This window comes from Paenibacillus sp. FJAT-26967, from assembly GCF_001541095.1.
Taxonomy (GTDB): Bacteria; Bacillota; Bacilli; order Paenibacillales; family NBRC-103111; genus Paenibacillus_F.
On sequence record NZ_LMXH01000003.1, the window covers coordinates 115,344 to 173,014 of the forward strand.

50 protein-coding genes (2 of these 50 cut by a window edge) are annotated in these 57,671 nt (G+C 51.3%); 38 read left to right on the forward strand and 12 right to left on the reverse strand.

The genetic code is table 11. The annotated features are described in order from the left end of the window. The 10 genes from ilvC to AR333_RS15255 form a co-directional block, all read left to right on the forward strand. A protein-coding gene (gene ilvC / locus AR333_RS15210; protein ID WP_068776226.1) for a ketol-acid reductoisomerase crosses the window boundary here: on the forward strand, positions 1-181 show its end. Its footprint begins 812 nt before the window's first position; the window shows 181 of its 993 coding nt (coding positions 813-993); its start codon lies off the left edge, out of view; its stop codon occupies positions 179-181. Between the two features lie 81 nt (positions 182-262). Then, positions 263-1,468 carry a PLP-dependent aminotransferase family protein gene (locus AR333_RS15215; protein ID WP_068776227.1) on the forward strand — a complete coding sequence of 402 codons (1,206 nt, stop codon included), beginning with the start codon at positions 263-265 and terminating at the stop codon, positions 1,466-1,468. A gap of 344 nt (positions 1,469-1,812) precedes the next feature. Continuing rightward, entirely contained in the window at positions 1,813-2,892 is a 1,080-nt protein-coding gene (gene leuB / locus AR333_RS15220) for a 3-isopropylmalate dehydrogenase (RefSeq protein WP_068776228.1), read from the forward strand. Between the two features lie 249 nt (positions 2,893-3,141). After that, a complete protein-coding gene (locus tag AR333_RS15225) occupies positions 3,142-3,687 on the forward strand; it encodes a peroxiredoxin (RefSeq protein WP_068776229.1) in 546 nt (181 codons plus the stop codon). Positions 3,688-3,914: 227 nt separating this feature from the next. Beyond that, complete coding sequence (gene gcvH / locus AR333_RS15230; protein ID WP_068776230.1) at positions 3,915-4,301, forward strand: glycine cleavage system protein GcvH; 387 nt, start codon at positions 3,915-3,917, stop codon at positions 4,299-4,301. 269 nt (positions 4,302-4,570) lie between these two features. Then, positions 4,571-5,602 carry a tripartite tricarboxylate transporter substrate binding protein gene (locus AR333_RS15235; protein WP_068776447.1) on the forward strand — a complete coding sequence of 344 codons (1,032 nt, stop codon included), beginning with the start codon at positions 4,571-4,573 and terminating at the stop codon, positions 5,600-5,602. A 30-nt stretch (positions 5,603-5,632) separates the two neighbouring features. After that, complete coding sequence (locus AR333_RS15240) at positions 5,633-6,091, forward strand: tripartite tricarboxylate transporter TctB family protein (RefSeq protein ID WP_068776231.1); 459 nt, start codon at positions 5,633-5,635, stop codon at positions 6,089-6,091. Positions 6,092-6,106: 15 nt separating this feature from the next. Next, positions 6,107-7,633 (forward strand): tripartite tricarboxylate transporter permease, encoded by a 1,527-nt coding sequence (locus AR333_RS15245; RefSeq protein WP_068776232.1) that lies wholly within the window; start codon positions 6,107-6,109, stop codon positions 7,631-7,633. Between the two features lie 116 nt (positions 7,634-7,749). Further along, the gene (locus AR333_RS15250; protein ID WP_068776233.1) at positions 7,750-9,372 is read left to right on the forward strand and encodes a sensor histidine kinase; all 1,623 of its coding nucleotides are present in this window, start codon (positions 7,750-7,752) and stop codon (positions 9,370-9,372) included. A gap of 29 nt (positions 9,373-9,401) precedes the next feature. Beyond that, entirely contained in the window at positions 9,402-10,091 is a 690-nt protein-coding gene (locus tag AR333_RS15255) for a response regulator (protein ID WP_068776448.1), read from the forward strand. A 23-nt stretch (positions 10,092-10,114) separates the two neighbouring features. Here AR333_RS15255 and AR333_RS15260 read toward each other — a convergent pair whose 3' ends face one another. The 5 genes from AR333_RS15260 to AR333_RS15280 all read right to left on the reverse strand — a co-directional run bounded on the left by AR333_RS15260 (position 10,115) and on the right by AR333_RS15280 (position 16,889). Continuing rightward, a complete protein-coding gene (locus AR333_RS15260) occupies positions 10,115-10,384 on the reverse strand; it encodes a DUF2164 domain-containing protein (RefSeq protein ID WP_068776234.1) in 270 nt (89 codons plus the stop codon). Between the two features lie 210 nt (positions 10,385-10,594). After that, a complete protein-coding gene (locus tag AR333_RS15265; protein WP_068776235.1) occupies positions 10,595-12,568 on the reverse strand; it encodes a glycoside hydrolase family 15 protein in 1,974 nt (657 codons plus the stop codon). A gap of 75 nt (positions 12,569-12,643) precedes the next feature. Next, positions 12,644-15,985 (reverse strand): 1,4-alpha-glucan branching protein domain-containing protein, encoded by a 3,342-nt coding sequence (locus AR333_RS15270; RefSeq protein ID WP_068776236.1) that lies wholly within the window; start codon positions 15,983-15,985, stop codon positions 12,644-12,646. Next, positions 15,982-16,542 (reverse strand): DUF4912 domain-containing protein, encoded by a 561-nt coding sequence (locus tag AR333_RS15275; RefSeq protein ID WP_068776237.1) that lies wholly within the window; start codon positions 16,540-16,542, stop codon positions 15,982-15,984. Before AR333_RS15275 ends, AR333_RS15270 begins: the two co-directional genes overlap by 4 nt. Positions 16,543-16,670: 128 nt before the next feature. After that, on the reverse strand, positions 16,671-16,889 hold the full coding sequence (locus AR333_RS15280) for a hypothetical protein (protein ID WP_068776238.1): 219 nt from the start codon (positions 16,887-16,889) through the stop codon (positions 16,671-16,673). 306 nt (positions 16,890-17,195) lie between these two features. On the opposite strand from AR333_RS15280, the gene AR333_RS15285 reads away from it, so the two are divergent. The 6 genes from AR333_RS15285 (at position 17,196) to AR333_RS15310 (ending at position 25,200) form a co-directional block, all read left to right on the forward strand. Then, positions 17,196-17,618 (forward strand): hypothetical protein, encoded by a 423-nt coding sequence (locus AR333_RS15285; RefSeq protein WP_068776239.1) that lies wholly within the window; start codon positions 17,196-17,198, stop codon positions 17,616-17,618. A 276-nt stretch (positions 17,619-17,894) separates the two neighbouring features. Continuing rightward, positions 17,895-18,716, forward strand: a complete 822-nt coding sequence (sigI, locus tag AR333_RS15290) for an RNA polymerase sigma factor SigI (protein WP_068776240.1) — start codon at positions 17,895-17,897, stop codon at positions 18,714-18,716. Continuing rightward, positions 18,709-20,184 carry an anti-sigma factor domain-containing protein gene (locus AR333_RS15295; protein ID WP_068776241.1) on the forward strand — a complete coding sequence of 492 codons (1,476 nt, stop codon included), beginning with the start codon at positions 18,709-18,711 and terminating at the stop codon, positions 20,182-20,184. Before sigI ends, AR333_RS15295 begins: the two co-directional genes overlap by 8 nt. Positions 20,185-20,481: 297 nt before the next feature. Further along, positions 20,482-21,846, forward strand: coding sequence for a nitrogen regulation protein NR(II) (locus AR333_RS15300; RefSeq protein ID WP_068776242.1), 1,365 nt, complete (start codon positions 20,482-20,484; stop codon positions 21,844-21,846). 226 nt (positions 21,847-22,072) lie between these two features. Then, on the forward strand, positions 22,073-23,734 hold the full coding sequence (locus tag AR333_RS15305) for a leucyl aminopeptidase (RefSeq protein ID WP_253735866.1): 1,662 nt from the start codon (positions 22,073-22,075) through the stop codon (positions 23,732-23,734). Positions 23,735-24,069: 335 nt separating this feature from the next. After that, positions 24,070-25,200, forward strand: a complete 1,131-nt coding sequence (locus tag AR333_RS15310; protein WP_068776244.1) for a DUF418 domain-containing protein — start codon at positions 24,070-24,072, stop codon at positions 25,198-25,200. A gap of 163 nt (positions 25,201-25,363) precedes the next feature. Here AR333_RS15310 and AR333_RS15315 read toward each other — a convergent pair whose 3' ends face one another. Continuing rightward, on the reverse strand, positions 25,364-25,951 hold the full coding sequence (locus AR333_RS15315; protein WP_068776245.1) for a general stress protein: 588 nt from the start codon (positions 25,949-25,951) through the stop codon (positions 25,364-25,366). Between the two features lie 358 nt (positions 25,952-26,309). Next, positions 26,310-27,719 (reverse strand): M14 family metallocarboxypeptidase, encoded by a 1,410-nt coding sequence (locus AR333_RS15320; RefSeq protein WP_068776246.1) that lies wholly within the window; start codon positions 27,717-27,719, stop codon positions 26,310-26,312. Positions 27,720-27,905: 186 nt separating this feature from the next. Here AR333_RS15320 and AR333_RS15325 point away from each other — a divergent pair, with 186 nt between their 5' ends. The 7 genes from AR333_RS15325 (at position 27,906) to AR333_RS15355 (ending at position 33,338) form a co-directional block, all read left to right on the forward strand. After that, positions 27,906-29,492, forward strand: a complete 1,587-nt coding sequence (locus AR333_RS15325; protein ID WP_068776247.1) for an alpha/beta hydrolase — start codon at positions 27,906-27,908, stop codon at positions 29,490-29,492. A 485-nt stretch (positions 29,493-29,977) separates the two neighbouring features. Then, a complete protein-coding gene (locus tag AR333_RS15330) occupies positions 29,978-30,763 on the forward strand; it encodes a sulfite exporter TauE/SafE family protein (RefSeq protein WP_068776248.1) in 786 nt (261 codons plus the stop codon). 22 nt (positions 30,764-30,785) lie between these two features. Then, the gene (locus tag AR333_RS15335; RefSeq protein WP_068776249.1) at positions 30,786-31,094 is read left to right on the forward strand and encodes a rhodanese-like domain-containing protein; all 309 of its coding nucleotides are present in this window, start codon (positions 30,786-30,788) and stop codon (positions 31,092-31,094) included. Positions 31,095-31,348: 254 nt separating this feature from the next. Continuing rightward, positions 31,349-31,768, forward strand: a complete 420-nt coding sequence (locus AR333_RS15340) for a rhodanese-like domain-containing protein (RefSeq protein WP_068776250.1) — start codon at positions 31,349-31,351, stop codon at positions 31,766-31,768. 82 nt (positions 31,769-31,850) lie between these two features. After that, positions 31,851-32,243, forward strand: coding sequence for a rhodanese-like domain-containing protein (locus AR333_RS15345; RefSeq protein ID WP_068776251.1), 393 nt, complete (start codon positions 31,851-31,853; stop codon positions 32,241-32,243). A gap of 84 nt (positions 32,244-32,327) precedes the next feature. Continuing rightward, positions 32,328-32,921 carry a class I SAM-dependent methyltransferase gene (locus tag AR333_RS15350; RefSeq protein WP_068776252.1) on the forward strand — a complete coding sequence of 198 codons (594 nt, stop codon included), beginning with the start codon at positions 32,328-32,330 and terminating at the stop codon, positions 32,919-32,921. Positions 32,922-32,954: 33 nt separating this feature from the next. Next, positions 32,955-33,338: a DUF302 domain-containing protein gene (locus AR333_RS15355; protein ID WP_068776253.1), complete on the forward strand. Its 384-nt coding sequence runs from the start codon at positions 32,955-32,957 to the stop codon at positions 33,336-33,338. 149 nt (positions 33,339-33,487) lie between these two features. Here AR333_RS15355 and AR333_RS15360 read toward each other — a convergent pair whose 3' ends face one another. Next, a complete protein-coding gene (locus tag AR333_RS15360) occupies positions 33,488-34,387 on the reverse strand; it encodes a LysR family transcriptional regulator (protein WP_068776254.1) in 900 nt (299 codons plus the stop codon). A gap of 174 nt (positions 34,388-34,561) precedes the next feature. Here AR333_RS15360 and AR333_RS15365 point away from each other — a divergent pair, with 174 nt between their 5' ends. Together AR333_RS15365 and AR333_RS25630 are read left to right on the forward strand one after the other, a co-directional pair. Beyond that, on the forward strand, positions 34,562-35,311 hold the full coding sequence (locus AR333_RS15365; RefSeq protein WP_068776255.1) for an SDR family NAD(P)-dependent oxidoreductase: 750 nt from the start codon (positions 34,562-34,564) through the stop codon (positions 35,309-35,311). A 221-nt stretch (positions 35,312-35,532) separates the two neighbouring features. Beyond that, entirely contained in the window at positions 35,533-35,664 is a 132-nt protein-coding gene (locus tag AR333_RS25630) for a hypothetical protein (protein WP_301336125.1), read from the forward strand. Positions 35,665-35,706: 42 nt separating this feature from the next. Here AR333_RS25630 and AR333_RS15375 read toward each other — a convergent pair whose 3' ends face one another. Both AR333_RS15375 and AR333_RS15380 read right to left on the reverse strand, forming a co-directional pair. Next, positions 35,707-37,371: an FAD-dependent oxidoreductase gene (locus AR333_RS15375; RefSeq protein WP_068776257.1), complete on the reverse strand. Its 1,665-nt coding sequence runs from the start codon at positions 37,369-37,371 to the stop codon at positions 35,707-35,709. Positions 37,372-37,408: 37 nt separating this feature from the next. Further along, entirely contained in the window at positions 37,409-37,672 is a 264-nt protein-coding gene (locus AR333_RS15380) for a helix-turn-helix transcriptional regulator (RefSeq protein ID WP_068776258.1), read from the reverse strand. Positions 37,673-37,885: 213 nt separating this feature from the next. Between AR333_RS15380 and AR333_RS15385 the strand changes: the two genes are divergently transcribed. From AR333_RS15385 to AR333_RS15400, 4 genes are all read left to right on the forward strand, one after another. Further along, positions 37,886-38,587: a response regulator transcription factor gene (locus AR333_RS15385; RefSeq protein WP_068776259.1), complete on the forward strand. Its 702-nt coding sequence runs from the start codon at positions 37,886-37,888 to the stop codon at positions 38,585-38,587. 224 nt (positions 38,588-38,811) lie between these two features. Further along, positions 38,812-39,471, forward strand: coding sequence for a hypothetical protein (locus AR333_RS15390; protein WP_068776260.1), 660 nt, complete (start codon positions 38,812-38,814; stop codon positions 39,469-39,471). A gap of 9 nt (positions 39,472-39,480) precedes the next feature. Then, a complete protein-coding gene (locus AR333_RS15395) occupies positions 39,481-40,203 on the forward strand; it encodes a cytochrome c biogenesis CcdA family protein (RefSeq protein ID WP_084783723.1) in 723 nt (240 codons plus the stop codon). Positions 40,204-40,221: 18 nt separating this feature from the next. Further along, positions 40,222-40,779 (forward strand): peroxiredoxin, encoded by a 558-nt coding sequence (locus AR333_RS15400; RefSeq protein ID WP_068776261.1) that lies wholly within the window; start codon positions 40,222-40,224, stop codon positions 40,777-40,779. Between the two features lie 38 nt (positions 40,780-40,817). Here AR333_RS15400 and AR333_RS15405 read toward each other — a convergent pair whose 3' ends face one another. Beyond that, positions 40,818-42,281 carry a GGDEF domain-containing protein gene (locus tag AR333_RS15405; RefSeq protein WP_068776262.1) on the reverse strand — a complete coding sequence of 488 codons (1,464 nt, stop codon included), beginning with the start codon at positions 42,279-42,281 and terminating at the stop codon, positions 40,818-40,820. Positions 42,282-42,843: 562 nt separating this feature from the next. Between AR333_RS15405 and rpoD the strand changes: the two genes are divergently transcribed. The 3 genes from rpoD to AR333_RS15420 all read left to right on the forward strand — a co-directional run bounded on the left by rpoD (position 42,844) and on the right by AR333_RS15420 (position 47,053). Further along, positions 42,844-43,821, forward strand: coding sequence for an RNA polymerase sigma factor RpoD (gene rpoD / locus AR333_RS15410; RefSeq protein WP_253735867.1), 978 nt, complete (start codon positions 42,844-42,846; stop codon positions 43,819-43,821). A gap of 232 nt (positions 43,822-44,053) precedes the next feature. Further along, positions 44,054-46,033, forward strand: coding sequence for a type I pullulanase (pulA, locus tag AR333_RS15415; protein WP_068776263.1), 1,980 nt, complete (start codon positions 44,054-44,056; stop codon positions 46,031-46,033). Between the two features lie 228 nt (positions 46,034-46,261). Further along, positions 46,262-47,053: an NAD(P)-dependent oxidoreductase gene (locus AR333_RS15420; RefSeq protein WP_068776264.1), complete on the forward strand. Its 792-nt coding sequence runs from the start codon at positions 46,262-46,264 to the stop codon at positions 47,051-47,053. 72 nt (positions 47,054-47,125) lie between these two features. Here the strand turns inward: AR333_RS15420 and AR333_RS15425 are convergent, their stop codons facing one another. Beyond that, positions 47,126-48,175 carry a hypothetical protein gene (locus AR333_RS15425; RefSeq protein ID WP_068776265.1) on the reverse strand — a complete coding sequence of 350 codons (1,050 nt, stop codon included), beginning with the start codon at positions 48,173-48,175 and terminating at the stop codon, positions 47,126-47,128. A 284-nt stretch (positions 48,176-48,459) separates the two neighbouring features. On the opposite strand from AR333_RS15425, the gene AR333_RS15430 reads away from it, so the two are divergent. The 6 genes from AR333_RS15430 to AR333_RS15455 form a co-directional block, all read left to right on the forward strand. Further along, the gene (locus AR333_RS15430) at positions 48,460-48,783 is read left to right on the forward strand and encodes a PadR family transcriptional regulator (RefSeq protein ID WP_068776266.1); all 324 of its coding nucleotides are present in this window, start codon (positions 48,460-48,462) and stop codon (positions 48,781-48,783) included. Beyond that, positions 48,776-49,333 carry a DUF1700 domain-containing protein gene (locus AR333_RS15435; RefSeq protein WP_068776267.1) on the forward strand — a complete coding sequence of 186 codons (558 nt, stop codon included), beginning with the start codon at positions 48,776-48,778 and terminating at the stop codon, positions 49,331-49,333. The genes AR333_RS15430 and AR333_RS15435 overlap by 8 nt, the downstream gene beginning before the upstream one ends. Beyond that, positions 49,323-50,069 carry a DUF4097 family beta strand repeat-containing protein gene (locus AR333_RS15440; protein ID WP_068776268.1) on the forward strand — a complete coding sequence of 249 codons (747 nt, stop codon included), beginning with the start codon at positions 49,323-49,325 and terminating at the stop codon, positions 50,067-50,069. Before AR333_RS15435 ends, AR333_RS15440 begins: the two co-directional genes overlap by 11 nt. Before the next feature lie 215 nt (positions 50,070-50,284). Continuing rightward, complete coding sequence (locus AR333_RS15445; protein ID WP_068776269.1) at positions 50,285-51,055, forward strand: ABC transporter ATP-binding protein; 771 nt, start codon at positions 50,285-50,287, stop codon at positions 51,053-51,055. A 6-nt stretch (positions 51,056-51,061) separates the two neighbouring features. Then, positions 51,062-53,470 carry an FtsX-like permease family protein gene (locus tag AR333_RS15450; protein WP_068776270.1) on the forward strand — a complete coding sequence of 803 codons (2,409 nt, stop codon included), beginning with the start codon at positions 51,062-51,064 and terminating at the stop codon, positions 53,468-53,470. 744 nt (positions 53,471-54,214) lie between these two features. Then, positions 54,215-57,671, forward strand: partial view of a non-ribosomal peptide synthetase gene (locus tag AR333_RS15455; RefSeq protein ID WP_068776271.1) — the 5' end (the start) only. 13,115 nt of this gene lie beyond the right edge of the window; the window shows 3,457 of its 16,572 coding nt (coding positions 1-3,457); its start codon is at positions 54,215-54,217; its stop codon lies beyond the right edge, outside the window.

The window sequence follows — 57,671 nt, forward strand, 5'->3', positions numbered from 1 at the left end:
CAAGAAAGCTATGAAAGATGTTCTGACGGATATCCAGCAAGGTAAATTCGCTCGCGACTTTATCCTGGAGAACCAATCCAACAACGCATTCATGAACGCTACCCGCAAGAACGAATCTGAGCATGAACTTGAGAAAGTCGGTTCCCAGCTTCGTGAACTGATGCACTGGATTAAGAAGTAATACAGCTTGATCTAATAAGCAGCACCTCACTATGCCCGATGCGGAAGTGAGGTGTTTTCTTAACACGAAAGGAGCTACATCATGAATTATCGGTTCTCTAAAACATTGGAGGCATTCTCCTCCTCCGCGGTACGTGAAATCCTCAAGCTCACGCAAGGAAGCTCCATCATTTCTTTCGCGGGCGGACTTCCGGCGGAAGAATTTTTCCCGATCGATGCGGTCAAAGAAGCATTGGGCCGTGTCATGGAGGGAGGCACGTCTGCTATGCAGTACGGGCTGACGGAAGGATACATCCCGCTGCGTCAGAGTATTTGCAAACGGATGGCGGCCAAGGGCATGAACGTAACTCCAGACGACATGATGCTGACGACGGGCTCCCAGCAGACCATTGATCTGCTGACCCGCATTTATGTGGATGAGGGCGATGTCATTCTTGTGGAGCGTCCTACTTATCTGGCTGCCATTCAGGTATTCCAGGCGCGCGGCGCGCGAATCGTTTCGGTCCAGAGTGACCGTCACGGTATGGACTTGGACGATCTGGCTGCTCAAATCAGACAGTATAAACCCAAAATGGTCTACGTAAATCCAAACTTCTCCAACCCGGCAGGCCGTGTATGGAGCCTGGAACGCCGCAAGGGGCTTCTGGAAGCATGCCGCAGCAACGATGTGCTGATCTTGGAAGACGATCCCTACGGCGAGCTAAGATTCGGTACAACCGAAGTGCTGCCGTCCATTTTCTCCCTGGATCAACACCCGGAAGGAAGCTGCGTGGTCTACACGAGCACCTTCTCCAAAATCGTAGCTCCTGCGCTGCGTACAGGATGGGTTATGGGCGATCGCGCAGTTATCCGCGCAATCGCTCAAGCCAAGCAGGCGGCTGATCTCCAGTCGAGTACACTCGACCAGCAGACGCTTTACCAGCTCATGGAGCACTTTGATATGGATGCGCATATCGAACTGATTTCCACGGAGTACGAGAAGCGGATGCAGTACATGGTGCAGCTGCTCCGTGAGAAGAACTGGCCCGGCGTGGTCTGGAACGATCCGCAGGGCGGAATGTTCATCTGGCTGGAGCTCCCGCCGCACATCGACACGCAGGCGCTTCTGCCGACTGCTGTGCAGCATGGGGTCGCTTATGTCCCGGGTGTATCGTTCTATGCGGATCAGCCGCTGCGCAATACGATGCGCCTGAACTTCACATACTCCAGTCCGGAAGTTCTGAAGCTCGGCATGGAGCGTCTGGATGCCGTTCTGAAGCCGGTGCTTGCCGGAACGCCAAGTCTTTAATCCTCCCGTATTCAGTATTGCTTAATACTGATACGGAGCCGCAACGAACCGGCCTGAAGCCGCTCTTGATACGAGAGAGCGGCTTCAGGCTTTTTTTATAACCAAGGAAAAGGTAGGGGCTTGAAGATGTCAGGAATAATGGCGAGATGACAAGCTGACAGTACAAGATGCAGCAGGAAATAACGTAAATATGCTATTCAGGCATGTTATAGGATAAACCTATGAAACTGATAGCTTTTATATCTTAGCCAGGGTTGTCCAGATATGGTACAACAGAAGGTAGAGTAGGGACCCGGTTAGTAAAGGTCCTGTCAGTTACGGACAATCCAAAGGAGTGAACGAACATGTCAGACGTAAAAAAAATCGCCGTTATCGCCGGCGACGGTATCGGACCGGAAGTAGTTGCGGAAGCGGAGAAAGTTCTTAAAAAGACCGAGGAGCTTTTCGGCCACCGTTTTGAAACGGAGCACGGATTGTTTGGCGGTATCGCGATCGATGAGAAGGGCACGCCGCTGCCGCAGGAAACGCTGGAAATGTGCCAGCGCGCGGATGCCGTACTGCTCGGAGCGGTTGGCGGTCCCAAGTGGGACAACAACTCGAAGGAGCTTCGCCCGGAAACCGGTCTTCTCGGAATCCGCAAAGCGCTCGGCTTGTTCTCGAATATTCGTCCGGCTGTCGTGTTCGACTGTCTGAAGGATGCATCTACGCTCAAGCCGGAAGTGCTTGACGGAACGGATTTGATCGTGGTCCGTGAGCTGACAGGCGGTATTTATTTCGGCGAGAAATTCCGCCGCGAGACGGAGAACGGCCAGGAAGCGGTAGATACTTGCGCTTACAACGTAAGCGAAATAGAGCGTATTGCCCGCCAAGCGTTCGAGATCGCACGTACGCGCAGCAAGAAGCTGGCGTCGGTAGACAAAGCCAACGTGCTGGAAACCTCCCGTCTGTGGAGAGAAACGGTGATCCGCATCTCGGCCGATTACCCGGATGTCGAGCTTGAGCACGTGCTCGTCGACAACTGTGCGATGCAGCTTCTGCGCCGTCCATCAAGCTTCGACGTTATCGTTACCGAGAACATGTTCGGTGATATTTTGAGCGACGAAGCAGCGATGCTGACCGGGTCGATCGGGATGCTGTCCTCCGCATCCCTGGGCGAAGGAAGCTTCGGTTTGTACGAGCCCGTACACGGCTCTGCGCCGGATATCGCGGGTCAAGGCATCTCGAACCCGATTGCCACGATTCTATCCGTCGCGCTGATGTTCCGACTGACATTCGGCTATCACGAAGCGGCCGATGCGATCGAACGCGCCGTGAAAGAAGTGTTGGATGCCGGACACCGCACAGGCGACATCGCAGTCGACAAGTCCAAAGCGATCGGCACAACGGCTATGGGCGACCTGATCGTTGCAGCTATCCGTAAGTAAGCTCTATTAACAGGCGTGCAGAGAGAGACATTTGCTTTCTGCGCGCCTTCTTATTTATAGAAGAGGCTGTTAAAACGGAGCAGACGATGCAGCGGAATATCAGGATGAAACTCCCGATATTAACTTTACATTTAATGGGATGTATTTATAATAATTATCATCTAGTATAGCTTATAATATTGACTTTCCTATAAGTGGGTGATACCATCTTACTCGACTAGGAAACATTTGAAGGAGGAATTATTGCATATGGCAGAACGTTTGGTAGGCAAACCAGCCCCTGATTTTACTATGGAAACAGCATACGGAGATGGAACGGAATTTGGTACAGCCTCACTTTCCGATTACAAGGGAAAATGGCTTGTTCTTTTCTTCTATCCGCTTGATTTTACATTTGTATGCCCGACAGAAATTACTGCCCTTAGCGAAGCTTCTTCTGTTTTTAAAGATCTGAAAACAGAAATCCTCGGTGTATCCGTAGACAGCAAACATTCTCACCGTGCATGGATCAACACTCCGCGTAACGATAACGGTCTGGGCCAACTGAATTTCCCTCTCGCAGCTGACCTGACTAAATCCGTATCCCGCGACTATGGTGTTCTGATTGAAGAAGAAGGCGTAGCACTTCGCGGCCTGTTCATTATTGATCCGGAAGGCGAATTGAAGTACCAGGTTGTTAACCACAACGATGTAGGCCGCAGCGTGGATGAGACTCTTCGCGTGCTGCAAGCACTTCAATCCGGTGGTCTGTGCCCCATGAACTGGAAACCAGGCGACAAGAATCTGACTGTGTAATTATTCCGGTTAAGTTTGAACGGATTAGTACAAGCTCCTCATGTTCCGCTTTCGGGCGGAAGCGGGGAGCTTTTATTTACTCTCCACAGCATTCGTGCCGCCGGTAGTCCGAGTGCTGCGGGAGAATTCCAGGAGACTGCCGAATCGGCTATGCCTCATGCCCAATGCATGCCCAAACCGCTGTCGGAGCTGAAGAGGAACATCTGCGAACAAAGGAGGCGGGATGAGTGGAGGTCCCCAAAGAATTGCTCTATACCCCAAAACATATGTGGGTGAGGATTGAAGAGGAACGGGCCGTAATCGGACTAACGGATTATGCCCAGCTAGAGATGGGAATGGTTGTATTCGCGGATTTGCCTCAGGAAGGCGATGAGGTCACGGCGGGTGATTATCTAGGCAGTATGGAGACGGTGACGGATGAGTCGGAACTGTTTGCTCCTTTATCCGGCAAAGTGGTATCGGCGAACTGGCTTCTGAGGAAGGAGCCACATTTTATAAACCGGTTCCCCTATGGTTCCGGCTGGCTGTTTGTGATGGAATACAATAATCCGGAGGAGCTTGAGCTGCTGTGGACGGCGGAACGCTATGCAGAAATCTATCACGCGCAGGAGTAAGATCAGGAAATAACGGAAGCGCCCCGAAATGGGGAAGAGAAGCGGGAATGGACCCTGGAGCGGGTCTGTTCCCGCTTTACTATTCTGTATGTCTGGATGAGCATCTGCATGTCGTGAACAAAATGAACAAAATGATAAAAAGGTATCTTAATCATCTTATCTCCGTAATCTTGGAACCTGGGAAGCGGGGTGATAAGATGAGAATAATTTTAAAAGAAAGCGCTATCAATAAAGAATATTCCATTTCAGGGGGAAATTTAATGACAAGAATGATAAAGAAGCACCGGATGTTATCGCTGACTTTGATCGGATTACTGGCTCTAAGTCTGACAGCCTGCGGAAGCGGAGAAAGTAAGCCGAGCGCAGCCGGGGCAGCCGGCGAATCGAAATACCCTGAAAAGCCTCTAGTCGTAGTAGCTCCTTCGGGAGCAGGGGGTGGCTGGGACAAAACCGCCCGTTCTGTAGCAAAAGTTCTGGGCGAAGCGAAGTTGGTGGAGCAGCCTATGACGGTGGAGAATAAACCGGGTGGTGGCGGAGTTGTGTTCATGGCTCAGTATGCCACACAGGATAAGAAAAATGACTATCGTCTCTTCGTGAATTCACCCCCTATCCTTATTAATAATTTGAAAAAAGAAGGAAACAGCCCGTATGGTTACAAAGATACAACGCCGCTGGCCCAATTGACCAAAGATTACGGGGCGCTTGTTGTGCCGGCTGACTCGAAGTACAAGGATCTTAAGTCGGTTCTGGACGCGCTCAAGGCGAACCCGGATACCGTTATTGTGGCTGGAGGCTCTGCACCGGGTTCAATGGACCATCTAGTAGCGGTGCTTCCCGCTTATAAAGCGGGCATAGACCCGAAGAAAGTGAAGTATGTATCCTATGACGGCGGCGGTCAAGCAATGACAGCCTTACTCGGAGGCAATGCGGACGTAATCGCGACGGATGCTTCCAGTGTAGGCGAATATGTTAAAGCCGGTAAAGTGAAAGTGCTGGCGGTCTCCGCTCCCAAAAGATTGGAAGGCATCCTAAAAGATGTCCCGACGATGAAAGAGCAGGGACTGGATGCGGAATTTAACATCTGGCGCGGCGTCTTCGGCCCTAAAGAAATGACCGCCGATGCTAAAGCTTACTGGGAGACCAAGCTGAAGGCACTTCATGAATCCGAGGCTTGGAAAAAGGAGCTTCAGGCTAATTCCTGGGAAGCGGATTATCTGGGCAGCACAGAATTCGCAACCTTCTTGGGAAAGCAGGAAACATTGGTTAAGGATATGCTGACGGCGCTGGGCATGGCGAAATAATCAATCTTGGATGAACTGGAGGACAGCGCAATGAACACAACGTTTGACCGTTATGCCGGCGTTGCCTTCCTGCTGATCGGGGCTGGCTTTGTCTGGCAAAGCACCACGATTATGGACAGTGCCTACGGAAGTAATGTCGGCTCGAATATTTTCCCGCTCGGACTTGGCATTCTGCTTATGCTGCTCAGTGTCCGCCTGCTTGCAGAAACCTTGCGTTATAAGTCTCAGAGCGGTGAGCGTACCCGGCTGGATTACAAACGTTTCGGTATCCTGCTGGGTGCGGCGGTCGCTTACTGCCTGCTGCTTGAACCTCTGGGGTATGTCATCACGACGTTTGGTTTCTTGCTGGTAGGGTTCCAGACGATGGAACGGGGTAAATGGGTGAAGTCGCTGCTCATTTCCGCAATTTTCTCCGGGGGAGTGTATGTGCTATTCGTGCAAGTACTGAAGGGCTCGCTTCCTCCCTTCCCGGGTTGGTTAGGTTTGTAGGCAGGAGGGACAACCATGGATACACTAACTTATTTGTTTAACGGTTTTGCCGTTGCGCTGCAGTGGCATAATCTTCTATTCGCCTTCGTTGGTGTGCTGATCGGTACCGCCGTCGGCGTTCTGCCCGGAATCGGCCCTATGAGCGGGGTCGCTCTCCTGATTCCGGTGACTTCCTCGCTGACAACGGGGCTGTCGCCTGAGGAAGCGGCAATATCGTCTATCATTCTGCTGGCGGGTGTGTATTACGGCGCCATGTATGGCGGGTCCACCACATCGATTCTGCTTAATACACCCGGGGAGTCATCCTCGGTGGTCACGACGCTCGACGGCTACCAGCTCGCCAAACAGGGACGCGCCGGCTCTGCCTTGTCGATCGCCGCGATTGGATCTTTTGCAGCCGGTCTAGTGTCTCTGCTGGGACTGATCTTCCTTGCGGGGCCGCTGTCGGAGCTTGCGATTAAATTCGGTCCGGCTGAGTATTTTTCTCTGATGCTGCTTGGACTTGCAGCGGTTAGCGGCCTGGCCGGCAAATCCATGACCAAAGCGCTCATGATGACGGTCTTCGGTTTGCTGATTGCAACAATCGGCATAGACAGCGTATCGGGTGTAGCACGGTTTACGTACGATATCCCCGTGTTGTACCAGGGCATCGAATTCTTAACGGTTGCCGTGGGCCTCTTCGCTCTTGGCGAGGTGTTCAAGACGATTCTGGAGAAAGAATCGAACGAAGGCAGCGTCGTCAAATTCACACGTATTCTGCCGACACGCCAGGATCTGAAAGAAAGCGCCGGACCGATTGCTAGGGGGTCATTCCTGGGCTTCTTTATCGGAATTCTGCCTGGTGCAGGCGCCACCCTCGCTTCTTTCTTTTCCTATATAATGGAGAAGAAAATCAGTAAAAATCCCGAAAAATTCGGCAAAGGCGCAATCGAAGGAGTTGCGGCTCCCGAATCGGCGAATAACGCGGCTTCCGGGGGAGCGATGATTCCTCTGCTTACGCTCGGTATACCGGGGTCGGGCACAACCGCGATTCTGATGGGCGCGCTCATCATGTACAACATTCAGCCGGGTCCGCTGCTGTTCGAGGAACATCCGCAGGTTGCGTGGGGGCTTATTGCCAGTATGTTTATCGGAAATCTGATGCTGCTGATTCTGAATATGCCGCTTGTCAAAGTATTCGCGAAGATCATTGAGACCCCGCCCAAATATTTAATTCCGATTATCATGGCGATTTCGGTATTCGGCGTGTACGCGGTTCAGGTGACTGTTTTTGATCTGATGCTGCTGCTGGGGTGCGGTGTTGCCGGCTACTTCCTGGCCAAGAACGATTTTCCGCTTGCGCCGCTCGTATTAGGTCTTGTTCTGGGACCGATGATCGAAAACAACATGCGCAGAGCCTTGACAGGTTCGAACGGGGATTTTATGATCTTCTTACACAAGCCTCTGTCCGCTGTGTTTCTGATCGCTGCCATTCTATGGTTGCTCGTTCCTTTTATTTTAAAAAAGCGCGGGAAGCGAGTTCTTGTCAACGAAGAAAGCTAGTCCAGCACTCTTCCTGCAATCTGACGGGATTGGGGTAATGCTGAAGAAATCCGAGTACCCGTCCCGACCATCACGGGCGGGTACTTTCGCTTTTGAACGGAAGAAGGAGGCCGCCGATGCGTCTGCAAACCAAAATGATCTTAATCATCTGTACGCTTCTGCTTGGACTAGTGGTTGTGCTGGGAGCTTTTTTTGAATACATCCTGCAGACAGGCATCGAAGAGCAAATCGGCACACGCGCGCTAAAAGTAGCAGAGATGGCGGCAATGAACACGGAGATCTTGGAGGCTATGGATGATACGCTGCCATCGACCGTCATTCAGCCCATTGCAGAAGGGATCCGACTAAAGACAGGCGCAGAGTATGTCGTCGTGGGAAATGCGGAAGGAATCCGTCATTCGCATCCGCTGCCGGACCGAATAGGCAAACCTATGATCGGCGGCGATAATGACCGGGTATTTGCCGGTCATCCGGTCATTTCCAAGGCGGTAGGTTCTATGGGGATGGCAATCCGAGGCAAGGCTCCTTTACTTGATGATGCCGGAAAAGTGGTTGGCGTCGTATCGGTCGGGTTTCTAATGGAGGACGTAGAGAGTGTGGTCGACTCCTACAGCCGTAAAGTCGTCATGGCTGCTGCTGCTGCACTGGCACTCGGTAGTCTGGGGGCGATTTATATAGCACGCCGGGTAAAAAAGGAAACACTGGGGCTGGAGCCGGAAGAGATCGGAGCGCTCTATCTGGAAAAAGAAGCGATTCTGGAGTCGATACGTGAAGGTGTTATTGCGGTGAATGCCCGAAGTGTGATTACCATGGTCAATCAGGCGGCTGTCAAGATGATTGGCGGAGGAGATCCGTCTCAGCTTCTTGGCAAGCCGCTTCAAGATATTTTTCCTGCTTCAAGGCTGGGGGAGGTTCTGCAAACCGGTAAAGCTGAATTCGATCAGCAGATGATTATTGGCGAGCATGAAGCAGTGGAAAACCGTATTCCTATCTTTGGATCCAATGGGATCCCGATTGGGGCGGTTTCCAGCTTCCGCAGTAAGTCGGAACTGTTCCGGCTTGCCGACGAGCTGTCTCAGGTCAAACGCTACGCGGAGGCACTGCGGGCTCAGACTCATGAATTCTCAAACAAACTGTATGTGATTTCGGGATTGATCCAGCTTGAATCCTACCAGGAAGCGATTGATATGATCAGCCGGGAATCAAACGTGCATCAGAGTCTGATCCAGTTTATTATGCGGGAGGTACCCGATCCGATTATTGGAGGTCTGCTGATCGGGAAGTTTAACCGGGCTCATGAACTGAAGGTGGATCTTCAAATCGACGAAGAAAGCAGTCTCAAAGATATTCCTAAGCAAATGGACCGTAACCATCTGATTACGATTCTGGGCAATCTGCTGGATAACGCAATGGAGGCGACGCTGACCGCTAAAGGGGACAGAGCAAGAAGCGTCGGACTGTTTATGACAGACCTCGGGGAAGATTTGATTATCGAATGTGAGGATAACGGACCGGGTATTATGAAAGACCAGGGACACCGGATCTTTGAGAACGGATTCACTACAAAAGAAGGACAAAGCCGGGGAATCGGGCTCGCACTTGTCCGCCATGCGGTTAACCAGCTCGGAGGATTTATTACGTACCGGAGTGAGGCTGGGGAAGGAACGCTATTTACGGTTATTCTTCCCAAACATCAATACAAGCCGTTCATAACCGGGGACAAGGGGGATTCCGTGTGATTGAGGGAAGCAGAGATAAAGTTCGTGTGATGATTATCGAGGATGACCTGCGGATCGCCGAAATCAACCGGCGGTTTCTGAGTAAGATCATAGGATTCGAGGTGTGCGGCATTGCCACTGATATCCAGCAGGCGAAGGAACAGCTGGAAATTCTGGAGCCGGAATTGGCACTGCTCGATGTTTATTTCCCGGATTCCAGCGGGCTGGAGCTGCTTAAGTATATGAAGCAGCACCATCCGCATACCGATGTCATTATGATTACGGCGGCTAAAGAAGTGGATGCCGTGCGGCGCGCCATCCGTGGCGGAGCATTCGATTTTATTATTAAGCCCCTCGTGTTCGAACGTCTTCGTGAATCCTTGGAGAAGTACAGCGAATACCGGAGCCGGCTCGAGCGGCTGCAGGCTGAGAACGGACATCTTTCTCAAGAACAGATCGACCTGCTCATGGTGGGAATGGACAACCGGGATTACGCAGGCGGCAGTTACCTTCCCAAGGGCATAGATAAGCTCACGCTGGATAAGGTAAGCGCGGCAATTTCCGGCGAGCTGCATGGCATGACAGCCGATCAGGCAGCCAAAGTGATCGGCGTCAGCCGGACAACGGCGCGCCGATACCTGGAGCATCTCGTATCCGCAGGCAGCCTTGCCGCTGATTTGTCGTACGGGCTCGTAGGCCGGCCGGAACGCGTATATAAAGCAGTACGGAGCCGGAATTGATTACGGCGCGTCACTTCAACGGGTTATTGTCTAGCAGCGCTCGGAAGAGGCTTTTCCAGTGCATACAAATCCTCTTCCAGCGAAGCCATCCGTTCCATCATAGTGGCTCGCGCGTCCTTAATGCCCTCATTATAGAAATGTGGAGAAAGCTTGGAAATAACAAATTCAAGAACCCCGTCAGCTGCCAGATCCCCGATCGTTTCACCCCGCTCCTTTTCAAAAAAAAATTGAATATCACTCTTCATCTGCTGTTTGATTTCCGTGGGAAGCCTGGATGGCCGGAATGTACTCATAGCCGATTCCTCCTGTAGACATAAATCAGACTCGTATAGTCTTCATTATTCCACAACCTTTTATCGGTGTGCAAAAAGTAAATCGCAGAATCGAACAAGACAAAAGAAAAAACGTCCGCTATCTACGCGGGAATGCGCAGAATAGGGGACGTTGTACAGAAGAAGAGTGCATCTTGCGTGTTCTATCTGTATGATGAATCAACTGTTCGTTTAAGAGGAGGATTTCTCCAGCAGTTCTTCATACTTGTTCAGATACTTGACCACGGATAGAACGAAGGTTGCATGAGACCAGGTGAGAGGAGCTACGGATACAGGGCCGCCGTTGTGAGGGTCAAGCTGCTCCGGCAGGATGCCGCTCTCCATTTGGTGGCGGACCACCCACTCCAGGGTCTGTCTCGGTGATTCGAGATCCGAAATGCTCTTGGCGCATTCGATTTCCCACTCGGCTATCCAGAGGGTGCAGATAATCCACGGATTCCCCGGGATCTGGTTCAGGTCGTGAGAACGCTGGAAGTAATAATCATTGTAATAACGGGCTACGCCTCCTGTAGGCGTCTTGATAGACAGTCCATTCTTGTTGGCAAGCATGGTGCGGACAACCCGGTCATCATCGGCAGGCAGTACGCCGAACTCAAAGATACCGTAGACGGAACTCTCCAGTGTCATGTCCTTAACCCATACGCCGTCCTTCTGATACAGACCGCGGGCAAAACGCCCTTCCTGCTCATCCCACAGGTGGTTCAGAATGCCGTTCTTGATCTTCTCTGCCGTATGGCGGTAGCGGTTGCTGCGCTCTTCGTCCCCGAACAGATTGCAGAAGTTGGAAGCGGCGATCAGTCCGCCGTACACGGCCGAAGCTGTGAACGTGTAGATGCCGTACCGTTCCTCCCACAAGTCGTAGCTTGGCTTGGGCAAACTCAGCTCCTGGTCTATATAAGTAGCCATGAAGCGGGCCGCTCTGCGGATCAGGTCGCGGTACAACGATTGGACCAGCTCCAGGTTGCCGTGCTGCTTGTAATCCTCCCAAAGGGCAAAAAGGACAAGGGCCGTCTCATCTTCCTGAATAGGAAGCTGCTCCCCGCCGTTGTGAACGTAGGGATGCCAGCTGGAGCCTACGGTTCCGTCGGGATTGTATTTATGGTGCAGGTAGCCTTCGGGTGACATTACCCGGGCACAGAAGCGGTAGAACGGCTCCATCATCCCCTGATGTCCTGCTTTGGACATGGAATAGGCAACGAGGGCGCCGTCACGGGGCCACATGTAGCTGTAATGATCCCGGTTGCTCTGCATGATGTCGGAATCGTTGGCGGCCACGATGGCCCCGTTGACATCCGTCTGCGTCCGCACGATCAGCATGCTGTGTTTAAACAGGCGGATCACGCCTTCGTTAAGATCGGCATAAGACCGCTGGGTTTTGTTTACCCAGCGCTGCCAGTAAATCTGGACGCGGTCGAGCAGCTTGCCCGGATGGTTTTCGCGCACATACCGGTCGGAGCTTTTGACTTCTTCAAGCGAATGTCCGGCGCTCATCCAGTAGTACATGGTGTGCTCGCCTTCCGGCGGTACGTGCATCCGGAATGAGATCGTGCTGTCGACTGAGCCCTGGGAGATCGGATTGCCCATCAAATGGCCGTCCTCGGCGTCCCGCCACGTTCCTTCGGCATTGTAGAACCGTTTGACCCCTGTCGTGTACTGGTAAATCCCTTCGGTTCCGGTGCTGCCGTTGAACATGAAGTATTTGTCTTTTTTATAATGGAAGACAGTGTGATTGGCCGGGTAATATGCGGCGGTATCGCCGACTTCTGTCTCGTTAATGACGAGATCCTGATTGAAAAATATCCGGACTTCTCTAACTGTCGAGTAAGGATTGGCTACACTGATTTTCTTCAGAAAAATATCTTCCCGCTGATGCACGCCGTCTTGAATACGCAGCGAAATTCCCAGACCCGGATGAGTGGCTCTGACGTCAGTGACGAGAGAATCCTCGACGTAAGCATGCTGAAACTGCCATTCTGGAGCGTCGAGCCATGCAAAAGCACCGTCCACCCAAATGCCGACCCGGCAATGATACCCGCCGATATGATTGAGCTGCCCTACATAGGGATAGTAGAGATCCCGCATGAATGAGTGTTCATCAAGGTTGATTAGAAATTTCCCGTTACCGACAACGAAATGTCTGGGCAAAAAATCACTTCCTTACCTGGTTACTGGTAAATCTTATTTTATTCGCCATTAGGTTACCGTTTTAGAGGCGTCAGGTCAATGTTTTTTTGTCGATTCGTGCCAATTTATGGCGTCTTGATAAATTTGAACCGTATCTTCAGCGATTTTGCCCATGAAAAAGCGATTACGGAGCTTCCGGGAAGCTTTTTTTACGAAGCTTGCAGCAAGCTTTGCATCTTCAAGAAGACGGCAAATCCGCTCGGACCATGCCTCTGGATCATCCGGAGGCAGTTTGAAGCCGTCTTTGCCGTCTTCGATGAGATCGGCAAGCCCGCCTGTACCGGATGCGACTATCGGTACGCCTGCCCGCATCGCTTCAAGCGCAACGATACCGAACGGCTCGTAGAGGCTCGGGATTACGCAGACACGCGTGCCTGCGAACAGGCGGGCTTTGGCGTCTTCATCGGCGAATCCGGTGAAGAGAACACGGTCGCCGTATGGCAGGGCAAGCCTGCGCAGCTCATGGAGCATCGGGCCGGTACCGGCGATAACGAGCCGGGCTTCCGGGATGCGCTGCAAAACCAAAGGAAGGGCTCTGATCAGAAGCTGTACATTCTTCTCCGGTACGAGCCTGCCGATAAAGAGAATCTGACTGGAACCGGATGAAGATTCCCGAAGGGGAAGTTCCGGGACCTCTCTCCAAAGGGAGGTATCCTGCGGAAGGCCGTTCGGAATAACCGACAACCTGGCAGGGTCCGGTCCGAATAAAGAGTCCACCTCGCTGCGCATAGCTTCGCTGCACACGAGGATACGGTCGGAGAGGCGGGTAAGCTTACGCTCCGCGGCGTCGATACGCCGGGAGACTTCCTCGTCCAGCCTGCCGAGCTTGCGTCCGCACTCCGTTGCATGCAGCGTGGTAACAAGCGGCAGATCAAACGTCTGCCTGCAGTCCGCAGCAGCGTAATAGACCAGCCAGTCGTGGGCATGCACCAGGTCAAACTGCTGTCCTTGCGTATACAGCTGCTGAATCCGTATAATCATCGCCGCATTCATCGCGAGCACCCAGTCGAGGAAGAATGGAGGGTCGGGGTTTCCCGGTATCTGGACACGGTGGATGTGTACTCCGTTAACAGAAGTGCAGGCTGCCCCGGGGCCGCGGCTGCATGTGACGACATGAACGTCATGGCCATCTTGGGCCAGCTGAGCAGTTAAATCACCGACGGCTTTTCCCAGTCCGCCGATAATGTCAGGGGGATACTCCCAGGAAAGCACAAGGATACTCAGAGATCCCGGGCTTGGGGTAAAGGCTGCAGGAATCGTCTTCTCAGACGATCCGCTGGCGGTTAAAGGGTATGACAGCCGCAGATCAGGATACGCAGCCCCGTATAATTTCCAGTCGATATCTGAAAATAACGGGCTTTCTTTTTCCAGTCTGTACAAATGCTGCTGATTATCCGGTGAATCTTCATTTCTATTATCTATCATAGCCAACAATTGATAGAAGTTATTCAAGTGGGTGCGGAAACGGCTTGCCGCGTAGGCGGACATCTCGCCGGAATCTATCATAAAAGCCCAATCGCTGCTCTGCGCAAGCATGAATTCACGGCTTGCCTGCTTCAGCACTCTTGCATGAGAGGAATCGGGCGCACTGTTTGGCCGGGCATTCACTCGGGCTGCAGTAAGGATCATCTTATCCTCTGCGGCATGCAGCAGCGGATACATCCAGGCCGTCGCCGGGTTGAGCCATACCTGTGCCCCGCCGCCGCGCCCCCAACTGGTCAAGGCTGGCGCGCGGCCTGCTGCAAAACTATGACGCTGCTCATATTCGGACAGCGTTATAAAGAGTACAGGGAGAGACGGTGGGCGGACTGCCGCTTCCGGTTCACCAGATTCCCGGCAGTTAGCTGGCGGATTACGGGGAAATACCGGAAGCGGCTGCCGCACGGCTGATTGCGGCGCCTGCTCCCGGTCCGCTTCACGGAGCAGGGTCTCCAGCCACAATGGACCTTCATGCCACCAATGGCCGAATAATTCGAGATCGAATGCGCAGACGGAAACGGGCTGTGGTGAAGTGATCCGATCAGCGGGAGCGATAACCCCGGCTGATCGGAATAACGCAGAGTCCCCGGCATCCCCCGGGGAACCCTCTGAAGGGCGGGAGAGCTCCACCGAGCGGGGCCGGAGGGCTTCTGCCGATGGCAGACCGGGTACCTCCGCCATGTACGGAGCAGGTGCATCTGCCGCGTGCAACTCGGGTATATCCGCCGAGCACGGGGAGAACGCATCCGGGGAGCCCGGGCCCGTCATCGCTGCCGGGTCCGGGCCGGACCCGGCAGCGGTGCGCGAGCCATGCACCTCGTGCGGGCGCACCAGCCGCTGCGCCGCTTGCCTGCGGGATGCGAGGAACTCTCTCGCATGCTGGGCAGCGCGCTCAGCGGCGCGGGCAGGCTCGTACGGGGCCTTCTCCCCGTCCCCGTGAAGCTTCTCTCCGCGCTGCGCAGCGGAGAAAGTGATGCGACAGTATTTGTAGCCTGTCGCAATTCTCGTGCCATCCGGCAGCAGATAGGGCCGGATGTACGCTGCCTCGGCCGGATCGTCCCGGCCGAGCTCATACCCGATATCGCGGTAATATTCGCGATAATCGGGGTGGCCCGGGTAGCCGGCTTCCCGGCTCCATACTTGAGCGGAAGCGGCCGCGTCCCGGGTGAAGACCCTGAGCCCGCCCGGACCGATGAACGGGACGGCAGGACCTGGCGATTCGCAGCCGGAAGGCGGATCGCCGCCGGGCTGCTGCGCATCCAGAACTGTGAAGCGCAGGCCCAACTCCTGCAGCAGAGGCTCCAGCCCGGGGGAATACCCGCATTCGGGCAGCCAGATTCCCGCCGGAGCAAACCCGAAATGCCGCCGGAACTCCGTAACGGCGGTGTGAAGCTGAACACGGGCAGCTTCCGGGTTTCTGATCAGCGGCAGGAAGGAATGTGTCGCTGCGCTTGGAATCAGCTCAACCAAGCCTTTTGAGGCGAAATATTTAAGTCTGGTGATCACGCTGCCCTTGATGTCCTTAAAGACAACGAGCATACGCTCATAATGCGCTGCATATCCGCCCGCTGCTTCCGCAAGAACGTGATCGTCAGCCAGGCGACGGACTTCCTGTCGTCCCAGCTCGATTTTTTTAACCAACTGCTCCCGGGTTCGTCTCTGCATCCGGGGGTTCTCCCACATGGCAAGCAGGGTGGGGCTCACAGAGAGGGTGAGCGGCGTGCAAATGTGTTCTTTATCCAACCGCTCCATAAGATCCAGAAATGGCAGATAGACATCGGCCATAGCTTCATAGAACCAGTTCTCTTCCAGCGTCAAAGTTTCATCCGGGTTATAAACGAACGGAAGATGAGCGTGCAGGACAAGAGCGGTATAGACGGGTTGTACATGGGGGCTCAAAGAAGTTCTCCCTCCTGTTTGGGCTGCGGATAGATCGTGTAAGTAGAGTACAAGTGGTAATCGGCAGGCAGGAGGGTTTTGTCAACGTCTTCCGCCACTGCACTTACTCGGATTGCCCCGGCTCCACCCGCTACATATCCCGTACGGACACTTGCGGAGCGGAGCAGAGGAACGAATCGCTGTTCACTTCCGTTAAAACCAAGTTCAGCGGTCCATAAAGCGTTACAGCTGCAGACTTCAATGAAAGCGGAGTGTTGAGAGCGATCGGCCGGAGTGTGCCACACGTATTGCACATCGCGGGTCTCAGCTCCGGTAATCGTCCCGTTATCCGGCTCCATACTTAAACGGATCACGAGATGGGATGCTGCCGTGCCGTCTCCATAATTATCAAGCATAGCAAAGAATCTGTCCGATACCATCCAGTATAAAAAAAGCACCGTCGGCTGCTGCACCATCACATGTACATCTCCAAACGGTTCAGGCAACGGACGGGGATACATGTAATTCCGCAGGGAGCCTAACCTCTCTTCCGCTGTCCGGCTGCTGCCGGTCCTCATAATGATGCATCCATTGTAGCACAGCATGCATCTGGACTCTAACAATCGTCCGGGTTCAGGCGGGGAAACGGGACGATAGGCCGCCGATCAGCTCAATAAAAAGAATACGTATACGGGCTAGGTGTACCTTAAGTAGTCGTAGAGGGCTGCGGTATCCGCTGGGGATCCGTTAGATGAATCAGCATGTCGTAGCGGTTGGAAGCATCCACAATGGCTTGAAGATCATCCAGATCGAAACCCGAATAGCATTCCACCTTCCCCGTATGATAGTAGACGGATATTTCCCCGGTCTGTCCGTCATACTTCGCGAAGGCAATTTGGCGGGAAATAATAGGGATGATGATCATCGTACGTCCCTCCGATCTATGGTTTGGCGGAGGACTTCAGGCGGCGCAGACGCGCTGTGCCGAAGTTCCGTTCCTTCTATATTTATGTGCGCGAAGGGACGGTTAGAAGGCGGCCGGGCAAACCGCAGCCACGGGGAATATCGGCTTAACCTGTCTGTCAAACAGGCCTATATTGCTAAAGGTAGTGGAATTTTCCTTTGTGTCAGGGAATAGGTATGTTGTAAAATAAAGCATCACAAGCAACACGCATGTAAACTGATTCCGGAAGACCTTAAGTCTAATGGAAGTTCCTTAGGAGGGATTACGATGAGTTTTTGCTGCGGTGCAAGTATGATAGGGTCTAAAGGGACTCTTAAACATATAAGAACAAGTATTCATAATGTGCCTATTCTGTTTTGTCCGGTTTGTCACCGGATCGAGGTTCATCATACGATTGAGAATGAATATGATCTTCTGGCAGAGTATGCGCACGGGGACGGCGCGTCCGAGGTCGACTTTATCGATTATGTGGAAGCCAAACAGGGGCCGAATATTTTTGAGAATTGTGTCAATCATGAAGACGAAGAGCCTCTGGATGTGGTGAAAAGCCAGATTGATATGGGACTGGATTTACTATCCGTTGCCAAGAGCTTGAATGATACGCAGTGGGAAGAACAGCTGAAGAAGCGTCTTCAAGTGCTCAGCAAGCGTAAAAGCAAGCTGGTTAAGGGCCGTACCGCTCAGAGCTGATTCTTTCATTCCCGGTTAAACATAATTTGAGAGAGCAGTACTTGGCAGGATGTGGGTGCAGATTCGCATAATGCCTAAAGAAATGTTTTAATAGAAATCCGAGAGACCTGCGGGCCTCCCGGATTTTTTATTTTTTTGGTATACCGATGTCTATTCTGAGAAAATAGTGTGAAATTGCTTAACTTTTTCGCCGATATTATACCGTGTGCTATAATAGCTAAGATTGACCCCCATAAGAAATAGATGGAAATCGAATTGTTTAAGTGAGGTGGAACAGTGATTCTGGTACTGTTTAAGAAGTTTTTTGGCAGCAAGCGTCAGACCAGCCATCCTCAACAGAATACGCCGCAGCCCGAAGAGGTTGTGAGACAAATTCAAGAAGGTGACCTGCGCCTTCGCAATCAATTTATTTCGGATTATCAGCCGTTTGTCATCAAGGTGGCAAGCCGCTTTTGCAAGAGATATATAGACCCTGCCAGAGATGATGAATTCAGTATAGCTTTGGCTGCATTCAATGAAGCTATTAATCAGTTTTCCCATGATATGGGACGTTCTTTCCTTGGTTTCTCCGAAACGGTCATGCGCCGCAGGCTCATTGACTATCTCCGGAAAGAACAGCGCTTCAAGGGTCAAATCCCTTACAGCGCTTTTGATCAGGAAGACGATGAAGACCATTATGTGAACCCGATTGAAATCCACCAAGCCCTGGAGCAGTATGAGAAACAAAAAGGCGTGGAAGAACGCCGCAGTGAAATTGCGGAATTCAACCGAAAGCTTTCCCACTTTTCGATCCAGTTCACCGATTTGGTGGATGCCTCCCCCAAGCACGAGGATTCTCGAATGATGCTGTTTGGGATCGGCCAGCTTCTCTCCGAAGATTCTGAACTGATGCAGCTGCTGTTGAGCAAAAAGCAGCTTCCGATCAAGGAACTTCTAGGTAAAGTTAGCGTATCCCGCAAAACGCTGGAACGGAACCGAAAGTATTTGATTGCTATAGCGCTCATACAAACCGGCTCTTATCCGTATCTCAAAGAATACCTACATATCAAAGAGCAATCAAAGCAAACTTTCCAGGAAAGAAGAGAAGCATATGAGTAAAGGCATCGTCATGGAGCTGAAGGGCAGCAGCATAATTGTCATGACGCAGGAAGGGCGCTTTGAGCGCATTCCTAGAAAGGGACGAACATGCTCTGTTGGGGAAGAGATCACGTATACGAGGAAAGCCATAAGGCGCTCGCGTATCTATGCGGCTGCGTCCGGGCTGGCTGTTGCAGGGATTATTTTCTTTGTCATGATCGGTGGATTGCTGAATACCGGCAGTAAGATTCAAGTAGCCGCTTATGTGACCATGGATATCAATCCGAGTGTCGAGCTGGCTCTGGATGACGCCGAGATTGTAAGGGAAGTCCGTGGTCTCAATGCAGATGGCAGCAGGATGGCGGAAGCCGTCCGGGTAGAGGGCAAGCCGCTCCCGCAGGCTACATCGGTCATTATGGGCTGGCTCGAACAATCGCATTTGTCTAAAGGTGAAGCGGATATTATTATTTCCAGTACGGTTGTCGGTGATTCACGTAAAGTAAGTGATGTTCTTCTTGCCGACAAGATGGAGAAGCAGGTCATGGAGTATCTTCGCAGTAATCATTCTTCTGAACTGGAGAAATACGTGGTGGCGGCATTTGCTGCTCCTGCCGATGTCCGCAGTGAAGCGAGAACACACCAACTTTCCACAGGTAAATATGCCATTTATTTGAACGCCAAGAGTATGGGAACCCATGTAGATCTAGAAGAATTCCGTAACAATTCGCTGTACGCGATTGGTAAACAAGCGGGCGGTATTAACAAATTAATCGACCGCAGCAATCCGATCAAGAAGAACAGCTTGAATGATTGGCTGGCTATGGAGAAAAAAGGGTCATGGAATCAGGATAACACGGCCATGCCTAAGGAATCCGAGGCAGATCCCAAGACGGAGGCAGCGCCTACACCAACACCGGTGCAGACACCGGTGCCAACGCCTGGGACTACCGTAAAACCGGAAGAGACTCATAAGCCTGCTTCGTCTGCTAAGCCGACACCGGTGCCAACGCCGACGAATTCCAAGTGGGTCAACCCGTACAAGAGCAGCGGGAACGCCGAAATTATGAGAGAGCAGTGGCTGAAACAGCAGGAAGAAAGAAAACAGGAAGCGATTAGGAAACAAAAAGATAAAGAAGAAAAAGAAAAGAAGGAAAAGAAAGAAAGAGAAGAGAAGAAAAAGAAAGAGAAAGAAGAACGCGACAAAAAGAAACGGCAGGATGACGATGATGACCGGGACGACGATGATGACAATGACAAACGAGGCAGATACGATTCTTCTGTCGGCTCCCATTCCAAGATAGCCGTCCACAAGCAGCCGGATTCAAAGTCGGTTCAATATGAGGCTCGTGCTGCAGTCAAAACCGCAGGGACTTTAACGGGCGCTAAAGACAATTTTGCAGCCGTGCGGCCTTACTTCACCGTTTCCTGGACATCGGATCACAAGAAGGAAAGTAAAACTGCCGCCGGAAGCAGCAATAAAGGGCGATAAAGCTAACATGATTACTTAAATTAAGTGAACCCTGTCATTGACAGGGTTTTTGCTTACGGATCAGCAGCTGACGGAAGTAAATTTGCGGCTAATAAAGGAGCAGGAAACACTATGCATTCAGTAAAATCTGCTCCAATTTGTATCGTATTTTAAAGCATTATATGTTACACTATTAATTATTCCGATATTTAACAAATGATTAATAAAATGTAAAAACATGACTGAATGAGAGAGATTTTGACGAACCATGTCGTTTGCGTCGGGTACATAACCTTACGCTATTCTAGGAGGAGTCACATGCCGGATATACAATCGAGCTATCTGCAGGTTTTGCGAGATTTTGTGCGGAGCGGATCCGAGGATTGCCGCCCTTATATGGATGGTCTGAAGCCTGAGCTTCATTCCCTGCTGCCGGAAGATGTGATTACTCTACATGAAAAGTGCATGCTGCGTCTGCTTGAAGATGTAAATTCCACAGATGCGGATCTGTATTACAAGCGGTCTTTTCTATTTCTGACTGAAATGGTTCTGTTATCCCGTAAACGAGAGGATGTAGACCGAAGGGACATCCTGATCGCGCATCTGAAGGACAAGATTTTGAATAATGCGAATTCTTTCCGTACGATGAGCAGCAAATATGAGAATGTTCTTCAACATATGGATAGCGGAATCGCGCTCTTTGATCCAGAGGGGTTTCTTTCGTTTGCAAACGTTAAGCTGGGCCAGTTTCTTGGTCTTCCGCGCAAAAGCATGATCGGCAAAACCTTATATGAACTGATACGGATGCGTAAAATTTCTAAAGGGATGCGCAGGCTTCTGATCAAGCTGCACCGCGAGATGTTTCTTTACCGGCTTCCATTTCAGGAGGTTATTGATGAGAAGGGACAGCATTTTCTCGTTACGGCCAAATACGATGAAGAGCTGGACGGGGACATTCTGATCAGTGTGAAAGACGTGACGGATTTCAAGCGAATCGAGCAGTCGGCTTATTATAACGATAAGCTGGCGATGCTGGGCAAAATAGCGGCTTCGATCGCTCATGAGATCCGCAATCCGCTCACCTCGATCCGCGGCTTTATTCAACTGCTGCAGCCCGAGCTGCATAAACTGGGCAAACAGGATTACGCGGAAATTATTTTGAGTGAGATTGACCGGGCTAACGATATTATTTTCGAATTCCTGAACTCTTCCAAACCGACTGCACCGGTCAAAGAAAAGGTCCAAATCTCCTCGCTTATTAAGGAAATCGTTCTTCTTTTCCAAAGTGAGGCTGTGCTGAAAGGCTGTGACATCCAGCTGGGAGATTCGGATCCGAATTTGTATGTCTGGGTGGACGTTAAACAAATCAAACAAGTGCTGCTCAATCTTGTTAAGAATGCGATCGAGGTTATTTCCGGGGTACCCGGAAGCTACGGACTTATCCGGATCCGCACGATGCAGGTAGAGAACCAAGTATGGATTTATGTCGAAGACAACGGAGCAGGGATGGATCAGAAAACGCTTTCAAAATTGTTCGATCCTTTCTTTACCACAAAGCAGGACGGTACGGGACTCGGATTGTCCGTCTGTTACCGGATCATCAAAAATCATGGGGGGGTTATTCATGTAGAAAGCGAAGTTGGGGAAGGGACTTCTTTCCGGATTCAACTTCCTTTGAACTGACGGGTACCTGTATTCCGGGATCAAAGAGTGATACAATAAAAGAGAGAGGTATCCGGGCATTGTTCCGGCTTGGAACTCCCTGTTCTGCGGTGGTATGAAACTTCCGCGTGATCACGGGAGTTTTTGCTTATGCGGCTGGGGAATAATGAGAAGGCCCAAAGAGGCGGTTACCGGTTCGCATTAGCATTATGGCCTGAGCTTGGATGGAAGAGTTCAATGGCCTTAATTGAGAGGAGCTAGAGGAATAATGACAGATTCCCATTCAACTACATATTCATTTGCTAAGGAGACAGGCTGGCTGGCTGCCGAAGCGGATGTGCTGCTATATTTCGTAACCGGCACGGAAGAGACGCTGTCCGATCTTCCGCCGGATCTCGTGGGCGAGATCACGAGACGCAGGCAGGCCGGACATTTCACCTGCGCAGCCGGTGAAGTGACGGCGCTGCCTACATACGGCCTGCTGCCGGCGCCGTATGTGATCGCTGCCGGGCTCGGCCCGGCTCCGGCTGGGCGCGACGCCTTGCGAGCCGCGGCAGTTCATGCCGCGCGCGAAGCTCAGCGGCTGGGACTGAGCCGTCTGGCTGTGCGGCTGCCGGGGGGCGATTATGCCGCGGCGCCTGTACAGGGCGGCGGCATGTTCACGGCGCCAGCTTGTGATGCCTCAGCTTCGGCGTCACAAGCTGGCACCGGCAGCGCCGCGGGTGCGCTGCCGCAGAACGCTGCCGCGCCGTGTACGGCAGATCTTGCGGCCACCGTGTTCACGGTGACCGAAGGGCTGCTGCTTGGAGCGTACCGCATGGCGACGTACGCGCGCGGCGCGCAGCCGCGGCCCCGGCTGGCCGCGGTGCAGTATTTCGTTCATCCGGATGGGCTGAACGAGGAAGTGCTGCAGGCGGCGGTGAGCGCCGCCGAAACGTATGCGGACGCGACGAACTATGCGCGCGACCTGACGAACATGCCCGGCAACCTGCTGACGCCCTCCGCGCTTGCGGAGGAAGCGGAGCGTCTGGCCGGGCAGTATGGCTTCGCCTGCGAGGTGCTCGGCGAAGAGGAGATTGTGGCCCGCGGCATGGGAGCACTCGCTGCCGTAGGTCTGGGCAGCGCGAATCCGCCGCGGATGATCACCCTCCGTTATGACGGCGATCCGTCCTCACAGGAGGTTCTCGGTCTCGTCGGCAAAGGGGTTACCTTCGATACCGGCGGGATTTCGATCAAGCCGGCGGGCGGCATGGAGGAAATGATCAGCGACATGGGCGGTGCGGCTGTGCTGCTTGGAGTCTTGATGGCGGCCGGCCGCTTGAAACCGAAGGTGAATCTGCTTGTCGTCATTCCGGCCGCGGAGAATATGCCCTCGGGGACAGCTATGCGTCCCGGGGATGTCGTCACGACGCTCAGCGGACGAACCATCGAGGTATTGAATACCGATGCCGAGGGCCGCATGATACTTGCCGATGGCGTCACCTACGCCCGGCAGCTGGGAGCTACGCGGCTCATTGATGTCGCGACGCTGACGGGAGCTGTGCTGGTTTCCTTTGCAGACTTGGCAACGGGTGCTCTGACGAACGACGATGCGTTCTACGGGGAATTCCTGCAAGCCTCTGTCCGCGCGGGCGAAAGAGTATGGCAGCTTCCGAATTACCCGGAATACCAGGAGATGCTGCGCAGTGATGTCGCGGACATCAAGAATGCTGCTGCCCACAAGTTTGCAGGGGCGATTATGGGCGGGTGCTTCGTGCAAGCCTTCGTCGAAGGTTTGCCATGGATTCATCTGGATACAGGTGGTACTGCCTGGCTGTGGGGCGAACGAGGCATCGAGCCCAAGGGCGGAACCGGAGCGATGGTGCGCACGATAATTGATTATGTTTGCAGCGCTTTGCCTGACAGGTGAATGAAACAGTTAGTTAAGAGATAAGACGTGTACGATATCATACGAAATTAACAGCGCGTGTGGATTGAAAATCCAACACGCGCTGTTTGTCGTTTATAGAGGCAGGGCTATTTGGCGAAGGACGATAGATGCGATACTCTGCCGGTCTATTTGTCAATCCATAATGAGTCTTCTGACTTCAGTTAAATTGCTTTTGAAAGCGGGAATTCCAAAAAATAGTCTTGCACCTGACGCTGCGTCATATTTTATGCTGAAGAAACAATCCGATCTGAAGGCTTTTTAGAGAAAGGAAAACAGAGCTGGCCGTGTGGGCCATAAGGAGAGAAACTTTTATTATGAACAATAGAATCAGGCTGCTTGATATTTTCAGGGGCTTCGCTATTCTTGGTACACTCGGTACGAATATTTGGCTATTTGCTGAACTGGGGAGTATCGCGACCATTTATCCCGACCCGGCAGTGTCTTGGTGGACTTCATTTAATTCGATCCTTAAGACGTTTATTTTATTACTGGTCAACGGGAAATTTCTTGGAATATTAACGATTATGTTTGGGATCGGGCTGGAATTGAAACGAAGAAAAGCGCAGCGGCTAGGTCAAAAGTGGCCGGGATTGTATCTTTGGTCGTCTTTCCTGCTACTGCTCGACGGCGCTTTGCATTATTTTCTGGTGATGGACTATGACATCCTGATGAGCTATGCGGTTACAGCTATGATTGTTGCTTTTATCGTGAACCGGAGCGACCGGGTGATCCGTAGAGTGATGATCGGAGTAGGGAGCTTTCATCTCTTCCTCATTAGTCTGATACTCGTTGTTCTGATGAATGCCCATGTAACATATGACGGGGCTTTTACGGAGATTACGGAGCTATACCGCAGCGGGAGCTGGCTGGAACAGATTCGCTACCGCTATGATTCCTTCTGGGCTAACCGTCTGGAGTCGATCATGATTATACCGATGAATGTATTCTTGTTCCTGACCGGTGTCCTGCTGATTCGTTCCGGAGCGTTAGCACCTGATGAGAAGGGCAAGGCGATACGCCGCACAATGCTGCGCTGGGGATTGGGTGTGGGACTGCCGCTAAATCTGCTTATCTTCGTCCCGGGCAGTTTGTTCGCGATTCCGGTACGTTATGTGTTTGCTCCGGTGTTGTCGCTGGGATACATGGCCCTTATAGCTAAAATCATGGAGAAAGATAAGGCTGATTGGCTATGGAGGCGTTTTGAGGAGATCGGGAAGACGGCATTGAGCTGCTATGTGCTTCAAAATATTATTGCTTCTTTTATCTTCTATGGGTGGGGGCTCGGTTTGGGAGGCACCTATGGTGCATTTTTCACGCTTCTTATCTGGATTCTCATATCCGGATTGCTTATGTTTGTTTCCCACTTGTGGCTGCGCCGGTTTGCCTCTGGACCCGTGGAGTGGCTGTGGAGGTGGTTGTCCGATATGCCTGTAAGGAAAACTTAACTTTGTGCGGCGCAAAGAAACTCCCGGATTCCATGAACTACAGGAACCCGGGAGTTTCTTATGAACCGGACAAGTTTCCGGCTAAAGCCAGCCTCGTCACTTATGAAGAGGTCGGCAGTTTAGCTGCAAATGATTCCGGCACCGCCTTTATACAAAGGATGTTTTACAGACGGCGATCGTCAAGACGCGGATCGCGGTTTAAGTCTGTTCCATCCAAGGGTGCGGAAGTGTCGGAGTCGCGGAATACACGGTCGTCGTAAGTAGAAGCGTTCAGCGAACGATTCGTACGGAACGTATCATACACGTGTTCATCGCGGTCAGAATGAGAGTCTACCAATACGAGAATTTTACCCTCGTTAACATAGGAGTCATACTGCTGGGCTTCATCCTCCGGAATTCCCATTCCTACGAGGCCGCCAACCAGACCGCCTGCACCGGCTCCAACTGCTGCGCCTGTCAAGGCTGCCGCAATCGGTCCCGCTGCCAGGAATGGTCCCACTCCGGGAATCGCGAGGGCTCCGAGGCCTGCCAGGAGGCCGGTCACACCGCCGACTACACCGCCGGTCGCTGCGCCTGTTGCCGCACCTTCCGGTGCTTTCGTACCTGTTCTATCGCCGATTTCGGCAGCTTCATGTTTATCTTTAGTGATAATGGAGATATCATCGGAACTGAATCCTTGCTGTTTTAGACCTTCGATCGATTGAATGGCTTCTCTTTCCGTATCAAAAACACCAACTATTTTCTTTTCCATTTGAATTACCTCCTCAGTATATGTGGTTCTTCCACTTGCCTAATATTGTTTTGTCTCGGTCACAGCATATTCTTACCCCTCATTTCCACATGTAAACCACTCTCGTAAATTTTGCTAGAAAAAGCTTGGGGAGGAGGATGAGCCCGTTACACCCGCCGCGCCTTTGTATAAGATATCTGTGTTCTAGGAAGAGTCAGCTCCTGTCAGTTAATACGCATTCCGAAATATTTCGCAACAGGCGTTAATCATGGGCATGAGGGCTAATCTTTGATACATGACGCAAAAAAATCAAGCAGCCGCAGGAAATAATTCCGGGACTGCTTGATTTTCTGAGGACAGTTTCTTTTCACCGAATTAATCATTTCGGCTGTTGAATTTGAATCCATACATCACCTAACCAGGTATGAATATGGTACCAGCTGCCGAGCTGCTCGAAAGCCGTCACCGACTGAGGGGACAGCTCCGCCACAATTGCGGAACCTTCGCGCGGTTCGCGGTGCATAGCAGTTTTTCCGGTCAAGGTCAGCTTCGTTTCCTTTGCTTCGATCTTTCCTATAATAGGATGATTCACATGCACCCATGATTTACCGACCCATGTCTCGACACGGAACCAGTTGCCCACTCTCGCATCGGACTTGAGGGGCTGGGCTGTCAGGGAAGCATTCAGGGGGTACCTGCTATCGGGCTTCGTGTAGACCGCTGCCGGCGCCATCAGGATCAGATCCGTATTCTTGGTTTCGACGGGAACCCGCTTCTGCCACAGTTCGAATCCTTTCTCCGCCGCAACAATGCCGACTGCGCGATTCTCTTTCCATATGGATGGAAATTCAGAAAGAGGCAGAGAGTTCTCACCGCCGTAACGTCCAATCTCCGGCGTCAATCCCGGACGGCCCAGCGCCTGAATGAACCAGTCCGTGTACCCGCCCCCTGATGGATTCGCTGACGGTTTCACAGGGTCGTAGCCTGTCAGGTCTTCAATTTGCGACATAATGCTGCGGTCTCTTTCCAGATTCTCCTCTAGTGTATGGAAATGCCAATACAGGATTCTGCCGGAGGAGTGGTAAGCGATGCCAATCTCCGGATCGATTTCTTCGGTGAATTTCACCAGAGCTTTGGTTTCGTTGGTCTGCAGGGGCTTAGTGCCTTTGTAGTTCTTGTAGCCGGGATAGCCGGAATTGTGGAGGATGCTGTCCCATTCCGCCGGATACTGTCTGTTAAGGTCAATGCCCTCGGCATTTGCTTTCCAGCGCGAGAAATCCGAGCTCTTCCCATTCATCGCGATCAGGCTTGAACGTACTTCGGCAGGAAAGGCAGAGGCTCCTTTCTGCTGCAAAGTGACTCCGTCGGGATTAACCATCGGGACGAACCAGATTGAGCTGTTGGTCAGGAGAGTCTGGAGATTACGGCCGTTCAACGAATCGTCATTGACATATAACTGGGCATAATCGTCGATCATATTCATAACGAGGCTGGTGGTCAGCCACTCTCTGGCATGATGAGAGGCGTTAATGAGTACATTCGCATCGCCGGTGCCGAGCCTCACAGCCCATATATTGCGTCCGTAAAGCGTTGTGCCTATGGATTTATATTCAATGAGCTCAGGATAAGCCTGGGCAAGCTGCCGGATGTTATCGGTCATCAATTCATAAGTGTACGTTTGATTCGGATTAACAATATCTGCTGCTGCAGCCGCTTGATTGGGAGATCCGAAAAGGTAAGGTATGAGGACAATGGTGAGCAGCAGCGTCCTCCATAATTTTGATGTCATAGCTGTGTAGTTTCCTTTCAAAATAGGGGTGCAAAGATGAGTTCATGGTATCAAAACGAAGGTTACAGCAGGGTTACGAAAAATCGGTATAATTCGACATATAAAGGAATATTTTGTTGACCGCCGTCATCTGCCGCCTTACACTAATAGGAAAAGAGAACTACCGGACGTTTCTGGAGGGAAAGGATGCTTTTGCAGCTTGAGGACGCTACAACTATGCATTACAAAGAAGATCCCGCGACTGACCAAGCCCTGGAGACACTTGTTCTCATCCATGATCTGGGTCTGGATCTTACGGTCTGGGATGAAATCATCGGCTTTTTGGAAGGGCATTACCGGATTGTGCTTTACGATTTAAGAGGGCATGGCCGCAGTACGGGAGGGGACAGTGAAGCGGGGTGGACCGTATTTGTGGATGATCTGCACAGACTTATGGAGAGGCTCGGAATTAGGAGAGCTCATATCGCGGGACATGGCGGAGGAGCTGTAATAGCCGTGCAGTTTTGCTCTTCTTATCCCGGGATGGTAGAGAAGCTGATTCTGATTTCGATTCCTGTGAAATTCCCGGCCGCACTCATGCGCGCAAAGATCGCAGAACGTAAAAAACTGGCCGGGGAAGGGCAGCTGTCTCTTGCCGGGGAGCTCGCTGCATTCACGACCGCGCTTCCCGAAAGTGCCTCTGCATTCCGTATTGTCAGGGACATTTATAACAAGATGAATACGGATTTATACTTTCGGGCGATGGACATGCTGCTCAGGGAGGACAGCTGGAATGAGCTGAAGCGTATTTCTCACCGGACGCTGGTTCTGGCGGGAGAATACGATCCTCTCTACGTGACGTCGGCTTCGCTCGCTGCATCACGCCTGCCGGATGCTTCTTTCCTGATCGTGCCGGATTCGGCCTATCTGCCTTTTCTTGAGCAGCCGGAGACGACCGCCTTATGGATCGGGCGGTTTCTGCAAAAGAAACAGACGCGTGCAGTCTCAGATTCTTTACTCGTCCAGGACGTGCGCGGCACACTGCAGCTCTTCCTGGATGAAGGGGAGAAGAAGATTGAGCTTGCTCAGGTGCTGAAGGTCAATCTTCTCGGCTCATTCCAAGTGATTCTGAACGGGCAGGAGAAGCCGGACGGCTGGAATCAGCGCTATGCCAAGAGCCTGCTGCTGTATATGATTTTCCATCCGACAGCGTCCCGCGAGGAATTGTGTGATTCGCTATTTCCCCAGGTCCCCAGTAAGACAGCGATGCGGAATATAAAAGTCTACCTGCACTATTTTAAGCGAATGATGCAGACACAAGAGGGAGGACCCCAGATCCTCTCGGTTGACCGCGAGCATGTGATGCTAAGATGTGTCATCCGCTGCGATTTGCTTGACTTTTTGGCGGAAATCGAAGATTTGCACCATGCGGACGCTGCCCGCAAATACGAAAGCGCCGGCCGCTTATTAGGGAATTTGCCCGATCCTTTACTGCCGGGTATTTATGATGAATGGTTCATGGACAGGAAAAGCCGTCTGGAGATGGAAGTTGCCGAACTGGCGGTATGGATGGAGGACCAGGAGAAGCTGCGGGGCAGACACCAGCGTGCCGAAGGGTACCGGCGTATAGCGAGGCGTTTTCTGCATGAAGAAGAGAAGGAGCCCGGCCATTCATTCAGATCTTATAAATTGAACTCATACGAATTGCTAGAGCTAGTAGAATCGGAATCCCGGTTATCTGCTGCCGGTAGAAGGAGCCAACCATTCGGAGATTACTCCCACTGTGGGGAATAAATCACGAGAAAGACCCGGTAAGGATCGTCTTTCTTCTGAGAAGAACACAATCTCACATACATGGTAGAAGAGATAAGAGACAAAACGGTTTGTGTAACCGGTGTGCCCTAGCCAATTATGGTTGCGGGTGCTCCGGTTTTTTTTGTCGCAGATAGGGGAGGGGATCGGATAACCGATTCTAAGGAGGCTGCATACAGGGGATCGGACAGTCTTGATGTGGTTTCATCGAATGCCATTCGCTGGCTGGAGTCTTTCTCACCGATTTAGTCTTGGATGTACGAGCGTGGACATGATGCGTATCCTGTTGACAAAAGGACTCACCGGGTCTAATATAATACCCATAGGGGTATAAGTATTATTCATGGAAATGGAGGGACTTTAGACAACGTACTGCGCAGGGCATTGCCTTGTTTTAATCAAATAGTTTTTTCATGTATGTAACTCTCTTGAAGAATTGCATACTAGCAGGGAAAGGAGTGGGAGTTATGGACTTGGATTTTGCATGGATCCTTACTTTATTCGTGATTGGTTTTGTCGGTTCTTTCATATCCGGGATGGTTGGAATCGGGGGATCGATCATTAAATATCCGATGCTGCTGTATATACCGCCTGCATTCGGCTTTATCGCTTTTACAGCACAGGAGGTTTCCGCCATTAGTGCGGTTCAGGTTTTCTTCGCTACCCTGGCGGGTATTTTCGCTTACCGCAAGGGCAATATGATTAACAAAAAGCTCGTTATCGCGATGGGAATCCCGATTGTCATAGGGAGCTTCGCGGGCGGATACGGCTCGAAATTTCTCCCCGACTCGGCGATTAATCTGACTTATGCCGTTCTGGCGCTTGTCGCGGCGATTATGATGTTTATGCCTAAAAAGGGAGAAGAGGACGGTGACTTCTCCAACCTGAGTTTCCATGTGCCGGTTGCTGCTGTTTCTGCTACCCTGGTTGGTATTTTGTCGGGAATCGTCGGGGCGGCAGGTGCTTTTATTACGGTACCGATTATGCTGGTTATTCTCAAAATTCCGACTCGTGTGGCCATCGCCTCTTCGCTGGCAATCACTTTCATCTCTTCGATCGGCTCCAGTGTCGGTAAAGTAATGGGCGGTCATATGCTGCTTGTTCCTTCGATTATTATGGTTGTCGCCAGTATTATTGCCTCTCCTTTGGGAGCCAAAGCGGGGCAAAAGATGAATATTAAAGTGCTACAGTGGATTTTGGCCGGTTTAATTACAGCGACTGTTATTAAGATTTGGATCGATATTTTATTTTGAGTATAGGGAGAGTGTATTGAAAATGATCAATGAAATATTACCGGACGATGTGAAAAGAAAGCTGGAGAATGGGGAAATTCTTCATATTGTAGATGTGCGTGAGGACGAAGAATGGGAGTCCGGCCACATCCGGGGAGCGAAGCATCTTCCGCTAGGTTCCCTGGAGCAGCGGCATGGAGAACTCGGCAAGGGGCAGGAAATAATCGTTGTTTGCAGAAGCGGCAACAGGAGCGGGATGGCCTGCGGTTTGCTCGATTCACTCGGCTATCACGTCACCAATATGCCCGGAGGCATGATGGAATGGAACGGAGAGATCGTTACGGGGAGATAAGAGATATAAGCCGGCATGTACAAGGGGTGAAGAAGCGGCGCAAAGCAAGGTGCCGCTTTTTCCTATAAGCAGCGCGATGAACGTTCTTGCAGAGGAAGCGATAGGCGGATAATTTCCATATAGGGTGGAAAGACGTACCTCATGGAGAAGCATTGAAGCGGGTAGTCAGAAGGTTTATAATACCTGTATGGGTATAGGTATAACTGAATAAATAGGTATGATGGATAGTATTCAATTTAGGGAGGTTAACCAGCATGCCAGTTGTCATGTGGGGATTCGTGCTGGCGCTTGCAGCAGGTGCGGTCTGGCTTGCAAGGAATTTGTGGCTGCTAAGCGGGCTGGACTTCGTCAGTTACGTTGCATCCGGTACATCCGGCGCCACTGCTGCCCAGGACATACATTCAGACCCGGCCCTGACAATTCTCGACGTCCGGGATTCACTGGATTATGATCAGTGCCACTTGCCGGGCTCGATTAACATATCTATCGGTCGTCTGCCGTTCGTATGGGACAAGGAGCTGTCACCAGAGGAGCCTGTGCTGATTCTGGCCGACAGCAAGCGCAAAATTGTTAAAGCTGCGCGGGTGCTCAAAAATAGAGGCTTTGCGCAAGTATATGCCCTGCGGGGCAAGGATCATCTTCGGCACTCTGATATCGGCGGGATTTCGTTATGAGCAGGACGTGCCGGCTTGTTTATCCTATAGATAGTGAACAAACTTGTAAGAGTGTCTGCGGGCACAGAAGGAGATCGAACAAATGGACACGACTCTGATTATTAACATTCTGATCGTTCTGCTAGTTGCGTACTTTGTGTATACGCGTGTCGGGCCTGTCAAAGGACTGAATAATCTGGATGAGCGGGATTTTCGTGAAGCGATGCAGCAGAGTAAGAACAAGATACTGATTGATGTGCGGGAGCCTTATGAATTCAAAGACGGATCTATTCCCGGTGCCGCCAACATTCCTTTATCCCAGTTGCCGCGGAGATTGGCGGAAGTCCCTAAGGACAAGGATGTTTTTCTTTACTGCCGGAGCGGAATGAGGAGCAAGAACGCGGCGAAGATGCTCAAACGCAGCGGGATTAACAAGTTAAACCACCTTCGTGGCGGTATTGGAGCCTGGGGCGGTAAATTATCCAAATCCAAGTAAACGTCAAGACGCAACATTCATTTCGTTTATGGGCAAAGTAATCGGGTAAATATAGGGAATGGGATAAACGAGGGAGCTGAGTTTATGAAGGAGCGGAGATTTAATCCGGAGCACCTGCACAAACTGGACAACCCGGAGCGGCGTGCTGCGCTGCCCCCGGAGAAGCTGCTGGCGATGCTGCATATAGAGCAGGCAAAGACAGTTCTTGACGTAGGCGCGGGCGGAGGTTATTTTACCATTCCGGCAGCCCGGATGACGTCCGGCACCGTCTACGCGCTTGACGTAGAACCGCAAATGCTGGATGTGATCCGGCATAAGGCGGAGACAGAAGCGGGCGCCGAATTAGAAGGAGGCACGATTAATAATCTCTCCTATCTCGAAGGCCAGGTAGAGAATATTCCGATGGATGACGCAAGCGTGGAGCGTGTTATCGCTTCTATGGTGCTGCATGAAGCGGCTACGCTGGATCAGGGCTTATCGGAGATTGCGAGGGTTATGACTCCGGGTGCGAGCTGCCTCATTCTTGAATGGGAGAAGAAGGAATCCCCGCAGGGACCGCCTCTTGCCCACCGGATTTCTTCAAGCGAGATGAAACAGACGGCAGAGAAGCACGGTCTTCGTGTACGGGATCTTTCTTTTCCGACGGACGCACATTACATCATGATCTGTGAGAAATAAATACGTAGCGAAAGCAGTGGGAGGATGGTTTACATGTTTCATTACACCGTCGACACAACCAAAAACCTGGAACAGACGATAGCCGATTTGCAGGAGAATTTGAAAGAGGAGAAATTCGGCGTTCTCTGGCAGCTGGACATGAAAGACAAGCTGAACGAGAAGGGCGTAGACTTCGATCAGCCGTACCATATTCTTGAGGTATGCAACCCGGTCGAAGCCAAGCGTGTCCTTTCACAGAATTCACTGGTCGGGTATTTCTTGCCCTGCAAAATAGCCGTTTACGAAGAAGAAGGGACGACCCGCATCGGAATGCCGCGCCCTACAGCACTTATCGGACTGATAGAGAACGAAGAAATGCTCGGAGTTGCCAAGGATATCGAGAACCGGCTGATTGCCGTGATCGATAAAACCCGTTGACCTTGACCTTCCGGGCAGCGGGATTCTGCCATAGAGCCTTGGTTCCATACGCGGGGTCGTATTCGTTCACTTATATCGTACACAAAGGGGCGGCAATCTTGCCGCCTCTTTGTGTACGCGCCCTATTTAAACGCTAATTCTCAGCGGAGTTAAAGCTCGAATTTAAGCTTGGTAATAAACCGGGTTGCAATATGAGAAGAGTGCTTCCCTTTAGGGAGAACCCAGCCATAATAGATCGGTTCACTACGAGTGGACAGCTCAAGCGGAACAATTACGAGATCTTCATTGCCGCAAGAAGGATTGTTCTTGAAAGAATAATCGAGTCCGATGGTCAGGGCAAGCCCTTCATTAACCGCGTTATGGATTGCCTGCGTGTTGTTGGAGATAAACAGAATATCGATGCCGCCATAAACGGCGATGAAATCCGTCACGAATTCACGTATTTGATCATCGTCATACAGCACGAAAGTCTGATGGACCAGCTTCTCAGGCGTAATAGATTTTTCACGGGAAAGTGGAGAATTCTTATGGACTCCCGCTACCATTCTCCCCTCGAGCAGACGCTCGAAGGCCAGATCACGGCGTTTCTCCATCACGCCTTCCGTAAGAACAATCAATCCGATATCAATTTTGCTGTGCTCGATATCCTTTAAGATTTCCTGAGGCCCTTTCTCGAAAATTTCGATTTTGACCTGCGGATATTCCTTCTTGAACCGTGCCACCACGTCCACGAGCAAATGCATGGGACCGGGAATTGTAGCGATGGTTAACGTGCCGCTTAGCGTGTTGCTGAACGACTCAGCTTCTTCACGCAGCTCATTTACTTTCGCGAGGACCTCATGTGCTCTATTGATGATGGCCTGTCCCTCAGCTGTCGGTACCGCCCCCGACCCCCGCGAGCGTGTGAATAACCTGACACCGAGCTCCGTTTCAAGTGCGGAAATCGACTGGCTGATGGCAGACAGAGTGACGTGAGCATGTTTGGCTGCACTGGTCAGGGAGCCGGTTTTGGCTACTTGGATAATGTATTCCATTTGTTCCAGATTCACTAGGATCACCTCTCTTTATATTAACTTTAACTTAACTATTCTTAATTAGTTATAAATTTTATTTAATTTAGTGTGCTGGTACAATGGGAACTATAGAAGTTGAAGCAGTTCCAAAGCGGAATTTCAATCACATAAGTCTCTTTTTACAAAAGAAATTTTTAGGAGGAATCTTAAATGGCTAATAAAAGAGTGGCAGTCATTACTGGGGGAGCTAGCGGAATCGGTAAACAAACGTGTCTGAAATTTGCCCGCAAAGGCGATCAGGTCGTGGTAGCCGATTTTAATGAACAGGCAGGAAATGAAGTTGTGGAAGCGATCAAAGCGGAAGGCGGAGAAGCGATCTTCGTCCAAACGGACGTGACTAAATTCGAAGACGTAGAAGCGCTCGTACAAAAAGCGGTCGATACGTTCGGGAGAATTGACGTGATGTTCAACAATGCGGGAATCGGACGCCTTACACCGGTCTTGGATCAGAAGATGGAAGACTACCACGCGGTTATCAATGTGAATCTGCATGGGGTTACGCACGGAATTGTGGCGGCTGGCAGAAAAATGCGCGAGCTGGGCATCAAAGGCGTGATCATTAATACGACTTCTGTCTTTGGAATTTTGGCATCGCCTGGAACTTATGCTTATCATGCAACCAAAGGTGCGGTTAACATGATGACCAAATCGGCGGCACTTGATCTGGCCGAATATGGCATTCGTGTCGTAGGCGTGGCTCCCGGAGCAGTAGATACACCGATTATTCAGGGCTATAAAGACAGCGGTCTGATCGATTCCATGAAAGCCAAAGTCATCGGCAACAAATTAACGCAGCCTGAGCAGGTAGCGGATACGGTTTACCTTGTTTCCCTGGATGAAGCCAGCGCGATTAACGGCAGCGTAGTGATGGCGGATGAGGGCTTCGCTTCCTTTAAATAAGGTTCCGCGGCGTGGAAATTCCAATCCATTATCGCGCGAAAAGTTAGACTAGAAATAAATCAGCCTGCAAACTTAGCTCCCGGGGAGCAGAGTTTGCAGGCTTTTTGTGTGGAATCGGCGGTGTAGAAAATCAGACAGGCTATGCGCCGGCAAGGAGCGGCCGCAGCAGGGAGCTTCGCAGCGCTTGAAGCTTCGTGCACGCGCTGCGGCGCAGGCGTCAGATGGACAAAGGATGGACCGGAATTGAGCGCGGCTTCATCCGGAGAGATTACAGCGGCCCGAGTCGTGGTTATCCGGGCTGGGATAGCACCCTGGAGCAGTCACCGAGCAGAGCCCCTGAGCAGAACTCTTGAGCAGAGTCCGCTCTCCCAACACGGTGCTCTGCCAGAGGCGCCCTAGGAGCCTGCGGGCCTGTAACCGGCAATCTCATACGATCTGTAGCCGCCTGTCAGATTCAGCACAGAGAAGCCGTTCTGAATCAGGATACGGGAGGCCGTGTAACCTCGCAGGCCCACCTGGCAGTACACGACGACTTCCCTGGAACGGTCCAGTTCGTCAAGCCGGCCGCGCAGATCATCCACCGGAATGTTGACTGCACCGGGGATGCACCCTTTGGCGAATTCGCCGGGCGTACGCACGTCGACGAGCAGCGCAGCTTCGGGTAATCCTCCGCCGGCAAGCTGAGCCGCCGTAATGACAGGCGACAGGCCCTGCAGCGCATTCACCGCGACGAAGCCGGCCATATTCACCGGGTCCTTAGCCGATGAATATGGCGGCGCATAGGCCAGCTCAAGCTCGGCGAGATCGTGTACGGTACCCTTAAGGCGCATGACGGTCGCAATCACATCGATGCGCTTGTCGGTGCCGCTGCGTCCGAAAGCCTGCGCTCCCAAGATGGCCCCTTCCCGGTCAAAGATCAGCTTGAGCGTGATGGGGGAGGCGCCTGGATAGTAGCCCGCGTGGGAGCCGGGATGCACCGTGACCGTATGATACGGTGTGCCTGCCTTGGTCAGCGCGCGTTCATTCTTACCGGTGGAAGCCCCGGTCAGACCGAACACTTTGAGGATGCTCGTCCCTTGCGAGCCCCTGTAGATTGAATTCAGACCGCAGAGATGGTCTGCGGCAATCCGGCCTTGCTTGTTGGCCGGCCCTGCAAGCGGGATGGCCGCCGGGCTGCCGCTGACGAAGTCAGTGACCTCGACGGCATCGCCGACAGCGTAGATGCCGGCAACGGCGGTCTGCATGTGTGCGTCGACCCGGATATGACCGCGCGGCCCCAGCTCGATCCCGGTGTCCTTCAGGAAGGCGGTCTCCGGCACGACACCGATCGACAGTACCACGAGATCCGCCGGTACGGCTTCCCGGCCGGATAGTTCCACGTGGAGTCCGCCGTCTTCCGCCGCGCGGAAAGCTTCCACGGAGGTGCCGAGGATGAGGCGGACGCCGTGGTCCTCCAGCTCCTTCTCCGCCAGGGTAACTATGTCGGCGTCGAAAGGAGCCAGGAGATGAGGCGCCGCCTCAATCAGGGTTACGTCAAGCCCCCTCTCCCGCAGCACCTCGGCCATCTCGACGCCGATAAATCCACCGCCGACGACCGTGACCCGGCGGACCTGCTCTTCATCGACCAGAGCCTTGATCCGGTCGGTGTCCGGTATGCTGCGGAGTGTGGCGATCCGCGGATGCCCGATCCCTGGAATCTTAGGGCGGATAGGCATCGCTCCCGGCGAGAGGATCAGCTGATCGAAGGTCTCTTCATAGGTCCCCTGCTCCTGGCTGTGCACCGTGACGGTCCTGGCCGCGGTGTTGACGGAAACCGCCTCGCTGCGGGTTCGCACATCGATATTGAACCGTTTCTTCATCATTTCCGGCGTCTGTACGAGCAGCTTGGACCGCTCTTTAATGGTTCCGCCGATATAGTAAGGCAGGCCGCAGTTGGCGAACGAAATGTGCTCGCCGCGCTCCAGCATGATAATTTCTGCCGTCAAGTCCAGCCGGCGCAGGCGCGCAGCCGCGGATGCTCCTCCTGCAACCCCCCCGATAATAATTACTTTTTTGCTCATAAAGAATCTCTCCCTTGTCCGGTTAAGACCGCTATAATTAGAATAAAACGTCCAACAATTCTTTCACTTTCTCCTGCTTCAGCCGGTAGAAGACTTCGAGGCCCCTGCGAGAGCCTTCTATAATCCCTGCCGCCCGAAGTTTCTGCAGATGCATCGATAGTGTGGACTGCTGCAGCTCCAGACACTGCTGCATGTCGCTGACCTTGCAGCTTCCTTTGTCTGCGAGACCTTTCACGATGCATAGGCGGACCGGATGGCCCAGAGCCTTGAGCAGTTCCGCATTCGTCTGATATTGCTCCATATAATCTCACCTTTTCCATGTTCCTTTGATAGGAATAATGTCTTTGTATCATAATATCATGATATATTGATATAGACTGTGATAATTCTCACAACAGATTCTTGTACAAACGTAACCGGGTCTGGATACTCATACAATCCGTCTGCCATGGGATTCATGGTTTATTAGTAGAATATCTGCCCGGAATCGGCATCTGGAAAGGAAGAGCGCCCTTTGAAACCTATAGGCAAATCTGTCTTGATTGTGGAAGATGACCGTCAAATCAGACATCTGATTAAGCTTTATCTGGAAAAAGCGGGTTACGATGTGCAGGAAGCGGCCGACGGGGAAGAAGGCTTACGGCTGTTCGAGAGCTATGATCCGTGCTTCGTCATTCTGGATCTGATGCTGCCGGGACTCTCTGGGGAGGAGCTGTGCCGCATAATCAGAGCGGACTACCGCAGCGACATTCCGATCCTGATCCTGACGGGGAAAGCGGAAGAGAAGGACCGGATCAGAGGGCTGCAGATGGGTGCGGATGACTATGTCACCAAGCCCTTCAGCCCGGCTGAGCTGGTTGTCAGAGTCGGGACCGTGCTTCGTCGGACTTCGGAGAGGTGCGGCAAAATCAGCTTCCGGGGCCTGACGGCCAAGCTGCACCGCAGGGAAGCCAAATACAAAGGAAAGCTGCTTCCGCTGACGCTGCATGAATTCCATCTGCTCTATTATTTCATGAAGCATCCGAATCAGATCGTGACCAGGGAGCAAATACTGAGGGAGCTTTATCCGAATCATACAAAGCTGGTTATAGAGCGGACAATCGACGTCCATGTGAGCAAGCTGCGGGAAAAACTCGCAGCCGCAGCTCCAAACGCAGAGGCGGCGGATTTTATTGAGACGATCCGCGGGATGGGGTATCGGTTTGTCTCTTATTAACAAGGCCTGCTGCTATGGATATGCCGTCTTGCGCTTGAGGTTATTCAATCAGATGCCTTCTTTACAGAGGTAAGCGAATTTTGGCCTCTATTCGAATGAAAAGAAATTCCGGTAACTTTATAGAAACTTAACAATCCCCGGCTATACTGATCTCCAGTGGGACGCCCTTTGATCAGGCGGGTATACTCGTATTCGCATCTCGGGTATGGAAGGAGAGAGGAAGCATGCAGACGATGAAAATAGGTCCTTTTCTCTTGAATATGCAGATTGTGCTATATCTGTTGTTCGGGATTGCGGCGCTGCTGGCCGCGCGGCTTTATTTGAAGAAAGATCCGGACAGAGGAGTTGTCTTCTCATCACTTGAAAATGCATTTCTTATCTGGATTCTCGTCTGGAAAGGGAGCGTACTCGTTTTTGATCCTCTCAGCGTGATCCGTTATCCGATGTCCCTTCTTTATTTTACAGCAGGTGAAAAAGGCATCTGGCTGGCATGGGCGGCTGCAGGAGCCTATATGTGGGCCAGGATTGCCAGACGGAAGCACAGCTTCCAGGCTGCCGCTCCCGCTATGGCTGCAGGTCTGCTGGCAGGCTGGACGACCTACTCCGCTCTGCAGGCATGGCTGCAGCAGGAGCACCTGCTCCCTTATGTGCTCCAGGCGGCACTAGCCGGTGTCCTGCTCCTATCACTGGTGGGAGGCAGACTGCCGCCGAATAGGAGGCTTCTAAGCCTGGGCCTGTGGCTTAGTCTCGGGCAGACGGCCATTCTGTTCACGGTTAATGTCCGTGAACCGGTACTGCTGTCATTCAGCAAGGAGCAACTGCTGCTTCTGCTTGCGGCTGCCGTCATCCTGATCGTGAGGAACAAACCGGATGAAGATCGTTAGGAGGATGGAATGGATAACATAACTTTATGGGTCGCATTCGCGGCGGGAGTGCTCTCCTTTATGTCGCCGTGTGTATTTCCGCTCGTACCGGCGTATGTCTCCCATTTGACGGGAGCTACGGTCGAGGGGGGGCGGATTGATGTTAATAAAAAACTGCTGCTTATCCGTTCCCTGTTTTTCATTGCCGGATTCAGCGCCGTGTTTATTGCAATGGGAACTTCTGCTTCGCTGTTAGGGCGTTTTTTTGCCGAATATCGCGAGCTGATCAGTAAACTAAGCGGCTTGCTTATCGTCGTCTTCGGTTTGCAGATGGCAGGTCTTCTTAACTTCCGGATTCTTATGGGCCAGAAGAACTGGGAAAGCAAGCGGCAGGCAGGAGGCGGGAATTTCGTTTCTTTCATGGTCGGGCTTGCTTTCGGTACGGGCTGGACGCCCTGCGTCGGTCTCGCTCTCTCCGGCATTCTGCTGCTGGCCGGATCATCGGATACCATGTGGAGCGGGGCACTCATGCTGCTGATTTATTCGATCGGAATGGGAATTCCCTTCCTGATTATTTCCCTGATGATTACCTGGTCCGTTAAGTTTCTGAAGAAGATCAACCGCTGGCTGCCGCTTCTGACAATCATCAACGGATGGATCTTCATCGTCATGGGGGCGCTGCTTTTTACCGGCCAACTGCAAAGAATAAGTGCCTATCTGGCCCGTTTCACCTTTTTTGGCATAACCTTGTAAGCGAAAGGAGAGAAAGGGATGAAGAAAAGCATACTCGGAATGTTGATCCTTGCGGGTCTGATCGCATACGGTTTCTACGATTACTACAATTCTAAGAATGAGGAGCTTTCTCCGGGAGCCCAGGTCGATGTTTCCAATAGGGAGGAAGGAATCCAGAAAGGCCAGATTGCTCCTGACTTTGACTTGACAGACCTGGCGGGTAATCCCGTTAAACTGTCCGAATACCGCGGTAAAACGGTATTTGTGAACTTCTGGGCGACATGGTGCCCGCCCTGCCGGGCAGAAATGCCTCATATGCAGAAAGTCCATGATAAGTATAAGGATAAGAATGTCGTATTCCTGGCGGTGAACCTGACCCATACCGAAGAAAAACCTGCGGCAGTCCATGAGTTTGCAGATAATTACGGGCTGACTTTTCCTATCGTGCTGGATGAAGAAGGTAAGGTCTCGAAGAAGTACCAGATCGTTGCCTATCCCACCACCTATATTGTGGACAAACAAGGCGTGATCCGGGAAAAATACCAGGGCGCCATCAATGATGAAATCATGGAAGATGCTATCAAGCGCTTTAAATAACGGATAAAATCCCCGGGGATTTTTGTATGATGCAGAGTTTATAGATTGTTCTTGTATAGACGTTTGGCTTTGTACATTTCAGAGTCTGCTGCGTGGATAATTTCGTCCACCGTTACTTCCATGCTGGATTGAAATACGAATAAACCATGGCTTAGAGATAAGGTGAACGGCTGTCTGTGAAACTGGTTCAGCTTTCTGATCTCACCGCGGATCTCTCGCCATATTAGCCGGACATCAGCCAGACTTCTATGAAAGACGATTACAAACTCATCGCCGCCATAGCGGAACAAGTAATCTTGGGGGTCAATGCCGCTTTGCATCACCCGGCAAGCCGCGTGAATCAGCTGATCCCCTTCGGCATGCCCGTAGCGGTCGTTAACCTCTTTAAGGTTATTGATATCGACGAAGCAGACGACGAATTCGGATCCCAGTTCCTTGGCCTGCTCCATTTCTTCTTGAAGAAGGGCAAGACCGTGTCTTCTGTTCAGAACCCCGGTCATCGCATCGGTTGAAGCATGTTTAGTCAGCTCGATTTCGACCTTTTTCAGCTCCGTAATATCGGTAATTCCCGCGAGAATACAGCTTTCATTCTCAAACTCGATCTGCTCATAGTTTATCATGGCCCATTTGGTGGTCTGCTGTGGCAGGGTAAGCTGGCAAATATGATTCTGGATGCTGCCTGTGCGCGACAGCTCTTCCATGATAGCCTGTTGATCGGCCCGGCTTCGATAAGTAATTCCGGCGTCGATTGCAGATACATTGTCGGAATGAATGTGATAATACTCGGCTGCTTTTGCGTTGAGCAGCAGGATTTTGTCATCGCGTATTCTGGATAGAACGAGCGGATACGGATTTACCGCAAACAGCTTCCGCAGACTTTCCTCCTGCTTCTGGAGCATCTCGGTGTGGGTGAAATCTTTTTGCCGGAAATGATAGAAGGTGCTGACGATAAAGAAAGCGATGACGGCCGTTGCCGTCGTGTTGGTCTGTTTGCTTAACAATGTATACTTATCGTGGCTGGTCAGGAACAGGACTATCAGGAACAAAGGATGAACAGAAAGCAGAAGGAACAGAAAATTTCTAGGTTTGAGAGGAAGGACAATAGCTGTGCTGAGCAAGATGATGATATACGCATCCACGTTTCCTGTCAGACTCTGGCTGTTAAGCGAAGAGGCTGCACCGATCCATATATAATAGCCGGCATACAAGTGGATGAGAAGAACAGGTCCGAGCATTCCTTTAAAAGAAGGCTTCCTGCTGTATACACGGTATAAGCCGAGAAAGAGTGCGGATACAGGGAGGCTGGCGCTATGAATCAGGATAGATCCGAGACGGTAACCGGAGAAAGGAAAATCCTTGAGCTGAACAAAATCGATATAAAAATAGTAGGGATAAGTCACAATCAGCAGAATCGAAATGAAGCGGATCCGTAGCAGAAGGTGGCGTGTATGGGATTCGTCGAAAAAAGCGCGGGCACCGGACGGCTGCAGGAAAGAAGACATGGGAGACAAGGGATTCATCCTTTATGGAGATACGTTTTAAGACTATTTTAACGTACCGGAAAGTTACCATTCAATATAACATGACTAATAAAGGTGATAGAAAAGGACTGTTTTTGCCTCTTTGTCACAGAAAATTCCATTAGTAAACAGCATTTATCCATATATGCCGGAACCTTAGGCTGTGCAAGAACGTTAAAATGAAATAGGCAGCGCGAAGAATAGGGACCAAGGGAAAAAGGGAGGAATTCAACGGGGATACAATCTTTGCTATTTTGACGGATAGGTGGTAGAATTAACGGTTCGTATAAAATAAAACCCTCTCGCGGGTTAACGCAAAAGGGTCTTGAAAAACAACCGTTATTATGTTAAAATTACATGTGCTCAATTTTGTATAGGTATTTTAAATATATCATAATTTTACACTAGCGTCAATACTTATACTTTGTAAGGTACTATGAGGGATGGAAGCATCACCTGCGGGCTTATCAACACAGGTTAGCTTATAGAATAGCTTGCTGGAAGCAAGGCTAGGCCCGATTTCAGGAAGCAGGGAGCTGAACGAATGGCGAAGGATCAAGCGACGGGAATAGAGATCGAAGCTGTGCTGGGATCGGCGAACAAGGCGTTCACCGGGCAAAGCAGAGGGGGCGCAGCGGGCGAATCTCGGGAGCAGGATGAAGTAGTGGATGATCTCTCTCTGCCTGCAGGCATCAAGATTGATGACCCTGTACGCATGTATTTAAAGGAAATCGGACGTGTCGGACTTCTTTCCGCCGAGGAAGAAGTGGATACGGCAAAGAGGATTGAACAAGGGGACGAACAAGCCAAGCAGAGACTGGCAGAAGCCAATCTCAGGCTTGTTGTGAGTATTGCCAGGCGCTACGTTGGGCGCGGCATGCTTTTCCTGGATCTGATCCAGGAAGGCAATATGGGGCTGATGAAAGCCGTAGAGAAGTTCGATCATACGAAAGGCTTCAAATTCAGCACCTATGCGACATGGTGGATCCGCCAGGCGATCACCCGCTCCATTGCGGATCAGGCTCGGACGATTCGTATTCCCGTACATATGGTTGAGACGATCAACAAACTGAACCGCGTTTCGAGAGAGCTGCTCCAGGAACTCGGAAGGGAGCCCGCGCCTGAAGAAATTGCCGCTTTGATGGAGCTCAGCCCGGAGAAGGTTCGCGAGATTATGAAGATCGCTCAAGAACCGGTATCGCTCGAAACGCCCGTCGGCGAGGAAAGCGACACGAATCTAGGCGATTTCATCGAGGATCAGGATGCGCTGGCACCGGCGGATGCGGCAGCATTCGAGCTGCTCAAGACGCAGCTGGAGGACGTGCTCGATACGCTCACCGAGCGGGAAGAGAACGTGCTGCGTCTGCGTTTCGGGCTTGATGACGGGCGTACCCGTACGCTGGAGGAAGTCGGTCAAGTCTTCGGCGTGACCCGCGAGCGGATTCGTCAGATCGAGGCCAAGGCGCTCCGTAAGCTGAGACATCCGAGCCGCAGCAAGCGACTCAAGGATTTTCTCGAATAATCCGGCGGCGTACGGACGAGAGAATGGGCCCGATTGCATGAGGTCTGTTCGAGCCGCAGCAAGCTTGTTTTTGACTGTCCAAAGTAAAAGGCGTACTCTTGTAGTACGCCTTTTTTTGCGTAAAAGATGGAAATTTGCACGTAGTTTTTTAACCATGAACATGTAATCGTTTTTATGAAAAACCGGTTATAAACCCATACAGCTGTAAAATTCTATGAAAGGGTGTGAACCTATGGCTGTTCAGAAGGAACCGGACTATGCCATTGACTATGGAGATCCGGCTGCATCCGCGGGGATTTCAGTGTTTTCAGAGCAGTTTGACGATGCTTTTTATTACGACGGGGATGATTTGGGTGCGCGGTATGCAGCGGATGGGACCGACTTCAAGCTATGGGCGCCGACGGCGTTCGAGGCCTTTCTGGTGCTCTATGAGAGCTGGCAGGGGGAACCGCAGCAGGTTCTGGCCATGGAGCGTTCTGTAAAAGGAACTTGGGCATTGACCGTCCGGGAGGATCTGGAAGGCCGATATTATACGTATCGGGTCCGGATCGGCGATCAGTGGAATGAAGCGGTTGATCCTTATGCGAGAGCGGTTGGCGTCAACGGGGATCGGGGATATTTGACCGACCTGTCCCGGACGACTCCTTCCGCTTGGCTGAAGACAGATGACGGGCTGCAGGACGCGGGGCCGGAACCGGTCTCCGCCGTCGATGCCGTTATTTACGAAGTGAACGTTCGTGACTTCACGGTTCATCCGGCAAGCGGTGCTGCCCATAAAGGGAAATTTCTCGGATTAAGCGAATCGGGTACCCGCGGACCCGGAGGGATTAAGACGGGCCTCGATCATCTGGCGGATCTTGGCGTCACGCATGTGCAGCTTATGCCGGTATACGATTTCAGCACGGAAAGCGTAGATGAGACCCGCCTGGAGGACGGCCAGTATAACTGGGGATATGATCCCAAGAATTATAATGTGCCGGAAGGCTCCTATGCGACGGACCCCTACGATCCGGCCGCCCGTGTCCGGGAATTGAAAGAACTCATCGCTGCGCTCCACAGCCGGGGACTCCGGGTTATTATGGATGTGGTTTATAACCATATGTATGATGCTTACCGGGCTAATCTGACCAAGCTTGTTCCAGGCTACTATTTCCGCTATAAAAGTGACGGCACCCTCTCCGATGGGTCTTTCTGCGGGAACGAAATGGCCTCGGAAAGACGGATGGTGCGGAAATTCATTCTGGATTCCGTGCTCTACTGGGCGAAGGAATACCGGATGGACGGGTTCCGCTTCGATCTGATGGGACTTCTCGATGTCGGTACGATGACGGAAATTCGTATGAGGCTGGATGAGATAGATCCTTCTATGATTCTGATCGGGGAAGGCTGGATCATGGAGACCGAGCTACCTTGGCCGGATCGAGCCAATCAGCAGCAGGCTGACCGGCTGCCCCGGATCGGCCAGTTTAATGACGTGCTCAGAGATGCGGTCAAAGGGAATATTTTTGACGCGCAGTGGAGCCGGGGCTTTATCGGCGGCGATACACAAGCCGCGTTCGGGGTAAAGCTGGGTATTGTGGGAGGCATTCCTTATCACGAAGGCATGAAGCTCTTTGCCCAGGAACCCGGGCAATGTGTGAATTATGCGGAGTGTCATGATAACCGGACACTGTGGGATGGAATTAGCCTGTCGGCCGGAGAACGGCCGGAAGAGGTGCGCAGACAGATGCACCGGCTCGCGTCCGCGATCGTACTGACGAGCCAGGGCATTCCGTTTCTTCATGCCGGGCAGGAGTTCATGCGGACGAAGAACGGAGTCGAGAACAGCTACAATTCGCCGGATGAGATTAACATGATGGACTGGGACCGGTGTTTCGAGCGGCGGGATGATGTGGCCTATCTGAAAGCGCTGATTGCGCTGCGGGCCGGACATCCTGCATTCCGGATGAGAAGCGCGGAGGAGATTCGCAGCCGTCTGTACTTCGAGCATGCAGCCGAGCACTGCATTGCCTACACTCTGCGGGATCATGCGGGTGGCGATGCAGCAGCGCACCTGTACGTGCTGTATCACGCGGCAGAGGGAGATACGACTCTCTACCTGCCGGAGCTTGGCGAATGGAAGATTGTATTTGGCGTGGAGCACGTCCGAAGGCTCGAAGCTGCCATTCTGGAAGCGGGCGGAATCGGAATGATTGTATTAGCTGTAAGCTGACTAATTGTTTAAAGTGAACCCGGTGCTGGTGGCATCCGGGTTTTTTCATGCCGACACACAGAGAAATTGTAACCCCGTCTGCAGTTTTCCAAACTATAGAAGAAGAGATAGAGATTACAGATTTAGTTAGAAGGGTAAATTTATACAGATGGATCTGAAAATCGCCGGTTATTATGTTTCCTGTCAGGAGATGAGAGTCTATATATTTGGGATAGAGGAGAGATTACTGTGAAGCGGAAAATTTTGATTACGGGTGCTTCCGGCATCATCGGGCAGGCCATCATAGAAGGACTGCGCGGAATAAGGAAGTACGAAGTGTTGGGAGCGGATATTGAGGCGGATGAGAAGAAGGGGATTGTTCCACTGGATGTCACCGATCCTGCTATGCTGGAGGAATTGACCAAGGGTGTGCATACGGTGCTGCATATTGCTTGGGCCGAGGATAGTGAGGATTTTCTGGGCAAAGTACTGCCGGTCAATGTGACCGGGGCTTATCACGTATACGAAGCTGCCCGTAAGAATGGTGTCAAAAGAGTTATTTTTGCCAGCTCCAATCATGCGACCGGGTATTACAGGGTTGGCGAGGATGTGGAGGTAACCGATCCCTACCGGCCGGATAGTTTCTACGGCTTGAGCAAGTGTTATATTGAGCTGCTTGGCAGGCTTTATGCCGATAAGCATAATATTTCGTCCATTAATATGAGGATCGGGAATTTTCCGGGAGACGACCGGCCTCATTCCGAGCGGTCCGCTCATATTTGGATATCCTCCCGGGATATGGTGCAGTTGGCCTTACGCTGTATTGAGGCAGATTCTTCGATCAAATTTCTGTGTTTGTACGGCACGTCTAATAACTCGGGAAATTATTACGATATCGGCTATTTGAAACAGTTGATCGGCTATGAACCCCAGGATGACGCTTCCGAGCTTCTGGAAGAGGCCCGGCGGCGCAATAAGAAGATCAAGCAGGACGAGACTTCTTATCAAGGGGGAAGCTACGCAGATAAGCGGCCTTCTTGAATTCTATTCCTTGCCAAAAAAAGCCTGGAAGAAAACACTTCGCTCCGTGTTTTCTTCCAGGCTTTTATGTCCCTAGAAGCCGTCGTTAATTTGCCGGGCTGTTAAGTCGTACTCCCATCTCGTGTAACGGCTTAATTTCTCAATAGTCTGGGTCTCGCCGCTGCTTTTATAAGAAAAATTCAAGGAAGAAGGAGCTTTAATTTGGACTGCATATTTGCCGGGTTTCACCGTCTTGCCTTCTTTATCTTTGAAATCCCATACGGGAAGCTTAGCGCTGTAAATGGATTCGGCAGGCAGGAGTCCTTGAAGAAGAGGGAGCCGTCTGCTGTAAATAACTTCTTCTTTACCGGAATCTATGCGGACAACCTCGTACTCCACCTGGAGAGGATCAATAACAATGTCGTCTTTGCTTCCATTCTTGAATTCCAGGACAGGAGCGATTCCGCGAACCCCTTCATTAACAGCCGGGCGTCCAAAAACAAGCCCCGCCACATCTGTCAGGAAGCCGTCATGGAATCCTTCTGTATACATAACCCCCCACGTATCCCGAACAACGACTTCATAGGAGTCTGCTAAGCCTCTGGCATAGAACGGCGCAGTAAATGTAATCGCTTCCCCGTTAGCGGCTGGGGCTGAGTCTTTGCTGGGCGGCAGGATCACGGTAGAACCGGTGATGGTGTTGTCCTTGCCCACAGCATGAATCTCAATGATCCGGCCGGACAGCTCTTTATTCACCCGCAGAATTCCGGTTATGCTGTCCGTATCCTTAATGACGCTCAGACGACTGACCGAAACATAACCATCCGTATCTTCCAGGGTGACTCCCGGCGATTCGGAGGATACGTACAGGTCAATGGCGCTTTTTCCATCGGATGCGGAGGAAGGAGGGGAATAGGTCACTTCGGCGTTCACGGCGTCTGAGAAAGCTCTCAGAGGGATGTATGCCTTGTTATTGTAATTAATGACGGGATTATTGATAAGATCCAGTTGTGAGTGTGCGCCGTCCATATGAACCGTTACTTTACTCGGGAATAAATACGCTTGCAGGCTTGGGGATGCGAAAACAATCGTGCAGGCGGATATACCGATTCCGGCGATCATGCCGGATACAAACTTTTTCAATGCAATCACTCCTTGAAGCGGATTAGGGAAGGGAATCTAAAGATGTAGACGGATTTATGTGGAAAATGTTGCCTAATTGAAGAAATCCCAATTTCCTTAATGTAAACTGGCAGCTCCTATTCCGTCACTATTCAAAACGGCTGCCGCATCGGATCATGGTAGTCCTTTATTGAAGCCGAAAAAGGGCATATTCCGTACCTTGTAAAGTTTTCCAGATTATGCTACCATAACTTTACACGGTACCTTGCAATAATTAGTACCAAGCAAAGTGATGGTGAATAACCATGAATGTACAATTCAAAAAAGGGGTCCTGGAGTTGTGTGTGCTCGTATTGACGGCGCGACAGGACCGTTATGGATACGAACTGGTCGAGCAAATCTCCCGCAGGTTCGAAATCGCGGAAGGGACCATCTATCCGCTATTGCGCAGACTGACGCTTGACGGTTTATTCTCTTCTTATCTCAAAGAATCCACGGAAGGGCCGCCTCGCAAATATTACAAGCTCACAGAGCAAGGACACGCAGTCATGAGTGAGCAGATTGCGGAGTGGCGGCTATTTGCCAAAGGCGTGGAGGAAATGATTGAGGAGGGACAATCCGGTGAATAAAGAAACCTACTTGCGCGAATTGGCCCGTTATTTGAAGTCTCTGCCCAAACTCGAACAAGATGAAATTTTGGGCGATTATGAAGCCCATTTTGAACATGCAGCCTACAGGGGCCGCTCGGAGGAAGAAACGGCTCGAGGTCTCGGCCAGCCGAAATTAATCGCCAGAGAAGTGCTCGCCCAGCTGCAGGTCCGCAAGGCGGGAATATCGCCAACGCTGGCCACGGTCACCAAGGCGGCGCTTGCTACGGCAGCTCTGGGCACCATCAATCTGGTGCTGGTGCTGGTGCCGTTCCTAGGGAGCCTCTTCCTGCTCGGCTGCTGCTATCTGCTGGCACTGGCTTTGCTCGGCTCGCCGGTCATTATGCTCATCCAGCACGGACTTACGGTATCCCTGCTCAGCGATTTATTCCTGATGCTTGGCTATATCGGGCTCGGAATCATCCTGATTCTCGGTCTGTTTCAACTTACGAAATGGTACTTCAGACAAACGGTACGCTATTTGAACTACAATCTTCAAATGGTGGAAAGGAGATACAAGAATGTCGGTTAGAAAGCTATTCATTCTCGCGGGATCATTGATCGGCATTGCCATAATCGGTAACGTCATTCTGTTCTTTATGGGCCAGTCCCCTTTTAATCTCGTTGAATTGAATCAGAGGCAGAGCGTAAGCACCGATGGATTACGGGAAGTGAAGGTCGAGTCCCATATAGGGGAGATCGAGGTTATACCCGCGGACGGGAATGAAATCCAGGTTCAGATGAACGGCAAGGCTACACGTAAATGGGAAAAGGATTATGAGCTGACGGCTGTCAAGAATAACGGTGTGCTGACGGTCGAATTCAAAGAAAAGGGCGGACTGAGAGTGTTCGACCTTTACAGCAAAATTAAGCTTTCGGTAGCGATCCCTGCAAAAACGGGTGTAGAGCTGCTGGAAGTCAAAACCGATACGGATCCGATCCGGGTTCACAACATCCGATCCGCTCAATTTGCCTTCAGCAGCGATACGGGCAGCATTGATGCAGACGTTCCAAGCGGCAAGTTCGATGTCAAATCGGACACCGGTAATGTGACTCTCCGGTTGAAGGAGATCGCCGGTCCGATCACCGTTGTTACAGATACCGGTCATATTACCGTCCAGACGAGTACGGCACCTGCGTCCCTGAGTACGAATCTGCAGACCGATAGCGGGGTAAAGAGAGTGACACTGCCGGAAGCGGCCGGAAGCGCCGGTCCTTTAGTAGAGCTGCGATCCGATAGCGGCAATGTAAGTTTGCTGAACGAATAGAAGTTTTCATACCTCCTAGAGTATTTCCCAGCTCACAATACGGCCATCAGCGCCTTCCAAATCCAAATCTACCTCAACTGTTTAAACCTCTGAACCATCCGAATTCTGCAAATAGAAAGTTTAACCGATCCGTAATTAGCTACCTTCTTGTTGTAAGAAATGCCGGAAATGGGCTTCGTGCGTCTAAGTGTATCCATTTAAGGAGGTAATGAATAATGCTTCAAGTTATTAATAAAAATGTTATTTTGAATTGCTCCGGTTTAAGAAAAACGTATGCGACCGGGACCGAACTCTTCCATGCCGCTAAAGATATTAATCTGGAGCTGTATGAAGGTGACTTTACCGTTATCATGGGGAGCTCCGGGTCAGGAAAGTCCACCCTGCTGTACATGCTGAGCGGGCTCGACAGTGTAACATCTGGAGAGATTTATTTTAAGGGCAAGCGGATTGATGATTATTCCGAGACGGACTTGGCTCATTTTCGCGCTAAACAAATCGGTTATGTATACCAGTCGATCAATCTCGTACCGGATTTGACGCTTTTCGAGAACATCGCTTTTCCGGGGTATGTGGCGGGCTTCAGCAAGAGTGAAGTGAAGGGCAAAGCTCTGTCGCTGATGAACAAAATGGGCATAGACGGCCAGAAGAACAGGCTGCCTGCTCAAGTATCCGGCGGACAGCAGCAGAGAGCGGCCATAGCCCGCGCACTCATTAATTCCCCGGAAATTATTTTTGCCGATGAACCCACCGGTGCACTGAGCCAGGAGCAGGGCACGGCGATTCTCGATATTCTGACCGGGATGAATCAGCAGGGCCAGTCCGTTGTGATGGTGACGCATGATCTGAAGGCGGCTTGCAGAGCCGACCGGCTCATTGTCGTAAAAGACGGCCGGATTGCGGGTATTCTCGAACTGGATAAATTCCGGGAAGAGAACATAGACGCCCGCGAGAAAATGATTTATGCCTTTGTCTCGGGAAAGGAGTGAGGGACGATGTATCCCATTTGGCTGCTTTGTTTATCCAATTTGAAGAGGAAAAAAGTCCAGACGGTGTTTATCGGTCTGATCATCATGCTTGCTTCATTGCTGTTCTCGACAGCTATTGTGGTCATGAACAATACGGGGAGTATTTACTCCGATTTTCATAACCGGGTCAACGGCTCGCATGAACTTCTGAGGTTAGAGGAAGGACTTCATGATCCGGCGGTTGTTCACGAATGGTGGGAGAAGCAGTCAGGCGTGACTGCATCCGAAATGATGCGATACCGCTATATAGCAGGCTATTCTCACGGAGACAAGGCTTATCCCAATACGGATTTGTTTATGATGGATACACCGGCGGGACCAATGGCTGTCGATCAGCTTGTCTTTGTGCAGGGCAGCCAGTCGCCGGTACCTCAAGCCGGAACGATTTGGATTCCGACTTCACTCGCTTATGCGAACAAAATCAATGTCGGAGATACGCTTTCTTTTCAGAAAGATGCAGAGACCCTGCAGCTCCGGGTGTCCGCCGTGGTAGTGGATATTCCTTACAGTTCACCGTTCACCTCTACATCGAGAATCTGGATGAACACTCAGGATTATACACAGTATCTGTCCGTCATGGAGGGGAAAGACCGGCATATGATGGGTCTTAGATTCGATAATTACAGCCAGAGCGCTTCTTATTGGGCGGCTTTCGAGAAGAAACTGGGCACACCTTATCTGGAATCGGTGTCGAGATTTGAAAGTTTGTCTTCTTTTTATATGATTACGAATAAAATGATCGGCTTCATCATGATTTTCCTGGCCGTGTTTATGATTATTGTAGCCCTCTACACGGTTGGATTCACCATCTCCGACGCGATCTTATCGAATTACAAGACCATCGGCGTGTTGAAATCGATGGGTTTCACTTCGGGAAGAACCGTCGGGATTTATGTCATCCAGTACGCGCTATTGGCTGTTGTCGCAGTCGTGCCCGGCATCGTGCTCAGTTATTTCTTCTCGCGGACCGTTGTGGAGATGTCCCTGTCTTATCTGAGGACACCGGATTCAGGAATCGGGATAGAGTTCGGGGCTTCGGCGGTTATCGTCGGACTGCTGATCGTAGCTACCGTAATTGCGGCGGCGTACTTCTTCTCGAATAAAGCCCGCTCGATCCAGCCGGTTCAGGCCATCCGTTTCGGTATGTCGGAGAAGGACTCCGCTAAGATGACACGGCGGATGAAGACTTCCGGCGGCAGGCTGTTCGGATTCGACCGACTTCCGATTCCGGTCTCGATCGGACTCAGAGGAGTAATGAAGAATATCCGTGGCTCGCTGCTGATGGCGCTGATCTCGGCTTCGACGACTGCTGTGCTTATCTTCGGATTTGTCTTTATTTTCAGTATTGTGTCCATGAACACGACCATTGCTTCTTGGGGATACGACTCCTCGGATGTCTCGCTCAGAATCGACAATAACATGCAGGTATCGAACAAAGAGTTTGAGCAGAAAGTCTTAGCTGATCCCAGAATTAAGAACCACAGCCGTCTGGGGGAGATTAACGGTGTGCTGCCAGTGGGCTCTGCAGGTAATTCAAAGCCGGGCGAAGATTCGCTAAGTGTAATCATGTCCGTCGTAGAGGGCAAATATGACGATATCGGAGTCGTTAATCTGGAAGGGCGCAATCCCGCCGGGCCGAATGAAATCGCCGTCGGAGTCAATGTGGCCCGGACGCTTAATAAATCTATCGGCGATTCGCTGGACGTCTATATTCAGGGCGAGAAAACAACGTTGACCCTTACGGGAATCTATCAGGCAATTGCGAACATGTCTTATTCGGCCCGGGTGCCGGTAGAGGCGGTGCGCAGCATCCAGCCTGACTTCGATGCTATGGACGCGTACTTCATTAATCTCCAGCCGGGTACTTCTCCCGACAGCTTCGTTCATGAAGTGGAGGGCAAATTCGGCAGTGCCGTATGGGCAGCCACTCACGAATCGCTTGTGAAGCAGGTATTCTCTCAAGCCGTAGCTGTACTTGTACTTCCCATGACGATTATGGGTCTGCTGTTCGTCATAGTGACTTTAGTTATCGTCTATAGCATATGCCGCATCAACATCCGTAAGGAACAAAAAACATACGGAATTTACAAGTCAATCGGGATGACATCCAGAGGGATACGGTCCGCAGTTACGTCTGGTACACTGGCCCTATCCGCCGTCGGAGCTTTGGCAGGCATACCGCTCGGCCTATACGGACTGCCCGTTCTGCTGAATTATATTTTGTCGGATTACGGGATTGTTAAAATGCCGCTCATTCTGAATTGGGGGGGGATCGGGACTGCTGTACTGTTAAGCTTCTTAGCAGTAGGCTTCGGCTCGTGGGGAGCTTCCAAAGTAGTCAGAGCCACGTCTCCGCGAATTCTAACCGTTGAATAGAATAAGATTCTAAAAGCAAACGAGCAGCATTCGCTGCCGTTTGCTTTTTTTAATTTCGTGTAAAGATTGTAATTTTACTTAAAAAAGTTTAGAATGGTTAAAAATTGTTAATTTACAAGAACTATATCTTACGAATTATTGACATTTTTTTACGAGTGGAAGAAAATAAAGGCAATAAACTTTTGCGATTCATCCATTCTTCTCCCCAGACATCTTCAGAGCTCGGCCATCCAGACTCTATTAGACTCCAGCTAGAACTCTTCTGGCCCTACACAAATCTATTTTATAGACCGCTGCCACCTCCAAAAGAGCAAAATCCTTTGTAATTCAACGTTTTATGGCTTTATGCGCTATTTTACAACAGAATAGAGGTCATGGATATGGTTAATTCGAATCACCTGATTATTGCTCTAAAGTACCATATGATGGAATTTTTGCTAAGTTTTATAGGTATAAGTTCCCAGAGTCTAACCGTGTTGTGAGAAACAGGCATGCCGTAGAATCGTGGATAAGAAGATACCTCCGTCAACAAAGGACGACGCAAATCACTTCATAATAGCCGTATAGGTAGATTGATAGGTGTACAGCCCTGATTTAGAGATCTCGTATGCTTCTTTATACCCATAAAAAAGAAAATATAGAAAATGCTAATAGATTCCGGTGTTAGACAAGGGTCTATTTTTGACGCAATTCATCATGAGCGGTACAGCACATACCAAATCTTTTCACGGGAGAGGGGAATCTATGTTCATAGATCAATTGGAGACACTGGCAGATGTAATCGAGGGAAGAAAAGGGGTCCAGAATAAAGGAATCACATTCATTGAGGGCGATGAGCAGGAAATTTTTCTTTCCTATCAGGCATTCTATAACGAAGCAATGGGGTTTCTGAATGTTCTGCAGGATCAGGGAATCAAGCCGGGGCAGGAAATCGTCTTTCAACTGGATGATAACCGGAAATTTCTGACGGCTTTCTGGGCTTGTGTGATGGGCGGAATGATACCGGTGCCCCTTAGCGTAGGCAATAACGAAGAGCACAAAATGAAAGTGTTCAAGATCTGGCAGCTTCTCAAAGAACCGTTCATGCTTGCAACGGGCAAGACGCTTGAGAACCTCACGAAGCTCAAAACCAAAGGCGATTCATCGGATCTGCTCCACGCGATGGAGGGCAAGGTTCTGACGATGGAGGATGAGTATGGGCATGGGCCGCATGGGGTGTCCTATAGTCCTAAGCCGGAAGACCTGGCTTTTATCCAGTTCTCATCAGGGTCAACGGGTGATCCCAAGGGCGTCATGCTGACCCATGACAATCTCATTCACAATGCTTGCGCGATCAGCCTCAGAGAAGAATTGTCGGAGAACGATTCCACGCTGCAATGGATGCCGTTAACTCATGATATGGGACTAATTTGCAATCATTTCTCCCCGTATATCGCTGGGATTACTCAATATATTATGCCGACCAATTTGTTCATCCGGCAGCCGGTACTCTGGATGAAAAAGACAAGTCAGCATAAAGTGACTCATCTCTCATCGCCGAATTTTGGTTACAACTACTTTTTGACCTTCTTTAAACCGGAAAAAGCGGAAGGCTGGGACTTATCCAGCGTGCGGGTCATTCTGAACGGAGCGGAACCGATTTCGACGGAGTTATGCTTCTCCTTCCTGGACATGCTTGCCCCTTATGGATTAAGCCGCAATGCTATTATTCCCGCTTACGGTCTGGCGGAAGCTTCGGTTGGTGTGGCCATTGATTCTCCGGATTACCAGTTCGTGACGTACTATTTGAATCGCGACCATCTGAACACGGGGGAGAAAGTAGTGGAAGAGGCTCCGGATGCTGCTAACGTGGTCAGCTTCGTAGATATCGGTCCCGTAATCGATTATTGCCAGATGAGGATTGCGGGTGAGAATAACGAGCCGCTTGAAGAAGACACGATCGGCATGATCCAGATTAAGGGCCGCAATGTGACGCAGGGCTACTATCACAATCCTCAGGCTACGGCAGCGTTGTTCACCCCGGATGGATGGGTCATTACGGGTGATCTCGGGTTTATACGCAACGGGCGGCTGATTGTTACGGGCCGTGCCAAAGATATTATTTTTATTAACGGCGGCAATATTTATCCGCATGACATTGAACGGGTAGCAGAGGAAGTGGAAGGGGTCGAGCTTGGACGGGTAGCGGCGTGCGGCGTTAAAAACCCTGAATCCGGAGAAGAAGAAATTGCTGTGTTTGTCGTATCCAAAAGAACGCTGGCTAAATTTGCGCCAATCGCGCTTGCTTTGCAAAAGCTGCTGGCTCGTAACGGAGGCTGGGCGATCAACAGCATTGTGCCGATCAAGCAGCTGCCCAAGACGACCAGCGGGAAAGTACAAAGATATAAGCTGGCCAAGCAGTACGAAGCCGGCGAGTTCGCCGAAGTGATTGCGGAATTAGGGGAGCTTCTTGACCAGCTGGAGGAAAGTGCAGGAAGAAATTCGGTGGAAGAGGCGAATCAACCGGAACTGCCGGAACAGCCTGGGATTCAAGCGGCTGCCGAAGCTGCCGCGCTCAAGACGCAGGCTGACTCACAGGCACTTACTTCGGGGACCGTTCAGGAGTCGGAGCCTGTTACAGAAGCAGCGGAATTCGCACCTAGCGAGCACTCGGATAACCTGCATCCTGCGCAGAAGCATACGGAAGAGTCCGCTCAAATCGGGAAGTCTGCCCCTCGCATAGAGGCATCGTCCGGGACGACCGCGGCCGCAGCGCGAGAGATCGAGCAGACTCTGCATGATATTTGCTGTGAAGTACTCCGTAAGCGCCGGATTAATCTCATGGACGGTTATTTCGAAATAGGAGCGACCTCCATACAGCTCGTGCAAATTCTTGAGAAAATAGACACTCATTACGGCGTAAGCCTGTCCGTGACGGATTTGTTCGCCTACCCGTCCATAGCCGACCTGGCAGCGCATCTGCTGAAGCGGGGTCAGACAGTAGCACACGCGGGACGAGATAATCTGCCGGACATTTCCGACAAGGATGTCGCGATTATCGGATTGTCTTTGAACGTTCCTGGAGCCGCAACGGCTGATGAGTTCTGGGACAATCTCGTACACGGCAGGGACAGCATTAGTTCTTACGGCACGGAAAGACAGAAGGATGCCGCTGCCTACCTGGCTGCTATGGACTGCAATCCGGAGGATCACGGATTTGTCCAGGGTGGTTATCTGGATGAGATCGACAAGTTCGATTATTCTTTCTTCAAAATCAGTCCGGCGGAAGCTGCTCTTATGGACCCGAATCAACGGCTGTTCCTGCAAACCGCCTGGCATACGGTCGAGGATGCGGGGTATGCGGGCGGCTCGCTGCGGGGAAGCAAGGTCGGCGTCTATGTCGGCTATTCCAAGGTCGGCAACGATTATGAGCGGCTGGTTTCCAAAAGCAGCCCGGAGAAATTTTCTCAATATATTGTAGGGAATCTTCCTTCTGTACTGGCAAGCAGAATTTCTTATTTCATGGATCTGAAGGGACCGGCCGTGACGGTGGATACCGCCTGTTCTTCTTCTCTGGTATCGGTTCATCTGGCATGCCGCGCTTTGCAGTCCGGGGACTGTGAAATGGCAATCGCCGGAGGCGTTCGCACGATGCTGCTGCCTACGAGGCTGGGTCTGGATATGGAGTCCCAGGACGGCAGAGCCAGGACTTTTGACATGGATGCGGACGGAACGGGTGTAGGCGAGGGAGTCGGAGCGGTTCTGTTGAAGCCGCTCAGCAAAGCAGTGGAAGATGGCGACCACATCTACGCTGTTATCAAGGGAAGTGCCGTGAATCAGGATGGGGCCACAATTGGGATTACGGCACCGAATCCGGTATCACAGGCCGGCGTAGTGGAGGCTGCCTGGCAGGATGCCGGGATCCATCCGGGCACGCTTACTTTTATCGAAGCTCACGGAACGGGGACGAAGCTGGGCGATCCTATTGAGATTGCCGGTTTGAGCCAAGCGTTTGAAGCTTATACGGATCAGAAGCAGTTCTGTGCAATCGGATCGGTCAAAGCCAATATCGGTCATTTATTTGAAGCTGCCGGAATTACAAGTCTGATTAAATCGGTGCTGATGCTCAAGTATCAGGAGAATCCGCCGCTGCTTCATTTTAAGAAACCGAATAAAAATATCCAGTTCCAAGCGTCACCGTTTTACGTTGATTCCGTCCGGA

Bases quoted from the DNA above. Each gene is read 5' to 3' on its own strand.
- AR333_RS25630 (WP_301336125.1), top strand. From the start codon at position 35,533: ATGGACAAAGGATGGACCGGAATTGAGCGCGGCTTCATCCGGAGAGAT.
- AR333_RS15325 (WP_068776247.1), top strand. From the start codon at position 27,906: ATGCTTTTGCAGCTTGAGGACGCTACAACTATGCATTACAAAGAAGAT.
- pulA (WP_068776263.1), top strand. From the start codon at position 44,054: ATGGCTGTTCAGAAGGAACCGGACTATGCCATTGACTATGGAGATCCG.
- AR333_RS15355 (WP_068776253.1), top strand. From the start codon at position 32,955: ATGTTTCATTACACCGTCGACACAACCAAAAACCTGGAACAGACGATA.
- AR333_RS15225 (WP_068776229.1), top strand. From the start codon at position 3,142: ATGGCAGAACGTTTGGTAGGCAAACCAGCCCCTGATTTTACTATGGAA.
- AR333_RS15240 (WP_068776231.1), top strand. From the start codon at position 5,633: ATGAACACAACGTTTGACCGTTATGCCGGCGTTGCCTTCCTGCTGATC.
- AR333_RS15340 (WP_068776250.1), top strand. From the start codon at position 31,349: ATGCCAGTTGTCATGTGGGGATTCGTGCTGGCGCTTGCAGCAGGTGCG.
- AR333_RS15260 (WP_068776234.1), bottom strand. From the start codon at position 10,384: ATGAGTACATTCCGGCCATCCAGGCTTCCCACGGAAATCAAACAGCAG.
- AR333_RS15315 (WP_068776245.1), bottom strand. From the start codon at position 25,951: ATGGAAAAGAAAATAGTTGGTGTTTTTGATACGGAAAGAGAAGCCATT.
- AR333_RS15405 (WP_068776262.1), bottom strand. From the start codon at position 42,281: ATGTCTTCTTTCCTGCAGCCGTCCGGTGCCCGCGCTTTTTTCGACGAA.
- AR333_RS15250 (WP_068776233.1), top strand. From the start codon at position 7,750: ATGCGTCTGCAAACCAAAATGATCTTAATCATCTGTACGCTTCTGCTT.
- AR333_RS15395 (WP_084783723.1), top strand. From the start codon at position 39,481: ATGGATAACATAACTTTATGGGTCGCATTCGCGGCGGGAGTGCTCTCC.
- AR333_RS15390 (WP_068776260.1), top strand. From the start codon at position 38,812: ATGCAGACGATGAAAATAGGTCCTTTTCTCTTGAATATGCAGATTGTG.
- AR333_RS15330 (WP_068776248.1), top strand. From the start codon at position 29,978: ATGGACTTGGATTTTGCATGGATCCTTACTTTATTCGTGATTGGTTTT.
- AR333_RS15285 (WP_068776239.1), top strand. From the start codon at position 17,196: ATGAGTTTTTGCTGCGGTGCAAGTATGATAGGGTCTAAAGGGACTCTT.
- AR333_RS15445 (WP_068776269.1), top strand. From the start codon at position 50,285: ATGCTTCAAGTTATTAATAAAAATGTTATTTTGAATTGCTCCGGTTTA.
- AR333_RS15280 (WP_068776238.1), bottom strand. From the start codon at position 16,889: ATGATCATCATCCCTATTATTTCCCGCCAAATTGCCTTCGCGAAGTAT.
- leuB (WP_068776228.1), top strand. From the start codon at position 1,813: ATGTCAGACGTAAAAAAAATCGCCGTTATCGCCGGCGACGGTATCGGA.
- AR333_RS15215 (WP_068776227.1), top strand. From the start codon at position 263: ATGAATTATCGGTTCTCTAAAACATTGGAGGCATTCTCCTCCTCCGCG.
- rpoD (WP_253735867.1), top strand. From the start codon at position 42,844: ATGGCGAAGGATCAAGCGACGGGAATAGAGATCGAAGCTGTGCTGGGA.
- AR333_RS15345 (WP_068776251.1), top strand. From the start codon at position 31,851: ATGGACACGACTCTGATTATTAACATTCTGATCGTTCTGCTAGTTGCG.
- AR333_RS15400 (WP_068776261.1), top strand. From the start codon at position 40,222: ATGAAGAAAAGCATACTCGGAATGTTGATCCTTGCGGGTCTGATCGCA.
- AR333_RS15365 (WP_068776255.1), top strand. From the start codon at position 34,562: ATGGCTAATAAAAGAGTGGCAGTCATTACTGGGGGAGCTAGCGGAATC.
- AR333_RS15235 (WP_068776447.1), top strand. From the start codon at position 4,571: ATGATAAAGAAGCACCGGATGTTATCGCTGACTTTGATCGGATTACTG.
- AR333_RS15375 (WP_068776257.1), bottom strand. From the start codon at position 37,371: ATGAGCAAAAAAGTAATTATTATCGGGGGGGTTGCAGGAGGAGCATCC.
- AR333_RS15335 (WP_068776249.1), top strand. From the start codon at position 30,786: ATGATCAATGAAATATTACCGGACGATGTGAAAAGAAAGCTGGAGAAT.
- AR333_RS15310 (WP_068776244.1), top strand. From the start codon at position 24,070: ATGAACAATAGAATCAGGCTGCTTGATATTTTCAGGGGCTTCGCTATT.
- AR333_RS15275 (WP_068776237.1), bottom strand. From the start codon at position 16,542: ATGAGGACCGGCAGCAGCCGGACAGCGGAAGAGAGGTTAGGCTCCCTG.
- AR333_RS15300 (WP_068776242.1), top strand. From the start codon at position 20,482: ATGCCGGATATACAATCGAGCTATCTGCAGGTTTTGCGAGATTTTGTG.
- AR333_RS15380 (WP_068776258.1), bottom strand. From the start codon at position 37,672: ATGGAGCAATATCAGACGAATGCGGAACTGCTCAAGGCTCTGGGCCAT.
- AR333_RS15430 (WP_068776266.1), top strand. From the start codon at position 48,460: ATGAATGTACAATTCAAAAAAGGGGTCCTGGAGTTGTGTGTGCTCGTA.
- AR333_RS15295 (WP_068776241.1), top strand. From the start codon at position 18,709: ATGAGTAAAGGCATCGTCATGGAGCTGAAGGGCAGCAGCATAATTGTC.
- AR333_RS15255 (WP_068776448.1), top strand. From the start codon at position 9,402: ATGATTATCGAGGATGACCTGCGGATCGCCGAAATCAACCGGCGGTTT.
- AR333_RS15350 (WP_068776252.1), top strand. From the start codon at position 32,328: ATGAAGGAGCGGAGATTTAATCCGGAGCACCTGCACAAACTGGACAAC.
- AR333_RS15320 (WP_068776246.1), bottom strand. From the start codon at position 27,719: ATGACATCAAAATTATGGAGGACGCTGCTGCTCACCATTGTCCTCATA.
- AR333_RS15245 (WP_068776232.1), top strand. From the start codon at position 6,107: ATGGATACACTAACTTATTTGTTTAACGGTTTTGCCGTTGCGCTGCAG.
- AR333_RS15440 (WP_068776268.1), top strand. From the start codon at position 49,323: ATGTCGGTTAGAAAGCTATTCATTCTCGCGGGATCATTGATCGGCATT.
- AR333_RS15450 (WP_068776270.1), top strand. From the start codon at position 51,062: ATGTATCCCATTTGGCTGCTTTGTTTATCCAATTTGAAGAGGAAAAAA.